This window comes from Parvimonas pharyngis (assembly GCF_046569675.1).
Taxonomy (GTDB): Bacteria; Bacillota; Clostridia; order Tissierellales; family Peptoniphilaceae; genus Parvimonas.
Map to the genome: position 1 here is coordinate 1 of NZ_JBKICJ010000001.1, position 57,671 is coordinate 57,671.

The 57,671-nt window shown below is 27.5% G+C and carries 52 protein-coding genes, 1 tRNA gene and 1 other annotated feature (1 of these 54 running past the window's edge); of the genes, 42 read left to right on the top strand and 11 right to left on the bottom strand.

Annotated features, from left to right (window positions below; translation table 11 throughout):
- Window positions 1-45 precede the first annotated feature (45 nt).
- The gene (locus tag ACLGL0_RS00005) at window positions 46-588 is read left to right on the top strand and encodes a helix-turn-helix domain-containing protein (protein ID WP_411013180.1); all 543 of its coding nucleotides are present in this window, start codon (window positions 46-48) and stop codon (window positions 586-588) included.
- A complete protein-coding gene (locus ACLGL0_RS00010; RefSeq protein WP_411013467.1) occupies window positions 588-1,457 on the top strand; it encodes an IS3 family transposase in 870 nt (289 codons plus the stop codon). The genes ACLGL0_RS00005 and ACLGL0_RS00010 overlap by 1 nt, the downstream gene beginning before the upstream one ends.
- A gap of 63 nt (window positions 1,458-1,520) precedes the next feature.
- On the opposite strand, the gene ACLGL0_RS00015 is transcribed toward ACLGL0_RS00010, so the two are convergent.
- Both ACLGL0_RS00015 and ACLGL0_RS00020 read right to left on the bottom strand, forming a co-directional pair.
- The gene (locus tag ACLGL0_RS00015) at window positions 1,521-3,020 is read right to left on the bottom strand and encodes a C69 family dipeptidase (protein ID WP_411013181.1); all 1,500 of its coding nucleotides are present in this window, start codon (window positions 3,018-3,020) and stop codon (window positions 1,521-1,523) included.
- Between the two features lie 119 nt (window positions 3,021-3,139).
- The gene (locus ACLGL0_RS00020; RefSeq protein WP_411013182.1) at window positions 3,140-3,769 is read right to left on the bottom strand and encodes a thiamine diphosphokinase; all 630 of its coding nucleotides are present in this window, start codon (window positions 3,767-3,769) and stop codon (window positions 3,140-3,142) included.
- A 153-nt stretch (window positions 3,770-3,922) separates the two neighbouring features.
- Here ACLGL0_RS00020 and ACLGL0_RS00025 point away from each other — a divergent pair, with 153 nt between their 5' ends.
- Together ACLGL0_RS00025 and ACLGL0_RS00030 are read left to right on the top strand one after the other, a co-directional pair.
- Window positions 3,923-5,677, top strand: a complete 1,755-nt coding sequence (locus ACLGL0_RS00025) for a 1-deoxy-D-xylulose-5-phosphate synthase (protein WP_411013183.1) — start codon at window positions 3,923-3,925, stop codon at window positions 5,675-5,677.
- Window positions 5,678-5,696: 19 nt separating this feature from the next.
- Window positions 5,697-6,170, top strand: coding sequence for a flavodoxin (locus ACLGL0_RS00030; protein WP_411013184.1), 474 nt, complete (start codon window positions 5,697-5,699; stop codon window positions 6,168-6,170).
- Between the two features lie 77 nt (window positions 6,171-6,247).
- On the opposite strand, the gene ACLGL0_RS00035 is transcribed toward ACLGL0_RS00030, so the two are convergent.
- The gene (locus tag ACLGL0_RS00035; RefSeq protein WP_411013185.1) at window positions 6,248-6,892 is read right to left on the bottom strand and encodes a superoxide dismutase; all 645 of its coding nucleotides are present in this window, start codon (window positions 6,890-6,892) and stop codon (window positions 6,248-6,250) included.
- Between the two features lie 180 nt (window positions 6,893-7,072).
- Here ACLGL0_RS00035 and trkA point away from each other — a divergent pair, with 180 nt between their 5' ends.
- The 8 genes from trkA (at window position 7,073) to ACLGL0_RS00075 (ending at window position 17,885) form a co-directional block, all read left to right on the top strand.
- The gene (gene trkA, locus ACLGL0_RS00040) at window positions 7,073-8,428 is read left to right on the top strand and encodes a Trk system potassium transporter TrkA (RefSeq protein ID WP_411013186.1); all 1,356 of its coding nucleotides are present in this window, start codon (window positions 7,073-7,075) and stop codon (window positions 8,426-8,428) included.
- A 7-nt stretch (window positions 8,429-8,435) separates the two neighbouring features.
- A complete protein-coding gene (locus ACLGL0_RS00045; RefSeq protein WP_314557312.1) occupies window positions 8,436-9,881 on the top strand; it encodes a TrkH family potassium uptake protein in 1,446 nt (481 codons plus the stop codon).
- A 12-nt stretch (window positions 9,882-9,893) separates the two neighbouring features.
- Window positions 9,894-10,514 carry a ribonuclease H1 domain-containing protein gene (locus ACLGL0_RS00050; RefSeq protein ID WP_411013187.1) on the top strand — a complete coding sequence of 207 codons (621 nt, stop codon included), beginning with the start codon at window positions 9,894-9,896 and terminating at the stop codon, window positions 10,512-10,514.
- A gap of 3 nt (window positions 10,515-10,517) precedes the next feature.
- Window positions 10,518-11,543 (top strand): L-threonylcarbamoyladenylate synthase, encoded by a 1,026-nt coding sequence (locus tag ACLGL0_RS00055; RefSeq protein WP_347714398.1) that lies wholly within the window; start codon window positions 10,518-10,520, stop codon window positions 11,541-11,543.
- Between the two features lie 26 nt (window positions 11,544-11,569).
- Window positions 11,570-12,043, top strand: a complete 474-nt coding sequence (locus tag ACLGL0_RS00060) for a GNAT family N-acetyltransferase (RefSeq protein WP_411013188.1) — start codon at window positions 11,570-11,572, stop codon at window positions 12,041-12,043.
- Between the two features lie 106 nt (window positions 12,044-12,149).
- The gene (locus tag ACLGL0_RS00065) at window positions 12,150-14,525 is read left to right on the top strand and encodes a DNA internalization-related competence protein ComEC/Rec2 (RefSeq protein ID WP_411013189.1); all 2,376 of its coding nucleotides are present in this window, start codon (window positions 12,150-12,152) and stop codon (window positions 14,523-14,525) included.
- On the top strand, window positions 14,522-15,577 hold the full coding sequence (holA, locus tag ACLGL0_RS00070) for a DNA polymerase III subunit delta (RefSeq protein WP_411013190.1): 1,056 nt from the start codon (window positions 14,522-14,524) through the stop codon (window positions 15,575-15,577). The genes ACLGL0_RS00065 and holA overlap by 4 nt, the downstream gene beginning before the upstream one ends.
- Window positions 15,561-17,885 carry a heavy metal translocating P-type ATPase gene (locus ACLGL0_RS00075; protein ID WP_411013191.1) on the top strand — a complete coding sequence of 775 codons (2,325 nt, stop codon included), beginning with the start codon at window positions 15,561-15,563 and terminating at the stop codon, window positions 17,883-17,885. The genes holA and ACLGL0_RS00075 overlap by 17 nt, the downstream gene beginning before the upstream one ends.
- 44 nt (window positions 17,886-17,929) lie before the next feature.
- Here ACLGL0_RS00075 and ACLGL0_RS00080 read toward each other — a convergent pair whose 3' ends face one another.
- Together ACLGL0_RS00080 and ACLGL0_RS00085 are read right to left on the bottom strand one after the other, a co-directional pair.
- On the bottom strand, window positions 17,930-19,372 hold the full coding sequence (locus tag ACLGL0_RS00080) for a leucyl aminopeptidase (protein ID WP_411013192.1): 1,443 nt from the start codon (window positions 19,370-19,372) through the stop codon (window positions 17,930-17,932).
- Window positions 19,373-19,471: 99 nt separating this feature from the next.
- A complete protein-coding gene (locus tag ACLGL0_RS00085; protein WP_411013193.1) occupies window positions 19,472-19,927 on the bottom strand; it encodes a COG2426 family protein in 456 nt (151 codons plus the stop codon).
- A gap of 119 nt (window positions 19,928-20,046) precedes the next feature.
- Window positions 20,047-20,165 (top strand) — a sequence feature (ribosomal protein L10 leader region).
- A 20-nt stretch (window positions 20,166-20,185) separates the two neighbouring features.
- Here ACLGL0_RS00085 and rplJ point away from each other — a divergent pair.
- The 5 genes from rplJ to ACLGL0_RS00110 all read left to right on the top strand — a co-directional run bounded on the left by rplJ (window position 20,186) and on the right by ACLGL0_RS00110 (window position 23,660).
- Window positions 20,186-20,689, top strand: coding sequence for a 50S ribosomal protein L10 (rplJ, locus tag ACLGL0_RS00090; RefSeq protein WP_313962333.1), 504 nt, complete (start codon window positions 20,186-20,188; stop codon window positions 20,687-20,689).
- A 29-nt stretch (window positions 20,690-20,718) separates the two neighbouring features.
- Window positions 20,719-21,090, top strand: coding sequence for a 50S ribosomal protein L7/L12 (gene rplL, locus ACLGL0_RS00095; protein ID WP_269836873.1), 372 nt, complete (start codon window positions 20,719-20,721; stop codon window positions 21,088-21,090).
- A 231-nt stretch (window positions 21,091-21,321) separates the two neighbouring features.
- A complete protein-coding gene (locus ACLGL0_RS00100) occupies window positions 21,322-21,660 on the top strand; it encodes a type II toxin-antitoxin system PemK/MazF family toxin (protein ID WP_314557331.1) in 339 nt (112 codons plus the stop codon).
- A 16-nt stretch (window positions 21,661-21,676) separates the two neighbouring features.
- Window positions 21,677-22,549 (top strand): hypothetical protein, encoded by an 873-nt coding sequence (locus tag ACLGL0_RS00105; RefSeq protein ID WP_411013194.1) that lies wholly within the window; start codon window positions 21,677-21,679, stop codon window positions 22,547-22,549.
- 16 nt (window positions 22,550-22,565) lie between these two features.
- Window positions 22,566-23,660 carry an FAD:protein FMN transferase gene (locus tag ACLGL0_RS00110; protein ID WP_411013195.1) on the top strand — a complete coding sequence of 365 codons (1,095 nt, stop codon included), beginning with the start codon at window positions 22,566-22,568 and terminating at the stop codon, window positions 23,658-23,660.
- 27 nt (window positions 23,661-23,687) lie between these two features.
- Here the strand turns inward: ACLGL0_RS00110 and ACLGL0_RS00115 are convergent, their stop codons facing one another.
- Window positions 23,688-24,077, bottom strand: a complete 390-nt coding sequence (locus ACLGL0_RS00115) for a hypothetical protein (protein ID WP_233055392.1) — start codon at window positions 24,075-24,077, stop codon at window positions 23,688-23,690.
- 138 nt (window positions 24,078-24,215) lie between these two features.
- On the opposite strand from ACLGL0_RS00115, the gene ACLGL0_RS00120 reads away from it, so the two are divergent.
- The 6 genes from ACLGL0_RS00120 (at window position 24,216) to ACLGL0_RS00145 (ending at window position 30,921) form a co-directional block, all read left to right on the top strand.
- Window positions 24,216-25,433 (top strand): hypothetical protein, encoded by a 1,218-nt coding sequence (locus ACLGL0_RS00120; protein WP_411013196.1) that lies wholly within the window; start codon window positions 24,216-24,218, stop codon window positions 25,431-25,433.
- A 14-nt stretch (window positions 25,434-25,447) separates the two neighbouring features.
- Window positions 25,448-26,089, top strand: a complete 642-nt coding sequence (locus tag ACLGL0_RS00125; RefSeq protein WP_411013197.1) for a GntR family transcriptional regulator — start codon at window positions 25,448-25,450, stop codon at window positions 26,087-26,089.
- Between the two features lie 405 nt (window positions 26,090-26,494).
- Window positions 26,495-26,881, top strand: coding sequence for a GrdX family protein (locus tag ACLGL0_RS00130; RefSeq protein ID WP_313961958.1), 387 nt, complete (start codon window positions 26,495-26,497; stop codon window positions 26,879-26,881).
- A gap of 14 nt (window positions 26,882-26,895) precedes the next feature.
- Window positions 26,896-28,182, top strand: coding sequence for a glycine/sarcosine/betaine reductase component B subunit (locus tag ACLGL0_RS00135; protein ID WP_314557348.1), 1,287 nt, complete (start codon window positions 26,896-26,898; stop codon window positions 28,180-28,182).
- A 14-nt stretch (window positions 28,183-28,196) separates the two neighbouring features.
- A complete protein-coding gene (locus ACLGL0_RS00140) occupies window positions 28,197-29,492 on the top strand; it encodes a glycine/betaine/sarcosine/D-proline family reductase selenoprotein B (RefSeq protein WP_269836875.1) in 1,296 nt (431 codons plus the stop codon).
- A gap of 85 nt (window positions 29,493-29,577) precedes the next feature.
- On the top strand, window positions 29,578-30,921 hold the full coding sequence (locus ACLGL0_RS00145) for a sodium-dependent transporter (protein WP_233055397.1): 1,344 nt from the start codon (window positions 29,578-29,580) through the stop codon (window positions 30,919-30,921).
- 108 nt (window positions 30,922-31,029) lie between these two features.
- Here the strand turns inward: ACLGL0_RS00145 and ACLGL0_RS00150 are convergent, their stop codons facing one another.
- A complete protein-coding gene (locus ACLGL0_RS00150) occupies window positions 31,030-32,031 on the bottom strand; it encodes an asparaginase (RefSeq protein WP_411013198.1) in 1,002 nt (333 codons plus the stop codon).
- Between the two features lie 60 nt (window positions 32,032-32,091).
- On the bottom strand, window positions 32,092-33,534 hold the full coding sequence (locus ACLGL0_RS00155) for an ABC transporter substrate-binding protein (protein ID WP_411013199.1): 1,443 nt from the start codon (window positions 33,532-33,534) through the stop codon (window positions 32,092-32,094).
- Between the two features lie 236 nt (window positions 33,535-33,770).
- Between ACLGL0_RS00155 and ACLGL0_RS00160 the strand changes: the two genes are divergently transcribed.
- From ACLGL0_RS00160 to ACLGL0_RS00225, 14 genes are all read left to right on the top strand, one after another.
- Window positions 33,771-34,745 carry a thiamine pyrophosphate-dependent dehydrogenase E1 component subunit alpha gene (locus tag ACLGL0_RS00160; RefSeq protein WP_411013200.1) on the top strand — a complete coding sequence of 325 codons (975 nt, stop codon included), beginning with the start codon at window positions 33,771-33,773 and terminating at the stop codon, window positions 34,743-34,745.
- Window positions 34,746-34,767: 22 nt separating this feature from the next.
- The gene (locus ACLGL0_RS00165) at window positions 34,768-35,757 is read left to right on the top strand and encodes an alpha-ketoacid dehydrogenase subunit beta (protein ID WP_314557358.1); all 990 of its coding nucleotides are present in this window, start codon (window positions 34,768-34,770) and stop codon (window positions 35,755-35,757) included.
- A gap of 9 nt (window positions 35,758-35,766) precedes the next feature.
- Window positions 35,767-36,804 carry a dihydrolipoamide acetyltransferase gene (locus ACLGL0_RS00170; RefSeq protein ID WP_411013201.1) on the top strand — a complete coding sequence of 346 codons (1,038 nt, stop codon included), beginning with the start codon at window positions 35,767-35,769 and terminating at the stop codon, window positions 36,802-36,804.
- 15 nt (window positions 36,805-36,819) lie between these two features.
- A complete protein-coding gene (gene lpdA / locus ACLGL0_RS00175) occupies window positions 36,820-38,547 on the top strand; it encodes a dihydrolipoyl dehydrogenase (protein ID WP_411013202.1) in 1,728 nt (575 codons plus the stop codon).
- A 97-nt stretch (window positions 38,548-38,644) separates the two neighbouring features.
- The gene (gene lplA / locus ACLGL0_RS00180; RefSeq protein WP_411013203.1) at window positions 38,645-39,571 is read left to right on the top strand and encodes a lipoate--protein ligase; all 927 of its coding nucleotides are present in this window, start codon (window positions 38,645-38,647) and stop codon (window positions 39,569-39,571) included.
- Window positions 39,572-39,740: 169 nt separating this feature from the next.
- Window positions 39,741-41,570, top strand: coding sequence for a translational GTPase TypA (gene typA, locus ACLGL0_RS00185; protein ID WP_411013204.1), 1,830 nt, complete (start codon window positions 39,741-39,743; stop codon window positions 41,568-41,570).
- A gap of 131 nt (window positions 41,571-41,701) precedes the next feature.
- Entirely contained in the window at window positions 41,702-42,964 is a 1,263-nt protein-coding gene (gene murA, locus ACLGL0_RS00190; RefSeq protein WP_411013205.1) for a UDP-N-acetylglucosamine 1-carboxyvinyltransferase, read from the top strand.
- A gap of 51 nt (window positions 42,965-43,015) precedes the next feature.
- Window positions 43,016-45,235 (top strand): SF1B family DNA helicase RecD2, encoded by a 2,220-nt coding sequence (recD2, locus tag ACLGL0_RS00195; RefSeq protein WP_411013206.1) that lies wholly within the window; start codon window positions 43,016-43,018, stop codon window positions 45,233-45,235.
- Window positions 45,235-45,876 carry a ComF family protein gene (locus tag ACLGL0_RS00200; RefSeq protein ID WP_411013207.1) on the top strand — a complete coding sequence of 214 codons (642 nt, stop codon included), beginning with the start codon at window positions 45,235-45,237 and terminating at the stop codon, window positions 45,874-45,876. The genes recD2 and ACLGL0_RS00200 overlap by 1 nt, the downstream gene beginning before the upstream one ends.
- 159 nt (window positions 45,877-46,035) lie before the next feature.
- Window positions 46,036-47,088 (top strand): phosphate/phosphite/phosphonate ABC transporter substrate-binding protein, encoded by a 1,053-nt coding sequence (locus ACLGL0_RS00205; protein ID WP_314557376.1) that lies wholly within the window; start codon window positions 46,036-46,038, stop codon window positions 47,086-47,088.
- 79 nt (window positions 47,089-47,167) lie between these two features.
- Complete coding sequence (phnC, locus tag ACLGL0_RS00210) at window positions 47,168-47,923, top strand: phosphonate ABC transporter ATP-binding protein (protein WP_411013208.1); 756 nt, start codon at window positions 47,168-47,170, stop codon at window positions 47,921-47,923.
- 1 nt (window position 47,924) lies between these two features.
- Complete coding sequence (gene phnE, locus ACLGL0_RS00215; RefSeq protein WP_411013209.1) at window positions 47,925-48,746, top strand: phosphonate ABC transporter, permease protein PhnE; 822 nt, start codon at window positions 47,925-47,927, stop codon at window positions 48,744-48,746.
- 5 nt (window positions 48,747-48,751) lie between these two features.
- Window positions 48,752-49,567 carry a phosphonate ABC transporter, permease protein PhnE gene (gene phnE, locus ACLGL0_RS00220; RefSeq protein WP_411013210.1) on the top strand — a complete coding sequence of 272 codons (816 nt, stop codon included), beginning with the start codon at window positions 48,752-48,754 and terminating at the stop codon, window positions 49,565-49,567.
- On the top strand, window positions 49,567-51,069 hold the full coding sequence (locus ACLGL0_RS00225) for a bifunctional metallophosphatase/5'-nucleotidase (RefSeq protein WP_411013211.1): 1,503 nt from the start codon (window positions 49,567-49,569) through the stop codon (window positions 51,067-51,069). The genes phnE (ACLGL0_RS00220) and ACLGL0_RS00225 overlap by 1 nt, the downstream gene beginning before the upstream one ends.
- A gap of 42 nt (window positions 51,070-51,111) precedes the next feature.
- Here the strand turns inward: ACLGL0_RS00225 and ACLGL0_RS00230 are convergent, their stop codons facing one another.
- On the bottom strand, window positions 51,112-51,864 hold the full coding sequence (locus tag ACLGL0_RS00230) for an exodeoxyribonuclease III (RefSeq protein ID WP_411013212.1): 753 nt from the start codon (window positions 51,862-51,864) through the stop codon (window positions 51,112-51,114).
- 157 nt (window positions 51,865-52,021) lie between these two features.
- On the opposite strand from ACLGL0_RS00230, the gene ACLGL0_RS00235 reads away from it, so the two are divergent.
- The gene (locus ACLGL0_RS00235; RefSeq protein ID WP_411013468.1) at window positions 52,022-53,716 is read left to right on the top strand and encodes a phospho-sugar mutase; all 1,695 of its coding nucleotides are present in this window, start codon (window positions 52,022-52,024) and stop codon (window positions 53,714-53,716) included.
- Window positions 53,717-53,788: 72 nt separating this feature from the next.
- Here ACLGL0_RS00235 and ACLGL0_RS00240 read toward each other — a convergent pair whose 3' ends face one another.
- Both ACLGL0_RS00240 and ACLGL0_RS00245 read right to left on the bottom strand, forming a co-directional pair.
- Window positions 53,789-54,184 carry a hypothetical protein gene (locus tag ACLGL0_RS00240; RefSeq protein WP_411013213.1) on the bottom strand — a complete coding sequence of 132 codons (396 nt, stop codon included), beginning with the start codon at window positions 54,182-54,184 and terminating at the stop codon, window positions 53,789-53,791.
- 65 nt (window positions 54,185-54,249) lie between these two features.
- Window positions 54,250-54,336: transfer RNA gene (locus tag ACLGL0_RS00245), tRNA-Leu, on the bottom strand.
- A gap of 197 nt (window positions 54,337-54,533) precedes the next feature.
- Here ACLGL0_RS00245 and upp point away from each other — a divergent pair.
- From upp to tig, 4 genes are all read left to right on the top strand, one after another.
- A complete protein-coding gene (gene upp, locus ACLGL0_RS00250) occupies window positions 54,534-55,163 on the top strand; it encodes a uracil phosphoribosyltransferase (protein WP_314557391.1) in 630 nt (209 codons plus the stop codon).
- A gap of 118 nt (window positions 55,164-55,281) precedes the next feature.
- Window positions 55,282-56,004, top strand: a complete 723-nt coding sequence (locus ACLGL0_RS00255; RefSeq protein WP_411013214.1) for a hypothetical protein — start codon at window positions 55,282-55,284, stop codon at window positions 56,002-56,004.
- Between the two features lie 100 nt (window positions 56,005-56,104).
- Complete coding sequence (ygiD, locus tag ACLGL0_RS00260) at window positions 56,105-56,869, top strand: 4,5-DOPA-extradiol-dioxygenase (protein ID WP_411013215.1); 765 nt, start codon at window positions 56,105-56,107, stop codon at window positions 56,867-56,869.
- Window positions 56,870-57,004: 135 nt separating this feature from the next.
- On the top strand, window positions 57,005-57,671 hold the 5' portion of the coding sequence (gene tig, locus ACLGL0_RS00265) for a trigger factor (RefSeq protein WP_411013216.1). The gene runs 659 nt beyond the window's last position; only the first 667 of its 1,326 coding nucleotides appear in the window; it begins with the start codon at window positions 57,005-57,007; its stop codon lies beyond the right edge, outside the window.

The following is a 57,671-nucleotide window of genomic DNA, read 5'->3' on the forward strand; positions in this document are numbered from 1 at the left end:
TGATGTGAACCCCTAAATCCGGACAAAGGATTTGGGGGTTTTTGAATGTCAAAATATGATAAAAAATTAAAAATAAAAGTAATTAAAGAATATGAGAAAAATAATATTAGTCAATGTAAATTATCAAAAAAATATAAAATACCACTATCAACAATCAAAAATTGGATAAAATGGTATATGGATAATGGTATTAAAGGCGTAAGTAAAAAAGTAAAAAATAAAAGTTATACTAGTAATTTTAAGCTGTTTGTATTACAATATAAAAAAACTAATAATCTAACTTTCAGAGAAACTGCTGTTAAATTTGATATAACAAATGATTCAATCATAGTTAATTGGCAAAGGAAATATGATGAATATGGATTAGAAGGTTTAAATAGTAAAACAAAAGGAAGAAAGCCTAAAATGAAAAAATCTATACCAATAGAACAAAAAAGAAAAAAAAATTTACAAGAAAGCGAAAGAGAAGAACTTTTAAGACTAAGAGAAGAAAATCTCCTATTAAAGGCAGCTATAGCTTATGAAAAAAAACTTCAAGCCTTGCTTATGGAAAAGGACTTAAAAACAAAGAAAAAGCAAAAGCGATAATTGAATTAAGCAAGGCAAAAGAATATAAATCAATTACAATATTACAATGGTTAAAAGTGGCTAAATTAAATAAAAGTTCCTTTTATGAGTGGAAAGAAAAACTATATAAACAGATAAAGTCAAAAGAGATTTATATTATTGAAAAAATAAAAGATATAGTAAAAGAATCTAAAGGAAGATATGGATATAGAAGAGTAAGTAAGGTATTAAGATTAGAATATGGACTTATTGTAAACCACAAGAAAGTTTTAAGAATAATGAAAGAAAATGAACTTTTATGTATAAAGTTTAAAAATAGAGTTAGAAAGTATAATTCATATAAAGGAACAGTAGGAAAGATAGCAAATAATATTGTTAATAGAAATTTTAAAGCTGATAAACCAAATAAATTATGGCTAACAGATATAACAGAATTTAAAATAAGAAATAGTGAAAAGAAGATATATTTATCACCGATTTTAGATACTTTTAATGGAGAAATAATATCATATTCAATAGGTTTTAGTCCTACAGTAACTTTAACAAATAAGTCATTAGAAAAAGCTTTAAAAAGAATAAAAAACAAAGAAGATTTAACAATTCATACAGATCAAGGCTTTCATTATCAACATAGTAGTTTTGTAAGAATATTAGAAAATAACAATATAAGACAAAGTATGTCTAGGAAAGGAAACTGCTTAGATAATGCACCAATGGAGAATTTTTTTGGAATATTGAAACAAGAAATGTTTTATGGAGAAAATTATTCTTCTTATGAAAAATTAATAGAAGATATAAAAGAGTATATTAAATGGTACAATACGAAAAGAATTAAGGAGAATTTAAAAGGAATGTCTCCTATTGATTATAGATTACATTCCTTTGAATAATTTATTTAACTGTCCGTATTTTTGGGTTCAGCTCAAATAAAGCTCCTTTTTTATTTGTAATTATTAAGCATCTGATCTTGAAAAACCATTTTTCATTTCACAACTTGCTGTATAAAGTACTTTACTTAGTACGTCAATTGTTTGTTTTCTAAGTTCAGTTGCAATTTCTTCATTAGCTTTTTCACAAAATTCAACAACTTTATCTTTTTGAACTTTTCCACTTAAGAATTCATTGTCGTATTTGTTTAAAATTTCTGTAGATTTTGATTGAATTGCCAATTGATAACGTTCAATATGAGAACTACATGATGCGTAATGAGCATCTGCTAGAGCGGCTATTAAACGGTTTGTCCAATAGAAGTCATCAGTTGTTGGAACACCTGTTGTATTTGCTAAATATTCTGGTGTTTTATCTATATTCACATAGAAAGGAATCATAGCATTGAATACATTTGAACCAAGAGCAAGCCATTCAATACTTCTGATTTCTTCTGGCATATCCGGTCTAATTTGAACAAGTCCTAAGAAGTTATTTCTGTTAATACCGATTGGTCTGAATTTACCTTTTTCATCTGAGAACTTTCCGTATGGATCATATGGAGTTCCTTGGAAATGATTAGAAAGTGCATATTTAATATCTTCAACTGTTATTTTCTTTTCAGGAACTCTACACCATTGAATATCATCTGATTCAGGAAGATAATCTGCATCAGGTCCATCCCAATAGTTTGTAATAGGATTGAAATATCTTTGTAATACCCAAGCACGAGGAGTATTATAAGTATGATCTGCATCTGAATGACTACCAAAAGCATCTCTAGGATTTAAAACACCATCTAGAGAAAGATCTAAATGATATCTATTTATAAATTCTTTTAAATCAGAAGAACATAAATATTCTTTTTGTTCTCCAAAAGCATCTTTTAAATCAAAAAAGTCAAGACCAAGTTGATTTGGCATAATTACATAACAGTCATCAGGAACACGTCTTGCTATCCAGTGATGACCACCAATAGTTTCTAACCACCAAATTTCATTAATATCTTGGAAAGCAATACCATTCATTTCATAAGTTCCATATTTTTCTAATAATTCACCAAGTCTTAAAACACCTTCACGAGCAGATTTAATATATGGTAAAACTAAAGTAACCATATCTTCTTCACCAATTCCGCCAACTTTTTCAGGAATATAATCTGCATCTCCTTCTTTTCCAACTGCTGGAACATATTCTACAAGAGGATCTGATCCTAATACTCTTTCATTTGATGTTAAAGTTTCAGTTGCAGACATTGAAATATTTAACTCATTAACACCACATGCACCCCAAATTCCTTCGTTATCAACTGCATTTGGCATACAAGTATAACGCATTGGGTTAGTAGGTAAATCAATTTCAACATGAGATAAAACTGATTTATATTTAACAGGTTGTTCATTAGGATGAACAACTATAAATTTCTTTTCACAAAATTGACCTGATGGAGAATCCTCATTACGAGCAACCATTGTTGATCCATCAAATGTGGCATTTTTGCCAACTAAAATTGTAGTACAAGCCATAATAATCTCCTTTCAAAAGATAATGTTTAACATAAATTGCGTAACATTTTTCATAAAAGCTACAAGTATATTATACTCCTAAAAAATTTAAAAGTAAACACAATAATAATAAATATCAATTAAGATTTTATAACACATAGAATAGTTCCTGAGTCAAAACTTATTTTTGCTAAATCGGAAATAATCACATTGCTCATGCAAAGGGAATCTCCTTTTTTTAGATTAACATTTTCAACATTATATTTAAAACCTTGCAATTTCAGATTAATAATTTCTTTTGAAAATGGAATAAATGAAATTTTAGTATTTTTAGAATTTTTAAATTCTAAATCTTTTTCTATTTTAAAAAGCATTTCATTCTCTTTTATAAAATATAAATTATCATACTTGTATATTAGATTTATATTTGTAAGTTCATGATCTATATCACCACCAAAAGCACCAACACAATAAATTTTATTATAGTTTTTATCTTTTAAATAGTTTATTATTAATTCTGAATCTGTAAAATCTTTATCCTTATTGAATTTTTTTATAATTACATTTTTTTCTGTATAATATTCTAATATATCTTTGTTTATTGAATCTAAATCTCCCCAAATTTCTAATGGGATTAAATTTAATTCATAACATAGATTAGCACCCCCGTCAGCACAGAATATATCACCTTTATTTTCCGTATAAAATTTTCTATAATAATTAGTATCTCCTAATAGCTTTCCATTAAAAAATATATAAGCAATTTTCATTATTTCACCTCAAATTAAATTATATTTATATTTTAACACAAATTAAAAATTTTTAAACAATAGATTTTAATTTATCTTGATTATTTAGGGTATAAATGAAAATAAGGTTTGATAAAAACTTAAATTAAAAATACATATTTGGAGGAGATTTTTATGTACTTAGAAAAAATAAATTCACCAGCAGATATAAAAAAATTGTCTATCGATGAATTAAAAGAATTAGTTGTTGAACTAAGAACTCATTTATTAGAAAGACTTAGTAAAAAGGGAGGACATATTGGACCAAATCTTGGATCATTAGAATTTACAGTAGCACTTCATTATGTTTTTGATTCTCCAAAAGATAAGATAGTTTTTGATGTTTCACATCAAACTTATGTTCACAAAATGTTAACTGGAAGAAAAGAAGCTTTTATGGAAGCGGATAAATACGGCTCAGTTAGTGGTTTTACTTCTCCTAAAGAAAGTGAACATGATTTCTTTACAATAGGACATACTTCAACATCAATTAGTCTTGCTTGTGGTCTTGCAAAAGCAAGAGATTTAAAAGGTGAGAATGAAAATATTATTGCAGTAATAGGAGATGGCTCATTAAGTGGTGGAGAAGCGTTAGAAGGACTTAATAATGTTTTTGAACTTAATAGCAATATGATAGTAGTTATAAATGATAATGATCAATCTATTGCTGAAAATCATGGTGGACTTTATAAAAATCTTCGTGATTTAAGAGAGTCTAAAGGAAAAACTGAGACTAATCTTTTTAAGTCATTGGGACTAAATTATATTTATGTTGATAAAGGAAATGATATAGAAGCATTAATTTCTGCATTTAAATCAGTTAAAGATATTAATAAGCCAATAGTAATACATCTTTCAACAACAAAAGGTAGTGGTTTTAAACCAGCAGAAATTAACAGAGAGAGATATCATTATGGTTCTCCTTTTGATATAGAAACTGGAGAATTTAAAACTTTTGGAAGTGGTCAAGTTGTAGATACATACAAGACTTTGACAGTTGATTATTTACTAAATGCAATTAAAAAAGATAAAACTGTTGCTGTTATAAATGCTGGTACTCCAGGCGCTTTTAGATTTTCTCCAAGTGTTAGAGAACAAATGGGCAAACAATATATAGATGTTGGTATTGCAGAGGAACATGCAGTTGCAATGTCATCAGGACTTGCAAAGAATGGTGGAAAACCAGTTTTTTGTGTATATAGTACATTTATGCAAAGAACATATGATCAACTTTCTCATGATTTATGTTTAAATAATAATCCAGCACTAATATTGGTTTATGGGGCATCTGTATATGAGGAAAGTGATGCAACACATTTAGGTATTTTTGATATACCGATGATTTCAAATATTCCAAATTTAGTATATCTTGCACCTACAAACAAAGAAGAATATTTTAAGATGTTAGATTGGGGTTTGAATCAAACAGAACATCCTGTGGCAATAAGAGTTCCAGTAGTTGATGTTGTAACTACTGGTGAAGAAGATTCAACAGATTACTCAATTTTAAACAAATCTAAAGTAATAAAAAAAGGTAAAGATGTTGCTATTATAGCACTAAGTAATTTCTATAATTTAGGAAAAGAAATAGCTGACGAGTTAGGAGATGTTACTTTAATTAATCCAGTATATATTACTGGTTTAGATGAAGAATTACTTGAAAAATTAAAAGAAGACCATAAATTAGTTATAACCTTAGAAGATAGCGTTTTAGATGGTGGTTTTGGAGAAAAAGTTTCAAGATTCTATGGAACATCCGATTTAAAGGTTAAGAATTATGGGATTAAAAAGAATTTTCCGGATAGAGTTGTTGCAGAAAAATTACTCCTTGAAAATGGAATTTCAAAAGATTTAATCATCAATGATATCAAGAAAATATTGAATAAATAGAATATAGGAGGTACATTTTATGGGTAAAAAATTAGTTGCGTATTTCAGTGCGAGTGGAGTAACAAAGAAACTTGCTGAGAGAATCTCAAAAGTTGTTGGTGCTGATTTATATGAAATACAACCTAAAGATGTTTATACAGAAGAAGATTTAAACTGGATGAATGAAAATAGTCGTAGCAGTATCGAAATGAAGAACAAATCTTTTAGGCCTGAAATAGCTAATAAGTTTGTTAATATGGGAGAATATGATACTATATATGTTGGATTTCCAATTTGGTGGTATGTTGCGCCTACTATTATAAATACTTTTTTAGAAAGCTATGATTTAAAAGGTAAAACAATTATCCCTTTTGCAACTTCTGGAGAAAGTTTAATGGGAAATACTAACGAAGAATTAAAAATTTCTTGTAAGGATTCTATACTAAAAGAGGGTAAAAGATTTGACTTAAAAGATAGTGATGATGTAATTAAAAATTGGATAGAAAATTTATAAAATTTAACCGACTTAGAAATAAGTCGGTTTTTTATAAAAAAAAAGAGATTTCATTTGAAATCTCTTAATATTTTTAATTAGCATCCACAACCGCAGCCACAGCCACAAGATTCAGGATTTCTTTTTTGGTATCTTGCTTCAACTACATCCCAGTTAACAACTTTCCACCATTCTTTTAGGTAATCAGCTCTTCTATTTTGATATTTTAAGTAGTAAGCATGTTCCCAAACGTCATTTCCTAATAAAACAACTTTACCACATGAGATAGGGCAGTTTTGGTTAGGAGTTGCAACTACATCAATATTTCCTTCTTTGTCAGAAACAAGCCATACCCAACCTGAACCAAATTGTCCAGCACCTTTTTTATTGAATTCTTCTTTGAAAGTTTCGAAATCTCCATATTTTTCAGCGATTTTTTTAGCAACTTCACCAACTGGTTCTTTTGCTCCACCTGGAGTCATGCTCTCCCAGAATAAGTTATGATTGAAAACTCCACCTACATTATTTGTAATTCCGGCTTTTTTATCTTCTGGGGCATGATCTAGATGAGTCAAGATTTCTTCTAGAGAAGCTTCTTCAAAAATTGTATCTTTAATTAAGTTATTTAAATTGTTTACATAAGCTTGATGATGTTTGCTATGGTGAATTTCCATAGTTTCCTTATCAATTACAGGTTCTAATGCATCATATGCATAGTTTAATTTTACTAATTCAAATGCCATTTTAATTCCTCCTAAAATTTTCAATTTTTTAAAAACGAAATTGTTTTTCATTTATAATTTACCCATAGGAATTTTTTTAAAACTTAAATTCTATATAATAGTAAAATATTAATTTACATATTTTTTTGTTTCTATTGAAGTTTTCTAAAAATATGATATACTATGAAATGGAGGTTTTTTATGAAAATTATAATTGTTGGAGCCGGTAAGGTTGGAGAGTATCTATTTACAGATTTGAATACAGACGATAATGATATTATTTTAATAGAAAAGAAACAAGACATATTAAACGAAATGTTATCTAAATATGATATTATGGGGATTTCTGGTAGTGGAACTAACTATGATGTATTAGAAGAGGCAGGAGTAAATGAATGTGAAGTATTCATTTCTGTAACAGAAAGTGACGAAGTTAATATTATATCTTGTATTTTTGCAAAAAATATGGGAGCAAAGTATACTATTGCACGTGTTAGAAATCCTGAATATTATGCAAAATATGATTTCGTTAAGGATGCTTTGGGAATTGACTTAGTTATCAATCCTGAATTTGTTGCTGCTAGAGAAATTTCAAGAGGATTAAAGTATCCATCAGCATATTCAGTTGAAACTTTTGTTGATGGTAGAGTAAAACTTATTGGAATTACAGTTGGAGAAAATAATCCTTTAAAGGATGTTAAAATAAAGGAATTACAACAAAAATTTAATATAAAAGTATTAATAGGAATCGTAGAAAGACATGGTGAAATTTTTATTCCATCTGGAGAGTTTGTAATCAGAGAAGGAGATAGAGTTCATTTCACCGGGACAGATGAGTACGTTTATAAATTCTATAATTTATTAAAAGTTGGAGATAAAAAAATAGAATCTGTATTTATTATAGGTGGTAGTAGAATTTCCTATTACTTAATTTCTAACTTAATTAAGGAAAATATAAAAGTTAAGTTAGTAGAAGTTAATAGAGATATAGCTACTTCATTTAGTGAAAAATTCCCTTCAAAAGTTAAAGTTATTTGTGCAGATGGTTCTGATTCAGATGTTATAGATGAAGAAGGATTAAAGAACTATGATGCTTGTGTTGCATTAACTGGTATTGATGAAGAAAATATTATGTTAGCAATGTTTGCTGAAAAATTAAATGTAAAAAAATCAATAGCAAAAGTTAGTAGAATTTCACTTTTAAACATAATTCCACCGAAGGAAAATTTCACATTTGTTACACCTAAAAGATTAGTTTCAGACATTATTATTAGTGTTGTAAGATCAATTATAAATAGTGAAGGTTCTAATATAGAAACTTTACACAGATTATCAAATAATGTTGAAGCAGTAGAAATAAAAGTAAATAAAACATCAAAGGCAATAGGAACGCCTTTAAAAGATTTAGAAATAAAAGAAAATGTACTTGTTGCTTATATAATTAGAGATAATAGTTTGATTTTCCCAACTGGAGAAGATTCTATATTAGTTGGAGATACTGTAATAGTTATTTCAAAGGCTAGTGTGATACAAAACATAGATAGTATCTTAGTATAGGTGGATTATGAATAATAAAATTATAAGATATATTTTAAGTAAAATTTTATATATCGAGGCAGGCTTTTTACTTTTACCTATAATAGTTTCTCTGATATATAAAGAAGATTCAATAAATATTTTAAGTTTTTTAGCAACAATATTTTTGTTACTATTAAGTGGTTTTATATTGGGATATAAATCTGATTCAAATGGAGAGTTTTACGAAAAAGAAGGCTTTATAATAGTTTCTATATCATGGATATTATTATCAGCTTTTGGAGCCTTGCCATTCGTATTTTCAGGTTCAATTCCAAGCTTTATAGATGCATTTTTTGAAACTTCAAGTGGATTTACAACTACTGGAGCAAGTATAATACCAGATGTTGAGGCACTTACTCATTCAATGCTTTTCTGGAGAAGTTTTACACATTTAATTGGTGGTATGGGAATTTTAGTTTTTGCGCTTGCAATTTTACCGCGTTCAAATAGAAATTCACATATAATGAAAGCAGAAGTACCAGGACCGATTTTTGGTAAGATAGTTGCTAAAATGAGTTATACAGCAAGACTATTATATAAAATTTATTTTGCAATGACTGCAATTTTAATAATAGTATTGATATTAGTAGGACATCCTATCTTTGATTCATTTGTTCATGCTTTTGGAGCAGCTGGAACAGGTGGCTTTGGAATTAAAGCTAATTCAATAGCATATTATAATAGTCCTACAGTTGAGATGATTTTAGCAATAGCTATGATTATTTTTGGGATAAATTTCAACTTGTTCTATGTAATACTAATAGGGAAAGCTAGAGAAGGTCTAAAAAGTGAAGAATTAAGATGGTATTTATTAATAGTGTTTGGAAGTGTTGTACTAATATTCTTTAACATAAGAGAAAATTACACTTCTTATTTAACGGCTGTTAAGGATATATTTTTTACTGTTTCTTCAATTATTTCTACTACCGGTTACGCAACGGTAGACTTTGGAAAATGGCCAACTTTTTCTCATACAATATTACTATTTTTGATGTTTACAGGTGCTTGTGCAGGTTCAACTGCTGGGGGCTTGAAAATTTCAAGATTTATAATTTTGGTTAAGTCTTCAATTTTACAATTTAGAAAGGCTATTAATCCAAAAAGAATTTCAAGTGTTAAGGTTGATAATAAACTAGTAGGAAATGATGTTTTAGAAGAGGTAAAGAGTTATTTTGTAATTTATATGTTCTTAATAATTATTTTTACATTTCTATTATCATTTACTGTTCCAGACTTTTTAACTGCTTTTTCAGCAGTAATGGCAACATTTAATAATATAGGTCCAGGACTTGGAGTCGTTGGGCCGACTGGAAGTTTTGCAAGTCTTACTAATTTTAATAAAATTGTTTTATCTTTTGCAATGCTTGCGGGAAGACTTGAAATATTCCCAATTTTAGTGTTGTTTTCATCAACAACTTGGAAAAAGAAATAGGGGGATTTGTTTTTGGCTAAAAAGTATTATGCAGTCAAGGTTGGTAAATCTGTAGGTATATTTAATAACTGGGATGACTGCAAGAAACAAGTTGCTGGCTTTTCAGGAGCTATTTACAAATCATTTCCATCATTTGAAGAAGCTAAAGAGTTTTTGGAAAATGGAAATGAAAAAAATGAAACAAAAATTTTAGATATTGATGAAATAGAAGAGGATGAAATCATAGCCTATGTTGACGGTTCTTATAAAAAAGATTCTTTAGAATATGGTTATGGTGTTGTTCTTATATTGAAAGATGAAATTATAGAGCTTTTTGGGAAAGGAGAAGATCCTGACGTTGCAAAAAGTAGGAATGTAACTGGAGAGCTTTTTGGAGCAATTAGAGCAATAAGTGAGGCTATTAAACTTAAAAAGAGAAGAATAACTATTTTTTATGATTATCAAGGTATTTCATCTTGGGCAAATGGTGAGTGGAAGTGTAATTTGCCTCTAACAATAGGATATAGAGATAAGATAAAAGAGTTTAGAAAGGAAATAGAGATTTTATTTGTAAAGGTTAAGGCTCATTCAAATGAAAAATACAATGACCTTGCTGACCATTTAGCAAAAAAATCTTTGGGAATTGAAAAATAATTTATGACTGAAATATTAAAACCGACAAAAGAAAATATTGAAAAATCTGCAAAATTAATATTAAATGATGAAATTGTTGCAATCCCAACTGAAACTGTATATGGTTTGGGTGCAAATGGACTATCAGATATTGCAGTTTCAAAAATATTTAAGGCAAAGAATAGGCCTCAAGACAATCCATTAATTTTACATATTTCAGATTATGAAATGATGGATGAATTGGTTTGTGAATTAAATGATGATATAAAAGAATTTTTAAATTATTTTTGGCCAGGACCATTAACTGTTGTTATGAAAAAGAAAGATATTATTCCTGAAACTGTTAGTTGTGGTCTTGATACAGTTGCAATAAGAATGCCTAAGCATGAGATTGCTATAGACTTTATAAAAGAGTGTGGAGTTCCAATAGCTGCACCGTCTGCAAATATTTCAGGTAAGCCATCACCAACAACTGCGGAAGATGTTTTTACTGATATGAATGGGAAAATTTCTGTAATTTTAGATGGTGGGCTTTGTAATATTGGAATAGAATCAACAGTTTTGGATTTGACAAAAAAACCGTATACAATTTTAAGGCCAGGATTATATACAAGAGAAGATTTTCTAAAATATGAGGATGAAATCTTAATTGATGATGCAATTGTTTCAGAAAATACAATTCCAAAATCACCAGGACAAAAGTATAAACATTATGCACCTAAAGCAAAGGTAATTGTAATTTCAACTATAGATAGAATAAAATCATCAAAAGAAATTGAAAAAATATTAAGAGAAAATAAAAACTTGAAAATTGGAATATTTAAGTTTGATGAAACTAGTTTAGATGTAGAAAATGAAAATATATTATCACTAGGTTCAGTTTCTGATTTAAAAGAGATGTCAAAAATATTATTTAAAGGTCTTAGAATATTTGATAGTAAAAATGTTGATTTGATAATTGTAGAGGGTTGTAATGAAGATGGACTCGGATTTTCAATAATGAATAGACTTAAAAAATCAGCTAGTGGAAATATAAGATATATTGATTAAACAATAGATTTATTGGAGATTATAATTTGAAAGAATTTATTATTAAAGAAATATTTGATACCAATTTGAAGGAAAGTATATCAAGAGACATACTAAATGATCTTCCTGAATGGTTTGGAATGCCAGAGAGTACAGAAGAATATATTAGAGATTCAAAAGATAAACCATTTATCGCGTGTTTTCTGGATAATGATGCAGTAGGTTTTGTGGTGTTGAATTCTACAAGTAGAGATTGTGCAGATATTTTTGTTATGGGAATCAAGAAAAATTATCATAGAATGGGAATAGGAACAAAATTAAATTATGCTTATGAAGAATTGGCAAAAAAACTTGGTTATACTTATACTCAGGTCAAAACAGTTCAGAGTGGACATTATAAGGAATATGATATAACAAATAATTTCTATAAATCTGTTGGATATAAGGAATTGGAGTGTTTTCCAACTCTATGGGATGAATGGAATCCTTGTCAAGTTTATATTAAATACATTGGAGACTAATAAAAAATCAAAAAAAGTAGTAATTATATATATTACTGCTTTTTTTATTTGAAATATGATATAATATTTTTATAAATAGTTTAATGCCTTTGTATTTGGAGGAAGTATGAAAAGAAATATAATTTTTTATCTAATTTCCTTAATATGTGGAATTTTATTTTGTTATTTTTTAAAAATTGAACATTTTACAAAATTATATATTTTTTTGATTGTTGTTTTTATTGGAATAATTATGCATATTTTTAAATTCAACAAATTAAAAATATTTTTTTTGATGTTTTCAATTGGATTTTTAGTTAGTTTTCGTTCTGAAAAAAATAGTGATTTAAGTGAGTTTTTTGACAAAAAAATTACTTTAACAGGAGAAGTACTAAGTTCTACAATTCGTTCTGATGGCGATGGATACAAATATGAAGTCAAATTAAAAACTATAGATAAAATTGAAAAAAATGAGAAAATTTTACTTTTTACAAATAATATAGAACTCAAAATTGGAGATATAATAAGAGTAAATGGAAAACTTAAAGAAATAAGATCTAATGGGAATCCAAGACTTTTTAATTATAAAAGATATAATTTAAAGAAAAATATCTTTTCAGATATTTTTTCTGATGAAGTAAAAGTTATTGGAGAACATAAAAGTCTAAAAAGCTATTTTAATTTGTATGTAGAGAATATATTTGATAAAACTTTATCTACCGAAAATTCTAATATAATGAAGAGGATTTTTCTAGCTAATAGTTATGATACAGATTTTGAAAATGATATTAGAGAGGTAGGACTTTCTCATATTTTAGCCGTAAGTGGTTTACATATTGGGATTATTTATCTAATATTGACTAGAATTTTAGTTATTTTACCAATAAGAAGAATTTTTAGAGAAATAGTAGCATTATTTTTTATATTTTTATATGCCAGTTTAATAGGTAATCCCACAAGTGTTTTAAGGGCTGAAATATTTTTATTTATATCTATTTTTTCATCTCTTTATGGTAAAGTTAAAGATAAATTAAATGATTTATTATTGACTATTTTTATTATTTTATTGATAAATCCATATATGATTTTTGATATAGGTTTATATTTAAGTGCATTTTCAGTTTTTGGAATTATAAAAATTTTACCTTATTTTTCAAAAAATAGAGATGGATTAATTAGTAAGTCTCTTAAACTCACACTATCGGTATTAATTGTAATTTTACCGATTATACTTTATGTTTTTGGTAAAGTATCATTAATGTTATTTATTAGTAATTTAGTACTAACACCAATTTTTGTGATATGTATAGTAATATCTTTTTTTATATTAATTTTTGGACTTATAAGTCTAAAACTTTCATTATTACTTGGATTTTTTGTAAATAATATTTTAAATTTAATAAGATTAAATGTTGGATTTTTAAAAGAAATTAGTGTTAATTTTACTTTTTATAATTATAATTTTGTGTTTTTAGTTTTTACATATTTGTTAATACTAATGTATTTTAAAAGACGAGATATAAAGTATCTAACAATAGACGGATTTAAATTTTTTATTATATCAATTTTGCTAGTTTGTACTTTTACGAATATTTATTATATTTATAAAAACGAAGTAGTGATAAATTTTATAGATATAGGTCAAGGTGATGCTTGCTTAATAAGAGGAAATCAAAGCACTGTTCTTATAGATACAGGAGGAATTACTTTTGGTAAAGTAGATAATGGCAAATCTGTATTGATTCCATATTTACAAAAAAGTGGAGTGAAGAAACTTGATTTTGTATTTATTTCACATTTAGATGCAGACCATTGTAAAAATTTAAGTAATTTATCAAAAGAAGTGGAGATTAAAAACTTATTTTTTAGAAAAAATGGATATGAAGATTTCTTAAAAAAATATGGAGAAGTTAAAGCTAAAAATATTTATAATGTAGAAACTAATTTAATTATAAATTCAAAAGATATAGATTTAGAAATAATTAAAGGTAAGGATGCTCTGGAGGAAAATGAAAGAGGTATAATAGTTAGAGTAACTACAAATGGAAAGAAAATTCTTTTTACTGGAGATATTGGAGCTTTTACTGAAAATCAACTTGTAAAAAATGATATAGATTGTGATTATTTAAAGGTAGCACATCATGGTAGTAAAAATTCTAGTACGAAGAATTTTTTATTAGCTTCAAGTCCAAAAACTTCTATTATTTCCTGTGGTTATAAAAATAGATATAATCATCCGCATAAAGATGCGCTTGAGAGAATAAAATCTGTAGGAAGTACTGTTTATAGAACAGACTTACAGGGGAATATAATATTGAGAATAAATAGGTTTGAAGAAAGAATTATTGGATTTAGAGATATTGATGATAATTTATTAGTATTTTTAGATTTCTATTTTATGGATATTTTTAATTGTATTATTTACTTATTAGCATTTGTTGTTTTATTTATAAAAAGAAATGATTTATTAATAGATTTATGTTTTATTAAGGAGGAACTATGAATTACATACAAGCTATGAAATTGCTTGAAAGTGGAGATCTTAATGGTATATATGTATTAAGTGGGGAAGAAATTTTTTTAATAGATAGATTTGTAGATTTGTTTAAAGAGAAAGTAGTATCAAAGGATTTTTTTGATATGAATTATATTGAGTATGATTTTTCTAAAGTTGATTTACAAAAACTAAAAATGGATTGTGAAACAGCTCCTTTTTTTAGCAATAAAAGACTTATAATAGTAAATGATGTGAATCTATCGAAAAATGGAATTTCTACATACAAAAACTTTTTTGAAGAGATGTATGATTATATTGATAAGATACCAAATACTACAGTTCTTCTATTTGTAATGAAGGGAAGCTTGGCTTTTCGTGGTAAATTTTACAAACAAATTTCTATTTTAGGACATAATATTGAGCTTATTAGATTTAATGAAAATGAACTTTTTAAATTTATTAAAAAGAGATTTGTTCAAAAAAATATTGAAATAAAAAATAATGTTTTGAAGTATATAATTGATAGAATTGGGTATTTAGATAGTAGTAGAGAAAAGAATCTCTATGATGTAGAAAATGAAGTTAATAAACTTCTTAACTCTTTTTCTAAAGATATTCTAGATTTTAAAGATGTTGATGAAATTTTAGTAGATAAATTTGAAAATAGCATTTTTAAATTATTAGATACAGTTTCTAAAAAAGATTATAAAAATTCAATTAAAGTTTTAGTTGAATTGAAGAAGTCTGGAGAGGACTCCTTTTCTACATTTTATATGATTGTTAGATACATAAGAAATCTTTTGGGAGTGAAAGTTTTGAAACAAAAACAAAAGCATATTGATTTTATCTCAAAAGAATTAAAAATTTCAAATTATGAATGTAAAAAATTATATTCTGTTTGTGATAATTTTTCTTTGAAATCTCTATGCTATTTTGTAGATCTTGCTTATTCAGTAGAAGCAGATTTAAAAAGTAAAAATAGAGATATTGATTTGTTATTAGAACTTTTAATTTCAAAAATGTCGTTAGGGGGCGATTTGAATGAGCAAAAAAATTAATATTTTTGTAGATGGAATGTCTTGTCAAGCGTGTGCAATGAAAGTTGAAAAAGGTCTTGCAAAGTTAAATGTTGTAGAAGATGTATCAGTAAATCTTATGAGTAAAACTGTTACAATTTCAGTTGCAGATGATGCAAAGGTTGAGGGTCTAATTGGGGTTATAAAAAGACTTGGATATAAGCCGAAAAGAGATGAACTAATTATAGAAAAGAGCAGTATTAAAGCAGAAGATATAGAGAAAATAGTTTCTGAACTTAAAGAAAAAGATACAGTTCTTGTTAAAGATGAAGATAATATTTTAAAAATTGAATATTTAAAAGATGTAGTTTCAGTTGAAGAAATAAATTCTGTTTTAGAAAAATATAAAATTTCTGTTAAAAAAGAAAAAGCAGAAAAACAAAATATTTATGAAGATGAAATTAAAAATTTAAGAAAAGATTTAATTATATCTTTAGTATTTAGTGTTCCGCTTATGGTTTCAATGTTTTTCCATATGTTCAATATGCATAAGTTTATGCTTAATGGTTATATTCAATGGGCATTTGCAAGTGTTGTTCAATTTTATGTAGGGAAAAGATTTTATATAAGTGCTTACAAAAATTTAAAAAACAAAAGTACTAATATGGATGTATTAATTGCTTTTGGTACTTCAATGGCTTATTTTTATTCAGTATATAAAGTTTTAATCGGTAGTGTAGATGTTTATTTTGATAGTTCAGCAATGATTATAACTTTAATTTTACTAGGTAAATATTTTGAAACAAATGCAAAGTCAAATACTTTTGGAGCCATTATGAAATTGATGGACTTAAAAGCAGATTACGCAATTGTAATTGAAGACAATAGAGAAGTAAAAAAGAATATTGAAGATGTAAAAATTGGAGATATTGTTTTAGTTAAACCTTATGAAAAAATACCTGTTGATGGGATTATAGTATATGGAAGTAGCTCTGTAAATCAAGCTATGATTACTGGTGAGTCCGTTCCTGTAGAAAAAGGTGTTGGAGATTCAGTAATTGGAGCAACTAATAATATAGAAGGTGTTTTAAAAGTTGAAGTAAAGAGTACTGTTGAAAATTCTGTACTATCTAAAATTCTTGATTTAGTACAAAATGCACAAACAAAAAAAGCTCCTGTACAAAGACTTGCTGATAAAATTTCAAGTTATTTTGTGCCTGGGGTAATCTTATCTTCATTCGCCACACTTGTAATAACATATATTATTACAAAAGATTTTACTACAAGTTTATTAAATAGTTGTGCGGTAATGGTTATAGCTTGTCCATGTTCACTTGGTTTAGCAACACCAACTGCAATCATGGCAGGAACAGGGGTTGCGGCACAAAATGGTATTTTAATAAAGAGTGGAGAAGTTTTAGAAAAAATTCATAAAATGGATAGTATTATTTTTGATAAGACCGGAACACTAACTACTGGAAAGTTAAAAGTTGTTGAAATAAAAAATAATACTAATTTATCAGAAGATGAATTTCTAAGTGTAATATGTTCTCTAGAAAAAAATACTGATCATCCAATAGCAAAATCAATAGTAAGTTATTGCAACGAAAAAAATGTTAAAGAATTAGATGTTTCAGATTTAAAAGTTATTGCAGGAATGGGTATTCAAGCTACTTATAATGGTGAAGAAGTATTTATAGGTAAGAGAAAATACATTGAAGAAAAAATAGGGAAATTAGAAATAAATATAGAAAATGAATTGTTGACTATCTTTATTTCAATAGGAAATAAATTTGCTGGTTATGTAGTATTAGAAGATGAAATTTCAGATAATGCTTATGAAATAATCAACAAATTAAAAGAAAAGAATATTGATGTATTTATGATTACTGGTGATAGTGAAGTTGTAGCTAGAAAAGTTGCTAATAAACTAGGTATTAATAATGTTCTGTATGAAGTAATGCCGAATGAAAAATCACAAAAAGTTGTTGAATTGCAAAAACAAGGAAAAGTTGTTGCAATGGTAGGAGATGGAATTAATGATGCACCAGCTCTTGCAAGTGCAGATATTAGTTTTGCAATGGGAACTGGAACTGATATAGCTATGGAAACTTCAGATATTACTTTGATGAATGGAAATCTAAGTACACTTTTAAAAGCAATTAATATTAGTGAACAAACTTTAAAAGTTATAAAGCAAAATTTATTCTGGGCATTTTTCTATAATGTTATTGCAATTCCATTTGCAGCATTTGGATATTTAAATCCAATGTTAGCTGGATTTACAATGAGTTTTAGCTCAGTAAGTGTTGTTTTAAACAGTTTAAGATTAAAAAGATATAAATTTTGAAAAATGGTATGCCTTAATTGGCATACCATTTTTAATTAATACAATTATTTTTTATTATATTTCTTTACAAAATTGTAAAGTGTTTTTACTGGAGTTCCACTCGCTCCTTCAGGATTTGTTCCCCAAGCTGAACTAGAATATGAAGGACCTGCTATATCTAGATGAACCCATGGAGTATTTTCAACAAAGTGTTCTAAGAATATACCAGCAGTTATTGCTCCACCTGATCCAGGACCAGTAGAATTTAATAAATCTGCAATCTTTCCTTTAACACTTTCTCTGTGTTCCTCAAAAACAGGAAATCTCCATAAATATTCTCCCATAAAATCTGCTGATTCTTGAATTTTTGCATATACTTCATCGTTATTACTTACAGCACCAATTACTCTTGAACCTAATGCATAAATACAAGCGCCTGTTAAAGTTGCTACATCAACTATACATTCTGGATTTAATTTTGATGCTCCATAATAAAGAGCATCTGCTAATGTTAATCTTCCTTCAGCATCAGTATTTATTACTTCAATTGTTGAACCTTTCATAGAAGAAATTATATCTCCATTTCTATATGCGCTACCATTTATCATGTTTTCGCAAGATGCTACAAGAGCAATTACATTTCTTTGAACATTCATTTTACCAACTGCATACATTGTTGAAATAACTGCTGCGCTACCGCCCATATCAGTTTTCATATCAACCATTCCAGTTGCAGGTTTTATTGCATATCCACCAGAATCATAAGTTAGTCCTTTACCAACTAATACAATCGGTTTTTCATCTTTGTTTGGTAGATGTTTCATAATGATAAATTTAGGCGGTAAATCACTACCTCTAGCAACAGAAAGGAAAGCTTCCATTTTTAAAGATTCAATTTGTTTCTTTTCTAAAACTTCAACTTCAACTCCAACTTTTTCAAGTTCTTCTTTAGCAAAGTTTGCTAATGTTTCTGGATAAATATCATTTGCTGGTCTATTTACAAGATCTCTACACATAAATACAGCTTCCATTAGTGCGTTTATTTCTTTGATTCCATCTTCAACATGATCTAATTTGTTTTCTAGAACTTCAAAGAATACTTCGCAGTCATAAGCGTCTTTTTTATCTTTTAAGAAATTGTCAAAATTGTAAGTAACATTTACAATCCCTTCGATTATTGCTTCAGCAGTTAATTTGTAACAAAGTCCATCAAAATTTTTGATTTCTATATTGCAAGATTTTACCTTATTAGCTTTTAAACATTTACCTAGTGAAAGGAAAGCTCTTCTAATATTTTCAAGAGAAACTTCAGATTCTTTTCCTAATCCTAATAAAATTATATTTTCAGTATTTGGTCCTAGATTAGAAAAAATTTCTCCTCTTTTACCATCGAATAATTTGTTTTCATTAACATATTCTTTTAACTCTTTACTAATTCCTAAAATGTCATTTCCTTCAAAAAAATAAAGTACTTTAACTAATCCAGAATTGCCAATTTTAAATTCCATATATTACCTCCATAGTTAAATTAGATATAAATATCTTACTTATATAATAACCAAAAATTAAATTTTTTGCAATAGAAAAGGACAACGTTGTTGTCCTTTTTAAAAAACATGAAAACTAATAGTTGCCATAATTATTCCCGAAAGAATTAATCCTAAAATTGCAGAAAAAATACTTGTTTTAAAATCTATATCTAAAATACTTGCAGCTAACATACCTGTATATGCACCAGTTCCAGGAAATGGGATTCCAATAAAAATTGCAAGAGCAATTAAAATTCCGCTTTTTCCAGATTTTTTTAAAATTTTTTCTCCTGCTTTATGTCCTTTTAATAAGATTTTTTTACAAAATTTTCCAATAAATCTTTTATCTTCTCCCCAGTGTAGAAACTTCTTTGCAAGAAAGTAAACAAATGGCACAGGAATTAAATTCCCTAAAATAGCTACTATGTATGAATTTATAATTGGAAGTCCCATTGCTTGAGAATATGGAATTGCACCTCTAAGTTCAATAATAGGTACCATTGAAATTAATAACACATAAATATATTTTAACATAACTCACCTTAAACTAATTAATAATGTATATATTCTACCATAAAAATAAGATAAAAGATATATTAAAAAATTTTTTAAAAAAGGTATTGCATTATTTTTAAATTATGATATAATATATATGTTAATTTTATAGGCTACCCAAGACCGTAGGGACGATTGTTTAAAAATCCTACATAGGTGGAAATACTTTATTATGTATTTTTTTCTCTACTCTTGGTAGAGATTTTTTTATATGTAGCCTTTAATGGAGGTGAAACGATGAAAGATTTTGTTTTAGAACAAAAACAAGCTGTTGTATCAGAAATTAGAGAAAAAATTGAAAATTCAGGTTCTTTAGTTTTAGTTGATTACAGAGGTTTAACTGTTGAACAAGTTACTAACTTAAGAAATAAGTATAGAGAAGCTGGAGTTCAATACAAGGTTTATAAAAATACTATGATGAAATTAGCTTTTAAAGAATTAGGTTTAGAAGATTTCAATCAATATTTAGAAGGACCTAGCGCAGTTGCATTCTCAGGAGAAGACTTAACAGCAGCGGCAAGAATTACTAATGAATTTGCAAAGTCAAATGAAAAATTAGTTATAAAAGCAGGTATTTTAGAAGGTAAAATTTTAGATAATAACGGTGTTAAAGCTATTGCAAACATTCCTTCAAGAGAAGTACTTATTGCGAAATTACTTGGCAGCCTAAAGGCACCAGTATCAAATTTTGTGTATATGTTAGATGCACTAAGAAAAAAGAAAGAAGAAGAAGCAGCTTAATGGTTGCGTAAAATTTTAGGAGGTATATTATGGATTTCGAACAAATATTAGAAGCAATTGAAAAATTATCAGTTCTTGAATTAAATGAATTAGTTAAAGCAGCAGAAGAAAAATTTGGAGTTTCTGCATCTGCACCTGTAGTAGTTGGAGCAGTAGCTGGTGGAGAAGCAGCTGCAGCTGTTGAAGAAAAATCAGAATTTGATGTTATTTTAGCATCAGTTGGAGCAGAAAAAATGAAAGTTGTTAAAGCAGTTAAAGATTTAAGCGGATTAGGCTTAAAAGAAGCTAAAGACATCGTTGATAACGCTCCAAAAGCTATCAAAGAAGGAGTTTCTAAAGAAGAAGCTGAACAAATGAAAGCTAAATTAGAAGAAGTAGGAGCTACTATTGAATTAAAGTAGGAATTACTTCAAATTAGATTTGAAATTAAAAGTGGATTTATATCCACTTTTTTTATTGTAAAAAAATAACTTAATATAATAAATATGTATAATTTAATACAATTATTCTGTATTTCTAAAAATATTTCGATAATAATTATTAAGTATTGATTTATTTTCCTTAAAAATATATAATAATAAAATAAGACTAATTAAGAGGGAGTACTTTTAGTTTACTAAAAGAAATAAGATATGAAGGTAAAAAGAGGAGATATTTTTTATGCTGATTTAAGCCCGGTTGTAGGTTCTGAACAAGGAGGAGTAAGACCAGTCCTAGTTGTTCAAAATGATGTAGGAAATAAATATAGCCCAACAGTTATTATTGCTGCCATTACTTCTCAGATGAATAAAGTCAAACTTCCAACTCACGTTGAAGTTTCAGCAGATTTTGGTCTTCCAAAAAATTCTGTTGTATTGTTAGAACAAATAAGAACAATAGATAAAAAGAGACTGAGAGAAAAGGTTGGATATACAGATGAGTTCTTTATGAAAAAAGTTAATGAAGCACTATTAAGATCTGTTGGAGTTTAGTACATAGAGGGAAAATATGCTTGAATTGGTAAAAAACATAGAATTTGTGAAGAATAAAAAATTAAAAGTAAATAAAATAGGTGAAAAACAATTTATTTTAGAAAATGATGATGAAAAGTTTTTTTTGAGTTTATTTCCATTTGGTAAATTTTCAAAGATAAATAAAATTTTTGAGTGTTTAAATGATTTTTCTAATGATTTCTCTAATATTCCATATTCAGATATTGGAGTTTTAAATGATAAGTTTTGTTATAGAATTATTCCATATATTGTTGATGAAAAACATAATTTATCTGATGAAGAAGCATATTCTATTGGATTTAAAATTGGGAAATTTATTTTTGAATATCATAGAAGATTTCAAGGTTACGATTGTGGAAGATGGAATAAACATTATAATTATAGAATTAATAAATTTCTTCATAGATATGGACTTGGTAAATACAGAGGAAATTTAGACTATGTTCTTTTTGATTTTTTAGAGAAAAATAGATATTGTTTAAATGATAGAATTTGTACCACTATTATAGGCATTAACGGACTTGATGATATTAGAGTTTCTAAAGACGGTAAATTTCAAATAATAGAAGAATATAAAATTTTAAGGTCAGATGCTTATTTTGAGTTTAGAAATTTTAATTTAGATTATGATAATAATGCTAGCTTATTGACTGGGATAGTTGATGGTTACTTTAACAATAATGTACCAAGAATATTTTTTAAACTATTAGGAGTATATACTATAATTGAAAATTTATATGATTTTTTTGTTGAAAACAAAGATTTAGATGATGAAGTCATTAATGATAAGATAGAAAAAATTAACTACGTTTATGATGGATTTTCAAGTATTTATCCTATTTGGTATTTAAGTCATAAAAGAAATTAGTAGAAGTTGGAGAAATATGAAGAAATTTAATAGAAGTATTATTTTATTGTTATTATCTTGTTTAATTTTTGTAGCTTGTTCAAATAAAAGTGAAAATTTAAATTCAAAAAATGAAACATCTAGTTTGAAAAAATTCTCAAAATCTTTTTTTGGAGTTTTTGATACAGATGTAGTTTTTACTGCTTATTGTGAAAATGAAGATGAGTTTAATAAGTATTTCAAAGTATTGGAAGAAGATATGAAAAGATATCACAATCTTTACAATTCATTTGAAAATGCTAGTGAGAATAATATAAAAACTATAAATGACAATGCGGGAAAAGAACCAGTTAAAGTTGTTAAAGAAATTATAGAGCTTTTGGAATTTTCAATAGAAAATTACAAAAAATTATCTGATAAAAATAATATTGCAATAGGAAGTGTAACTTCTCTTTGGAAAGCAGAAAAGGATGCAGCTATTGATCTTAAGGGAAAACTTCCAGATGATAATAAAATAAAAGAAGGGTTAAAGCATACTAATATTGACAATATTGTAATTGATAAGAAAAATAATACAGTTTTTCTAAAGGATAAGGATATGAAACTTGATGTTGGAGCTATTGCAAAAGGCTATTCAGTAGAAAAAGTTATGAATAAGTTAAAGTCAATGGGTTTAAAATCTGCAATAATTTCAGCAGGTGGAAATGTAAAAGCTATAGGAAGTCCTTTAGAAAAAGATAAAAACAAATGGGGAATAGGAATTCAAGATCCTAAGTTTGATTCAGAAAAAGTTGATATAAAAGAAGTCATTTATACAGATGAAACTAGTGCTGTAACTAGTGGAGATTATCAAAGATTTTATTATGTTGGTGACAAAGCGTATAATCATATAATAGATCCTGAAACAGGTTATCCTAAGGATAAAATAAAAAGTATAACTGTATTATGTAAAGATTCGGGGCTTGCAGATTTTCTTTCAACAAGTCTATTTTTAATGGATGTAGAAGAAGGAAAAGAGCTTCTAAAAAAAGTAGATGGTGCAGAGGCATATTGGATACTTTCTGATGGAAGTATTCATTATACAGAAAACATGGAAAAACTTTTAAAAAGTAAAGGTGCTACAAATAAATAATATATAACTAAAAGCTAGAATAGTATCCTAGCTTTTTTTGATTTCTTCATGTTTACAATTTGGACAAATAACTTTTATTTTTCCTTTACCTTTTGGAATTCTTAGTTCTTGTTTGCAATTTTTACATTTAAAGTATATGTAATTTTTTCTATCTTTTGATGAAAATTTTAATAGTTTTGAATAAAATGGAGAAATAAAATTAAAAAATTTTAATTGTTCCATTGCTCTTTTTCTTTTATTTTTAGATAACATTCTAAAGATTGCAATAGAAAATAAAACTAATGAAGTTATCGTTAAAACATTACTGTTTTTAAACAGATTTATTATAGCAAATCCCATTGAAAAGTATAAAATAATAGTGTTCAAGATATCTCCGCCATATCTATCTTTCATAAAATTTAATATTTTTTCTTTCATATATATCTCCCTTTTTAAATAGTAATTTTTAAGTATTTTTTATATACCCATAAAAAATAGTATATTAATCTGTTTGATATTGTTTAAAATTTGTGATAGAATAAAATTAATATAATGTATTAAATACAGAGGTGGTTTATGAAAAATTTTGGAATAAGTGTAAAATTTCAATATGATATAGATGGTTTTTTAGAAAAAATTGATGAATTTTCTGAAAATGATAATTATGGTTTTTCTCTTGAAGAGATAGATGGGAATATAGTTTTAAATTTTGAAATGATTCCTTATCTTTCATTAAATTTTAATATTGATGAAGAAATAGAAATGAGAGCAGAAACTTGTTATTATGGAGCTGGCTATCATATTATGGTAGTTGATTTTCTTAATGAGTTGTTTTCCTTCTTAGGATGCAAGTTTGAAATTAAAGATGATACAGGATATTATACAGATAATAATTTAGAAAAATTAGAAAAACTTTATTTTGATTGGATTAAAGATAGAGCTGAGTTAATTTTAAATAATAAAAATGATATTAGAATTAGATCAACTTTAATGGATAATCAAAAAACTTTTCCAATTACTACAGAAGATTATGTCTGTACTTATTTAGGAATAATATCTTTGACTGAATTTGAAGATTTATTTAAAAATGATTTTGAAACTTTTTGTAAGAGAGTATTTTTATTCAACGAAAAAGTAGTAGATCCTTTTTCTGATGAGAATTACTTGTTATACCATATTTGGAATAGTTTAAAAGATTTAACATTGGTTGATGATTTTGATGAAAGATTATCTATGGTAATGTTTATGTTTGAAAATCTTATTGAAAAAAATATACAGATACACTTGCCTCAAAAGTATGCTAGAGAAATTTATAAATACTTAGGCGTTGAAAAATTCTCTTCATCAAATTTTGCGTATAGAAAAGTTAGATATGAAGTAGGTTACCATTTTTATGATAAATTTATTAGAAATATAGATTTCTCATTAAGAATACCTAGCTGGTTTCAATATAACGAAAAAATTAAAGGCTATTTAACAACAGATAATGCAATATTTTTAAGTGAGTTTGTAAGCCATGAAGGATTTGAGTTTGATGAAAAATTCTTATCTGAAAACAGTTCAGATGATTATAAAATTTTAATTTTTGATACAATAAATAAAAATAAATACTTCCTTGGATTTGAAAATACTGACGATGAGTATGGATATGTTTCTACACAAAACAATGTTGATATGAATTGCGAAGAAACAAACTGTCAGATTATTGATGTAAAAAGAAATAAAATGTATGAAATTTGTGTTTTAGGAACTGAATCAATGGACATAATAAAACATATGACGGAATTAATATAGGAGATAGATGTTTTATGGATACGAATGGGAGAACTAAAGAGGAGATTTTTAATATTTTAAAAGAGAGAATTGTAACTTTACAATATGAGCCCGGAAAGATTTTAAATGAAATTGAACTGTCAGAGGAATTTGAAGTTAGTAGAACTCCTATTAGAACAGTTTTTCAACAGTTGGAAGCGGTTAAATTAGTTTCTATTGTGCCAAGATATGGTGTTCAGGTTGCCACTTTGGATTTTTTAAATATAAAAAAATTATTTGAAGTTACTAAGGTGTTAGATCCACTTGCAACAAAACTTGCAGTTACAAGATTAACTGATGATGATAGAAAGAAACTTAGAGAAATAGTTTTAACTTTAGAAACTTATGATACAACTAAGAATTATCAAGAGGCTATTTTACTTGATGAGAAGTTTCATAAAATAGTAACAAAATCTTGTGGGAATCCTTGGCTAATAGATATTTTAACAGATTTACATTGTCAAACAGAAAGATTGTGGCATTATTGTGATTTGTATTTCAGTGATATGGAAATTTTTACAAGAACATTTAAAAAAATTGTAGAAGCTTTTGATAAGAAAGATGAACAGATGGCAGAACAATATGCGAAAGAACATATTGAAGACTTTGTAGAAAAAATAAAATCAGCATTATTATAAAAGTGATTAGTTTACTAATCACTTTTTCTTATGGATAAAATTAGATAAAATTGGATAAAAAAGTCATTATTGTAAAAAATATGCAAATTGAAGATAAAATTTGCATATTTTTTTATAAAAAAATACATATATAAAACACTGAAATTTCAATATTAATAAATTTACTTGTTAAAATTATCAACAAGAAATTTAGCATTACAGAAAAAACACTAATTATTACATTTTCGAAACTTTTATCGTTGTAAAAAATGATTTTCATAAAAAAAATTTATGAAATAAAAAATATCTAATAATAGCTACTTAAAGAATAAGATATAACAAATAAACATTTTCCACAATAAAAAAACATATAAAATACAATTGAAAAACCTAAAAATATATATTATAATACATTTAACAAAGGAAGTGATTTATTTGAGTTTAAAAATTGTATCGAATAATTCTTTGGTAAAAGAAAAATTTGATAGTGTTGAATTTATTGATGGAAGTTATATTGATGTTTTAATAGCTACAAGAGATTTAATACATAAAGGATGCTCTTTAGTAAGTCATCCTTTGCCAGCTAGTATCAGAATGGTTTTCTCTTCAATTAGAAGTATTGTTATTGATGATGAAAAAACTTTTGATGAAGATAGCATATTAATAATTGAGGAAGCAATTGACAAGTATAACTTAACAATGAAGAATAGGAACATTGATTTTAAAAATGTTAAGGATTATGAAGTTGTTGATTTAATGCTAGTTGAAAGTGCATTAGAAGAGTATAAAGCACTTAGTAAGCTAGAAAAATAAGTGGAGGTGGTATTTTGAAACTTCAAATGAACAGAATCTTCATTAAAGATTTGGCGTTTGGTGAAGAAACTAAAGTTGAAAATCATACTTTATTTATTAACAAAGAAGCAATTGTTAATGAATTAAAGAAAGAACCAGGGGTTAAAGATATTGATATTGACTTTGCAAAACCTGGTGAAAAAGCAAGAATTATTCCGGTAAAGGACGTAATTGAGCCAAGAGTTAAAATCCAAGGAGCTAAAGGTTTTGCAGGAGTTACTACTGACGTAGCACAATTAGGAGAAGGAATTGTTAATGTACTTTATGGAGCAGCAGTAGTTACAATTGGAGACATTGTTGGTTTCCAAGAAGGTGTTATAGATATGTGGGGAGAAGGAGCTAAATGGACTCCATTTTCTAAGACATATAATATAGTTGTAGATATTAAAGTTGTTGATGGATTACATCCACATGAACATGAAGAAGTTGTTAGACTTGTTGGACTTAAAGCAAGTGAGTTGATTGGAGAAGCTGGAAGAAATGCTGCAATTGATGAAACTGTTGAATACAATATAGGAGATAATGACGAAGAAACTAAAAAATATCCTAATTTACCTAAAGTAGTTTATGTTGAAATGTTAATTTCCCAAGGATTACTACATGATGGATATATTTATGGAACATGTACAAGACAAACATTACCTACATTAATTCATCCAAATGAAGAATTAGATGGTGCTGTAATAAGCGGAAACTGTGTTGCTGCATGTGATAAGATTACTACTTACCAACATCAAAATAATGCATGTATCTTAGATCTATATAGTAGACATGGAAAAGATATCAATTTTGTTGGAGTTGTATTAACACCAGAACTTACTACATTAGCTGGAAAATATAGATGTTGTGATTATACAGCAAAACTTTGTAAATTATTAGGTGCTAATGGTGTAATAGTAAGTGAAGAAGGATATGGTAATCCAGACTCAGATTTAGTAATGATTTGTACTAGACTTGAAAAACAAGGTATTAAAACTGTTCTTGTAACTGATGAATGTTCAGGTTGGGATGGTATGAGCCAACCATTAACTGATACATCTAAAGAATCAGTAGCTGTTATTTCTACAGGAAATGTTAGCCATGTTGTTCATTTAGAAAAAGCTGATAGAGTATTAGGAGATTCAGAAGCAATTGCTAATTTAGCAGGTGGTTGGGATGGAGCATATAATCCAGAAACTGGAACTCTTGATTGTGAATTAAATGCTGTTATAGGAGCAACTTCAGAAATAGGTTATCATAACGCAACTGTTGAATTATACTAGAAGGGGTGAGAGTAATGAGTAAAAAAGTATTATATTATATAAACCAATTCTTTGGACAAATTGGTGGAGAAGAAATGGCTCATGTAGCTCCAACTTTTAATGAAAAAGCAGTTGGACCTGCAATGGGATTTGCAAATAATTTAGGTCAAGAAGCAAGTGTTGTTGGAACTATTATTTGTGGTGATAACTACTTTAATGAAAATTTAGAAGCTTCATTAGAATTTATAAAAGATGTAATGGATAAGGTTAATCCAGACATCGTAGTAGCTGGACCTGCATTTAATGCTGGTAGATATGGTATGGCTTGTGCTGGAGTTGCAAAATTTGTAACAGAAAAATATAATATTCCAGTTGTTACAGGAATGTATGAAGAAAATCCAGGACTTGATGCTTGTAAATCAATAGCGTATGTTGTACCTACTAGTAATGTTGCTAGTGCAATGGGTAAAGCTCTTCCAGTTATGGCAAAATTAACTTTAAAACTATTAAATGGAGAAGTTGTTAAACCTTTAGTTGATGGATATTTTGCTCAAGGTAAAAGACTTACTGTTATATCAGATAAAATTGGAGCTGTTAGAGCAACAGATATGTTAATGAAGAGATTAAAAGGTGAAGAATTTGAAACAGAACTTCCAATGCCAGTTTTCGATAAAGTGGAACCTGCAAAAGCTATTGTAGATTTATCAAAGGCAACAATTGCTGTTGTTACAAGTGGTGGTATTGTTCCATTAGGAAATCCTGACAAAATTCAATCAGCATCTGCACAAAAGTGGGGTAAATATGATATTTCTGCTTTAAGTGAATTAGGCAAAGATTATTGTACAATTCATGGCGGTTATGACCCTGTTTATGCAAATGAAATGCCAGATAGAGTAGCTCCAGTAGATATTCTTAAAGAAATGGAAAAAGAAGGAAAAATTGGAAAAGTTTATAAGTATTTCTATACTACTACAGGAACAGGTACTGCAGTAGGAAATTCTATAAAATTTGGTGTTGAAATTGGTAAAGAATTAAAAGAAGCTGGAGTTGACGGTGTTATACTTACTTCTACTTGAGGTACTTGTACACGTTGCGGTGCAACGATCGTTAAAGAAATTGAAAGATATGGTATTCCAATCGTTCATATGGCTACAATTGTAACAATTTCTAAATCAGTAGGAGCAAATAGAATCGTACCTACTGTTGCAATTCCATATCCAGTAGGGGATGCAAGTTTAGAAAAAGAAAAAGAATATGCTGTAAGAAGAGATTTAGTTGAAAGAGCAGTTGACTCTTTAGCAACATCTATTGAAGAAGCAACATTTTTCTAAAGAAAGATTTGTTTAAGTTATAATATTCCACTTACATTTATTTGTAAGTGGAATGTTAACATAAAATTTATAGGAGGATAAATTTATGGAAGAAAATAGAAGTAATTGGAACAGCCGATTCGGTTATATAATGGCAGCAGCAGGTTTTTCAATAGGATTAGGAAATGTATGGAGATTTCCTTACTTAGTTGGAACAAATGGTGGTGGAGCATTTGTATTAATTTACTTAGCTATTTGTGTATTAATTGGTGTTCCTCTATTTTATATGGAAGTTGCTTTAGGTAGAAAAGCAATGTCAAGTCCAATCGTTGGTATGAGAAAACTAACTAAAAAAGGTAGCCCTTGGGTAAGTTTTGGTTGGCTTGGAGTTTTAAGTGCATTTTTTATTTTAACTTATTACATAAATATTATGGGTTGGATAATGGCTTATATTGTTAAGATGATTACAGGATCCATGAAAGGATTTACTGCAGAACAATATACAGCTAGTTTCAATGATTTGATGGCTAGCCCAACTCAATTATTATTCTGGACATTTGTTTGTACAGTAATAATAGGTGTAATAGCTGCTAAAAATTTAAATTCAGGTCTTGAAAAAGCTTGTAAATTTATGATGCCAGCATTATTCATAATGTTGATTACAGTAGTTATTAGATCCGTTACATTACCAGGAGCAGCAGAAGGTATTAAATGGTATTTAAATGTTGACTTCTCTAAAGTAACACCTCAAACATTCCTTACTGCATTAGGACAATGTTTCTTCTCAGTTGGTATAGCAAGTGGTGGAGCATTTGTATATGGTTCATACTTAAAGAAAGATTCTAATATTCCTGAAGACGGATTAATGGTAGTTGGATTTGATACATTAGCAGCTTTAATTGCTGGTTTTGCAACATTCCCTGCAGTATTTGCATTAGGATTAAAACCAGATTCCGGTTCTAACTTATTATTTGTAACAATGTCAAATGTATTTATGAATATGCCATTTGGACAAGTGTTCGGATTTATGTTCTTCTTATTAATGTTCTTTGCAGCATTATCAAGTGCATTAGGATATTTAGAACCAATTAGTGCATCATTCTCAGATATGATGAAATTATCAAGAGCAAAAGGTACAATCTACGCTTTAGTATCAATCTTCGTAGTAGGACTTTCAACAATATTTGGATTAAATATAATGAGTGGAGTTAAAGTTTTAGGAAAGAATTTATTTGACTTTGCAGATTATCTATCAGGAAATATTATGATGCCTCTTGGTGCAATAGCATTAATTCTTTATGTATTATTTGTTTGGAAATTTGATAACTTTAAAGAAGAAGTTAACGTTGGAGCAAAAGGCTTAAGAGTTCCATCATTCTTTAAACCAATAGCTTATCTATTACCAATAGTATTAATAATTATATTTGTTACAGGATTAGGAATATTTTAATTGAGTACACAGCTCACCTATAAAATTTATAAAAAGACTCAGGCATACAGCCTGAGTTTTTTATCGCAAAATAAAAAAGTTTGTTCGATTTGAACAAACTTTTTTGTTTTAAATTTCGTTGAAAATCATATCGTTATTTATTCTAGTATAGAATAATTTTTTTACTGTTTCAAAGTCATTGTCAAAATTACCTAAAATCCACATAATCTTTGTAACTGTAGCTTCAGTTGTCATATTTTGAGATTCTAAATATGAAATTGAACTAATTCTTTTTCCAACTTCATAAACACTTACATCTGATCCTTCTTGTGGAACTTGAGTTGTCATTATTATTGTTTTTTGATTATTATATTCTTCAACTAATTTTTTTAATTCAGTTTCTATTGCCTTAGGGATTCCACCAACACCAAAACTTTCGATTATTATTGCATCATAGTTTTTGAAAATTTCTGGTAGAATTTTTGCAGTCATTGAAGGTATTAATTTTAATACAAATACATTTGTATTTAATGAATCGTAAAATTTTACTTCTTCATTAGAATCATCACTATTTATATATCTAAATATTTTTTCATCATGCATAATTGCAAGGAAAGGGAAATTTACAGATGAAAATGCATCAAAACTTTTTGTTCTTTCTTTCCTAGCTCTTGTTCCAGAAATTACCTTACCATCAAATACTATGCTAACACCTTTTGATGTGCTTTTAGATGCATACACTAGACTATTTAACAAATTATTCTTAGCATCAGTTATATGCATATCTATTGATTTTTGTGAACCCGTTAATACAATGGGTTTTTGACTATTTTGTATTAAATAAGATAATGCTGATGCGGTGTATGCCATTGTATCGGTTCCATGTGTAATAACAAAACCATCATATTTATCATAATTATCTTTTATTGCATCTTTAATTTTTAACCAATGTTCAGGTTGCATATCTGTTGAATCTACATTTAACAGGTTTATAGTTTCTATTTCAAAATCAAGTTTTGTAAAATTTAAGTATTCAAGTAATTTACTTGAATTGATTTGAGGTGTTAAGCCTCCATCTGTTGGCATTGAAGCTATTGTTCCACCAGTAGAAATTAATAAAATTTTTTTCATAAGTTAAGCTCCTATATTATATTTTCAATCAGTTATATTATATCACAACTGATAAAATAATTATTTTTTAATAATATTTTTTATTAATAATAATCCATTTGGGCTTACATGTAAGCCTTGAACATTTTTGTGAACAAGAACTGAAAATGAACGTTTATATAATGGAAAAATCAGATTGTCTCTGGAAATATCATCAATGGATGTATACATCTTTGAAAAATCGTCATTTTGTAAAAAATGATTTATAAAGTATTTTATATCTAAATCATCAGTAGTACCCATACTAAATGTTGAATGAATTATTTCAGATTCGCCTTCGTTTTTTATACTAACTTTAATTTTATATTTATCAATCCATTCTTTGGATAGTGAAGCTATAATTCTTTCGGATAATTTAGTCCCATTATTGCTTAACGTGAGAATCTCATTTTCTAAATTTGATTTTTTTATAATCTCTTCAACTTCATTTTTTAATTTTGAAATTTTTTCTGAATTAAGTTCTTCTTTTTGAGTAAATGGTGTTGAATTGTTATACAAAATAAATTCTGCTAAAAACTTAGAATCTATTAATTCATTTAAATTTTTTCTTAAAGTTGGATTATTTAAAAATTTATTATCTGTATTTAACTTTAAAAATTCAAAAATATTTGTATTGAAGTTTAATAGTTCAGGTTTCTTACTTGAATCAAGTCGTCTTTCGTATGGGATTTCATAAAATGGAAGTCCAAAGAAGTCGACTTGTTCTAAGTCAAATAGGTGATAGGCTAAAATCTCATTTTCTACTAATTTTAGAGTTATTTTTTTTATTTTTGTATTTACATTATCCCAGTAATTTTCGTTTTGTTCCAAAACTATCTCTTCATCACCATAACTTTTAATTTTAAAAGCGCTATTCGTTATAAGATTGTTTACATCAATAATACTATCTTTTTTAATAGGGAACATAAAAACATTAGATAGTATTTCATCAAAGTTTTTAACAGGATATTCCATATTTACTTCAATTGTATATTTATCCAATATTTTTAATCCTGAAAAATCTTTAAGTTTTAGTTTTAAGTCGTATAGTTTTTTAGCATCTTTTATAAAAAATAGCTTATATGCATTTGGATTTTTGTTTTCATAATTTAAAATACTCAACCATGATTCAACATAATCTTCAGCTGTTATATCTGTTCCATCAGACCATTTTAGATTATCTCTAAGTTTAATTGTCCATTTCATAAAATCTTCGCTTTTCTCAATTTTTTCTGCTTGATTTAATGCTATTTTACCATGGGCAGAATATTCAGTTAGCCCTTCAAAAAGTTGTGATATTAAGGCATCAGTATTAATATCGTTTGAAAATCTTGGATCTAAATTATATTCTTGTTTTTTTATTGCGGTTACTATTTCAGTACTTGGAATTTTTATATTATCAACATCTTTTTCTTTTTTATTAGTTGAACAAGAAACTAATAATAAAGTGAAAAAAATAAAAAATACTCTTGAAAATTTTCTCATACTTTTCTCCTTATAAAATTTGTGTAACATATATATTTTATCATAATTGTATAAAAAATTAAATAATTACAAAAAAGTAATAAAAAAATTGAATGTTATCGTGATTTAAATCACAGATATTACATTTATAAAAAAATTTGTTAAAAAAATTAATAAGTCTTGATATATAATATTAAGGGCGAGGTAAATAGTAATTACAAAATAATAATTTTGAGATTAAATTATGGAGGTTTGTAGTGAGTAATTCAAAAAAATTAACAAAAAAAGAACTTTTGGAAATGTATGATAAAATGTTACTTATAAGACATTTTGATATGGAACTTAGTAAATTATATTCAAGAGGATTTATCCACGGAATGACACATTATTCTGTAGGAGAAGAAGCAGCCAATGTTGGTGCAATATACCCAATGAGAAAAGAAGATTTAATGTATTCAAATCATAGAGGACATGGTCAAACAATTGCAAAAGGTATAGATATAAATAAAATGATGGCCGAAATCTTAGGGAAAGCAACTGGACAATGTAAAGGTCGTGGAGGTAGTATGCACCTTTACAACTTAGAAGTAAACAATATGGGATGTAATGGTATTGTTGGTGGTGGACACGGTTTAAGTACTGGTGCAGCTCTTGCTCAAAAAATGAAGAAAACAGGAAATGTTGTTGTTTGTTGTATGGGTGAAAGTGCTACAAATGAAGGAAGTTTTCATGAATGTTTAAATATGGCGTCAATTTGGAAATTACCATTAGTATTTTATGTAATTAATAATAATTATGGTATTTCAATGTCTCAACAAAGATCAATGACTGTTGATAGAGTTGTTGATAGAGCAGAGGCTTATAAAGTAAAATCAATTTATGTTGAAGATGGAAATAATGTATTAGATGTATACGATGCAATGAGTGAAGCAATTGAATATGCTAGAGAAGGTAATGGACCTGTTTTAGTAGAAGCTAAAAGTTATAGATGGTTTGGACACTCTGCTTCAGATGCTGGAAAATATAGAGATAAAGCTGAAGTTGATGCATGGAAAGAAAAAGATCCAAATGTTGCATTTAAAAAATATTTAATTGATAATAAAGTTGCGACTGAAAAAGAACTTGATGAAATGGATGAAAGTGTAAAGAAAGTAATCGCTGATGCAATAACTTTTGCTAAGGAATCACCTTTAGCAGATGAAAAAGATGCTTGTACTGACAATTATGCTTAATATTATTTAATAGGAGAAGATTATGGCTAGTGAAATAAAGATTATGACTTTGCGTGAAGCAATAAAAGAAGCAATGTCCGAAGAAATGCGTAGAGATGAAAATGTTTTTTTAATGGGAGAAGATGTTGGTATTTTCGGAGGAGATTTCGGAACTACTGTCGGAATGCTTGAAGAATTTGGAGAAGAAAGAGTTAGAGATTGTCCTATAAGTGAAGCTGCTATAGCAGGAGCTGCTGCAGGAGCTGCATCAGTAGGAATGCGTCCTATTGTTGATATAACTTTTATGGATTTTGTTACAATAGCAATGGATGCTATAGTAAATGAAGCTGCTCCAATGAGATATATGTTAGGTGGAGAAGTTAGTGTACCTGTTGTTTATCGTTGTGCATCAGGTTCAGGTACAGGAGCTGCAGCTCAACACAGTAAAGCTCTTGAAGCATGGTTCTGCCATATTCCTGGACTAAAAGTAGTTGCACCTGGAACAGTAAATGACGCTTATGGAATTTTAAAAGCTTCTGTAAGAGATAATAACCCAGTTATTTTCATAGAACCTAAAGCTCTTTTTGGTAGAAAGGGAGAAGTTAAGATTGGAGAAATAGTTGAAATCGGAAAAGGTGAAGTTAAAGTTGAAGGAAAAGATGTAACTTTAGTTTCTTGGGGAAGAATGTTAGAAAGAGCTTTACAAGCTGCTGAAGAATTAAAAGCTGAAGGAATTAGTGTAGAAGTTGTTGACCCAATTACATTAGTACCTTTAGATGAAGAATTAATAGTTGAATCAGTTAAGAAAACAGGAAGACTTGTTCTTTGTCATGATTCATTTAAAACAGGTGGATTTGGTGGAGAAATTGCAGCAAGAATTGCTGAAAGTGATGCTTTTGATTATTTAGATGCACCAATCTACAGAGTTGCAGGAGCTGATACAAATATTCCTTCTGCTAAAAACTTAGAAGCGGTAGTCGTACCAAGTGTTGAAGATATTAAAAATACTTTAAGAAAAGCAGTTAATAGATAGGAGGAAATTATGTCTGATATAAAATTTAGAGCAACACCAGTTGCAAGATTTTTATCTAAGCAAAATAATATCGACTTATCATTGCTAAAAGGAACAGGTCCAAAGGGAAGAATTCAAAAAGAAGATGTTCTAAACTTTAAAAATTTTGGAATAATAAAAGTTTCATCTCTTGCAAAGAAGATTGCAGAAGTTGAAGGTGTTGATTTGACTAATGTAACTGGAACAGGAGTTAACGGAAAAATATTAAAAGATGATATTTTAGAATTCTTAGCAAATAAAGATGTAATTTCTACAGAAAATGCTGTTGAAGAACAAGTTGTTGAAACTCAAGAAATTAAAAAATCATATGGTGAAGTTGAAGAAGTTCCAATGTCAATGATGAGAAGAACTGTTGCTAAGAGAATGAGTGAAAGCTATTTTACAGCACCTGTTTTTGTAGCGAATATTGAAGTTGATATGACTGAAGTTAAAAACTTAAGAGCAAATATTATGCAACAACTTATTGATGAAACAGGATACAAACTTACAATTACAGATATAATTTCATTAGCAACAGTTAAGAGTTTAGTAAAACATCCATATGTAAATTGTAGCTTATCAGCTGATGGAACAAAGATTTTACTTCATAAGTATGTAAATCTTGCTATGGCTGTTGGACTTGAAAATGGACTTTTAACACCAGTTGTTAAAAATGCTGAAAAAATGAGTTTAAGAGAACTTATGATTTCATTAAAAGACTTAACTAAGAAAGCTGTTGAAATGAAATTAGAGTCAGAAGAATTAGAAGATAGTACATTTACTATCAGTAACTTAGGTATGTTTGGTATAGATTCTTTTGCTCCAATTATAAATCAACCTAATAGTGCTATATTAGGTGTTAGTGCGACTGTTGATAAACCAGTTGTAGTAAATGGAGAAATAACTATAAGACCTATTATGAAATTATCAATTACAGTAGATCATAGAGTCGTTGATGGAATGGAAGCTGCGAAGTTTTTAAATACATTGAAAAATTATTTAGAAAATCCTATTTCAATTTTAGTTTAGTGTGAGGAGAAAATTATGTTAACAGAAATAATAATGCCAAAAGCTGGTAGTGAAATGGAAGAAGGCCAAATTGTAAAATGGCTTAAAAAAGAGGGAGACAAAGTTGAAGCCGGAGAAATAATTTTAGAAATTATGACTGATAAGGTTAATATGGAAATTGAAGCCGAAGCTTCAGGAACTTTGCTTAAAATTTTAAAACATGATGGAGAAATTGTTCCAGTTATAACAACTATTGCCTATATTGGAGACGAAGGAGATGTTATTCCTGAAACTGCTTCAGCACCTGTTAAAGAAGAAGTTAAAGAAGTTGCTAAGGAAGAAGTTAAAGCACAACCAGAAGAAAAAACAACTGAAGTTAAAGCAGAAGCTAAAAAAGAATTAAAAGATGGTGAATATGATGTTGTTGTAATCGGCGCTGGTCCTGCTGGATATTATTCAGCGATTAAAGCTGCCCAAAAAGGAGCAAAAGTTGCAATAGCAGAAAATAACAAATTTGGTGGTACTTGCTTAAATAGAGGATGTATACCAGCTAAAACTTATCTACAAAATGTTGAAGATATAGAAAGAATTAAAGCGTCAAGTAAGAGAGGAATCATTTTAGAAAATGATAATGCTACTGTTGACGTTGCAAAGGCTTTAAAATTCAAAAATTCTATAGTTAAGAAACTTACTGCTGGAGTTGAATTCTTATTAAAGAGCAATTCAGTAGAAATGTTTAAAGAAACAGCTTTTATTAATTCAAATGGAAATGTTACTTTAGAAAGCGGAAAAGAACTTGTATGTGGTTCAATAATTTTTGCTGGTGGTTCTAAATGTGTTAAAAATATTAAAGGATCAGATAATTCAAATGTTATAGATACTGATGAAGCATTAGATTTAAAAGAAGCACCGGAATCATTAGTAATAATTGGAGCAGATTATATTGGAGTTGAAATGGCTCAAATATTCAGTTCTTTCGGAAGTAAAGTAACTGTTGTTGAAAGAAAGAATTCTGCAATTGAAGTTGTTGATTCAGAAGTTTCTTCAATCTTAATCAAGTCTTTAGAAAAATCTGGAATTAAATTTATCTTTGGTAAAGAAATTACAGAAATTTCTGGAGAAAAAGTATTAGCTGGTTCAGAAGAAGTTGCAAGTGGAAAAGTTATTTTAGTTACAACTAGAGAAGCTGATTTAACTGCATTAAAAGATGTAAAACTTGAAATTTCTAATGACAATGTTGTAGCAAATGATAAAATGCAATCAAGTTTAAAGAATATTTATGTAACAGGAGATGTTAACGGTAAAAATCTTCTTGCACATGCTGCATTTAAAATGGGAGATATTGCTGCTTCAGAAATAGTTGAAGGTAAATCAGATAAGTACAATAATAATATTATTCCGAGAGCAATTTACACATATCCTGAAATTGGTAGTGTAGGTTTAACTGAAGAAGAAGCAAAAAAATCTTATGATGTAAAAGTTGGTAAATTTAATTATGGAGCAAATGGTAGAGCTTTAGCTCATGGAGATTCATCAGGAATGGTTAAAATTATTTCTGATGCAAGATATGGAGAAATCTTAGGAGCTCATATTGTTGGACCAAGAGCATCAGAATTGATTAATGAAGTTTCAGTTTTAATGCAATCAGAAGTTATTGTTGAAGAAGCAATAAAAATGGTATTTGGACATCCAACATTCTCAGAAGCAATATATGAAGCTATTGCAGATGTTGAAGGAGTTAGTGTACATTTACCTAAAAAGTAAAAAATATAAAATTTATTTGAAAAAGGATAGAAATTCTATCCTTTTTTTAATGAATATGATAAAATATTTTTAATACTTTTGGAATTGAGGAGAAATTATGATTTTTATTAAAAATAAAATTACAGATGTATATTTTAATTTAGCTTTAGAAGAGTATATCTTTGAAAAATTTAAAGAAGATGAAGTCTTTATGTTATGGATAAATGAACCATCTGTTGTCATAGGAAAACATCAGAATTTAATTGAAGAATTAAATATGAAATACTGTTTTGAAAATAATATTAAAATTGCAAGAAGAATCTCCGGTGGTGGAACAGTTGTTCACGATTTTGGAAATCTTAATTATACTTACATAACAAATACAACGGGAGATACTGCACTTGATTTTAAGGAATTATTGAAGCCGATGTATAATGCACTTTTGAATTTGAATGTTGATGCTTATATTTCTCCAAGAAATGACTTTAGAGTACAGGATAAGAAAATTTGTGGACATTCAGAGTTTATGAGAAAGAAAAGAGTTTTACATCATGGTTGTATCCTGTTTGATAGTAATTTAGATAAATTAAGAAATGCTTTAAATGTCAATAATAAAAAGGTAATTTCAAAATCAGCTAAGTCAGTAAAAAGTAGTGTTGCAAACTTAAAAGACATTTCAAAATTAGAATATGATATTTCAGATTTTTTAGAAAAATTAAAGAATGAAATACTAAAAACTCAAGATAGATTTGAACTATATGAATTAACAAATGAAGATATTAATAATATTGAAAAAATTAAAAATGATAAATATGCTACAAAAGATTGGATATATGGACAATCTCCTAAAAGTATCTTTATTTTAGATGAAGAAAAAAAATTTACTGTTGAAATAGATAGCGGAAGAATTAAAAATATTAATATTGGAAATGATAATAAATATGATAGTTTAATAGGAATTTATTTTGAGTATGAAGAAATAAAGAATAAATTAGATTTATTAAATATAGATGATATTTATTCTAAAATGCTTTGTGATATTTAAATAAGTAAATTATAAGTACTAAAAATATATAATTGAGCAATTCTAATAGAATTGCTTTTTTTTTATTTTATAAAAAAGTGCATAAAATCAACTGTTTTATTTACTTTTTTAATAATATATGCTATAATAAATCGTTATGCGTTGGATTTAATTATAGAAAGGAAAGTATATGAAAAATATTGAAAACATAAGAAATGTAGCGATTATTGCTCACGTTGACCATGGCAAGACTACTTTAGTAGATTGTTTATTAAAAAGTAGCGGTGTTTTTAGAGAAAACCAAGATGTTAAAGAAAGAGTAATGGACTCAAATGATATAGAAAGAGAAAGAGGAATTACAATTCTTTCGAAAAATACTGCAATTGATTATAAAGGAGTTAAAATTAATGTAATTGACACTCCGGGACATGCTGATTTTGGTGGAGAAGTTGAACGTGTTTTAAAGATGGCTAATGGTGTTATTTTAGTAGTAGATGCGTTTGAAGGACCTATGCCTCAAACAAAATTTGTATTGAGAAAAGCATTTGAACTTAAATTACCTACAATAATTTGTATAAATAAAATTGATAGACCAGAAGCTAGATGTGAAGAAGTTGTAGATGAAGTTTTAGATTTATTCATACAACTAGATGCTTCAGAAGATTATTTAGAAAGTCCTTTTGTTTTTGCGTCTGCAAGAGCAGGATATGCAACTATGGATTTTAACAATAAAACAGAAGATATGAAAACTCTATTAGATGTTATTGTTGATTATATTCCAGCACCAGTTGGTGATGAAAATGCTCCTTTTAAATTACTTATTTCTACAACTGATTATAATGAGTATGTAGGAAGAATAGGTATTGGTAAAATAGAAAGTGGTAGTGTTAAACTTGGAGATGATGCTGTAATTGTAAACTATAATGATAGCAGTATAAATAAAAAGATAAAAATTACAAAAATATATGAGTTTGAAAATTTATCTAGAAAAGAAGTTGAAAGCTCATCTGTAGGTAATATAATTGCTGTAACAGGTGTAGAAGGAATTAGTATTGGGGATACACTATGTTCAATAGAAGATCCAACACCGCTTCCTTTTGTTAAAATTTCAGAACCAACTCTTGCAATGAATTTTATAGTGAATAATTCACCATTTGCAGGAAAAGAAGGAAAATTTGTTACAAGTAGACAAATACGTTCAAGACTTTATAAAGAATTAGAAACAGATGTAAGTTTAAGAGTTGAAGATACAGATTCAACTGATAGTTTTAGAGTTTCAGGAAGAGGAGAACTTCATCTTTCAGTTTTAATAGAAAATATGAGAAGAGAAGGATATGAATTCCAAGTTTCAAAACCTGAAGTTCTTTACAAAAAAGATGAAAATGGTAAACTATTAGAACCTATAGAAACAGTGACTATTGATGTTGATCAAGAATTCGTAGGATCAGTTATTGAAAAATTAGGACAAAGAAAAGCTGATTTGATAAATATGAATCCTTCACAAGCAGGATATACAAGACTTATTTTTAATATTCCTGCTAGAGGCCTTATTGGATATCGTTCAGAATTTTTGACTGATACTAGAGGTAGTGGAACATTAAATACAGAATTTAAAGCATATGAACCATTTAAGGGAGAAATTCCAACAAGAAATGTTGGTTCATTGATTTGTTTTGAAACTGGCGTAGCAACTGCTTACGGATTAAATTCAGCTCAAGAAAGAGGAACATTATTTATTTCTCCTCAAGCTGAAGTTTATGAAGGAATGGTTGTAGGGTCAAATGCTAAAGGATTAGATATTGAAGTTAATGTTTGTAAAAAGAAACAACAAACAAATATTAGATCCTCTGCTTCTGATGATGCATTAAAACTAAGCCCTCCAAAGATTATGAGTTTGGAAGAAATGTTAGAATTTATTGAAAGTGATGAATATATTGAAGTAACACCTCAAAGTTTAAGAATGAGAAAAAAAATATTAGATTCACAATTAAGATATAAATCTAAGAAAAATAATAAATAGCTTATAAATATTGTGTAAATGTGGTATAATAAATATAAGTAAATATATGACAAAATTTATTGTTATAAAAGATTGATTTAGTTGTTGAAAATTAAAATATTATAAATTATAGATATTTAGGAGGGATTTGTTTGCCTAAGATATTAGTAAGAAAAAGTGGCCCTTTAGAGGGAACTGTAAAAATAGATGGAGCAAAGAATGCGGCACTTCCAATTATTGCTGCCTCACTTTTAGGAACAGAACCAATCGTTCTTGAAGATGTTCCTAATCTAGTAGATGTTAAAATTATTTTAAAAGTATTAGAAAGTTTAGGGGCAAAAGTTGAATTTTTATCTGAAAATAGAGTTTCTATTGATTCAAGTAAAATAAATTCTTTTGTGACTGATAGAAGTTTAATGGAAAAGATGAGAGCTTCATTTTTAGTAATGGGTCCATTATTAGCAAGATTTGGAAGAGCGGATGCATTCTTGCCAGGTGGATGTGCAATAGGTTCTCGTCCTATTGACTTGCATTTAAAAGGATTTAAAATTTTAGGTGCATTAATTGAAGAAGAACCAGATAAGATTTCTGCTAGATGTGAAAAATTATATGGAGATACTATATATTTAGATTTCCCTTCTGTAGGGGCAACTCAAAACATTATGATGGCAGCAACTTTAGCAAAAGGTGAAACTATAATTGAAAATGCAGCAAAAGAACCTGAAATTGTTGATTTAGGAAACTTTTTAAATAAAATGGGAGCTAAAATTTCAGGAGCTGGAACTTCTACTATAAGAATTATAGGGGTAGAAAAATTAGGTGGTACAGTTCATACAATTATTCCTGATAGAATTGAAGCTGCTACATTTATGATAGCTGCTGCTATTACAGGAGGAAAAGTTGTAGTTCAAAATTGTATTTCAAATCATATTAAACCTGTTATTGCTAAATTAAAAGAAACAGGTGCCTATGTTGTTGTAAATGAAGATGAAGATTCAATTTTTGTAAAAGGTGGAGAAAAGATTAAAGGTACAGATATTAAAACATTACCTTATCCTGGTTTCCCAACAGATGTTCAAGCTCAATTTATGGCTTATTTATGCGTATGTGAAGATCAATCAAAAGTTACTGAAACTGTATTTGAAAATAGATTTATGCATGTTGACGAGCTTAGTAAAATGGGTGCTATTATAGCAACTAGTGGTAAAGAGGCTAGAATAGCTGGTGTAAGAAAACTTGTTGGAGCTGAAGTTAATGCTACCGATTTAAGAGCTGGTGCAGCTTTAGTTTTAGCTGGACTTGTAGCTGAAGGCACTACAACAATTGGAAATATTTATCATATTGATAGAGGATATAATGACTTTGTTGGAAAGATGAGATCATTAGGAGCAAATATCGAAAGAATAGAAGATTAATTATTTTAGGAAACTAGTTTTAGTTTCCTAAATTTGTATATAGGAGCAGTTATGAAGTTAACAGGAGAGGTTATAAAAGTTAGATATATAAATGAAGATAATGGCTACTCGGTTTTTGACTTAAACACAAGTGATGGAGAAATAAAAATTGTTGGAATTTTTGATTCTGTTAACATCGGAGAAAGTTTAGAGTTAGAGGGCGAATTTACTTATGATAACAAATATGGTGAACAACTTAATGTAACTTCCTATAAAAAAATGCTTCCAAGTTCTGTAGTTGAAATCGAAAGATATTTATCTAGTGGAATTATTGCTACAATAGGCCCTAAAAATGCTGGATATATTGTTGAAAAATTTGGAAAGAAAAGTTTAGATATAGTATTTGATGAAACTGATAGACTAGTTGAAGTAAGAGGTATTGGAAAGAAAAGTATTGAAAAAATAAAAAAATCTGTTGAAGAATTAAGATTTAGTAAGAATATTTTATTTCATTTAAGTGGATTAGGTATTAGTTTAAGTTTATCAAAAAAAATCTATAGTATTTTTAGGGAGGATACTTTAGAAATTATAAATGAAAATCCATATAAACTAATAAAAAATGTAAAAGGTATAGGTTTTTTAAAAGCTGATGAAATAGCTTTAAAAAACAATTTAGATAAAACTAGTCCTTATAGAATAGAATCAGCAATTATTTACATTCTAACTCAAAAAGCTATAAATTTTGGACATGTATACTATCCCAAAGACAAACTTACAGAGGAAGTTTCATCATTAATAGGAATAGAAAAAGATTTAATTGAACCGATATATATGAATTTGTTATTGTCTTCGGATATAGTTGTAGATAATTCTTTTGATGAGCCAAATATATATTTAGATTATCTATATATTTCTGAAAGTTATATAGCGAGCAAACTAGCTAAAATGGCTTTAAATGAGGATTTTAAAATTTTATTTAATATAGAAAAAGAAGTAAAAAAATCTATAGAAAGCCAGTTAATTAGATTATCAGAAATTCAAATAGATGCAATAAAATCTTGTTTTGAAGAAAATATTTCAATTATAACTGGTGGACCTGGAACAGGAAAAACCACAATTATTAATACTATTTCTAAAATATTTTTAGAAAATGGTTATAATATATCACTTTGCGCTCCAACAGGTAGAGCAGCAAAAAGAATAGAAGAAACCACTGGAATAGAAGCAAAAACAATACATAGAATGTTAGGCTATATTCCAAGCAGTTATGATGATATTGGACATTTTGAATATAATGAAGATAACCCTTTAGATACTGATTTGATAATTATTGATGAGATGAGTATGGTAGATGTAGTACTTTTTGAAAAATTATTAAGGGGAATTAAAGATAATACAAAGTTAATTATTGTGGGAGATGTTGATCAGCTTCCTAGTGTTGGAGCTGGAAATGTGCTAAAAGATTTAATTAATTCTAACAAGATAAAATATACAAAGCTTATTGATATTTTTAGACAATCCGAAAATAGTAATATAATAGTTAACGCGCATAAAATTAATAATGGTCAAGAACCGCTTTTAAATGAAAAAAATAGTGATTTTTTCTTTTTAAATACTGATGCACCTTCAATTACTAGAAATGTTGTTGTTGATTTGATAAGTAGAAGACTTCCAAAGGCTTATGGTTACGATTATTCTAAAGATATTCAAATTCTTACACAAAGTAGAAAAGGTATTTGTGGTGTATTTGAACTCAATAAGTTATTACAAGATATCTTAAATCCAAAAACAGAAGCAAGTGATGAAATTTTGGTTGGAAATAAACTATTTAGAGTTAATGATAAAGTTATGCAAACTAAAAATAATTATAATTTATCTTTCGTTGATGATGAAGGAGAAGAAAATTTTGGTGTTTATAATGGAGATATGGGACATATAATTTTCATAGATGAATCAAGCAATAAATTGACAGTTGAAATGGATGATAAAAGATTAATTGAATATAGTTTAGAGGATTTAGATAATTTAGAATTGGCTTATGCAATAACAATACATAAATCACAAGGTTCGGAGTTTAAATCTGTAATTATTCCAATGTTTGATGGTTATAAACTACTTCAAACTAGAAATTTATTATATACTGCTATAACAAGGGCAAAGGAAAATATTGTTTTAGTTGGTGATAAAAATGTTATGAATAATATGATTAGAAATAATACTATCAATAGTAGATATTCAAACTTAGAAAAAAGAATTCAACATTTTTATGGGCTTGTAGAGGATTTATTATAATGATTAAAAATTTTTTAAAAAGTTTCTTTTTTAATGAAGATTATTGTTTTTTTTGTAAAGAAAATTTAATAAAAACTTCTTTTTTATGTGATGATTGTATATCTAAAATTAGAAGATATGATAAAGAAATATTTAATGATTTTGGAGAGGATTGTTTTAAAAAAGATATTATATTCTATTATTCTGGAATTATAAAGTCAAAAATAAAAGAATTTAAATTCGAAAATGGAGTATATCTCAAAAAGCCTTTTGGAAAATTAATATATGATAATTTAGATAAATCACTATTAAAAGACATAGACTTAATAGCATATGTGCCTTCAAGTAAAAAGAAAATACGATTAAGAGGATATAATCATTCGAAGTTATTAGCACAAGAGGTTTCAAAATATTCAAATATACCAATATTTAATGATTTAAATAAAATTAAAAATACAAAATCTCAACATTTTTTAACTCTTGAAGAAAGAAGTATTAATTTAAAAGATTCTTTTAGTGTTAATGGAGATTTAAGTGGTAAGAGTGTTTTATTGATTGATGATATACACACAAGCGGTGCAACAGTAGAAGAATGTTATAAAGAATTAAGAAAATCTAATTGTAAATTTGTTTGGATTGTATGTCTTTGTGGAGTATTTTAATTTTTAGCATTAAGTAACTAATTATTAATTGCTGATTTATTTTTAAAAACATTAAAAAAATTGAATTAAAGTCATAATTTAATTGTCAACAATTATTTTAAATGATATAATATAATGGTAAATCATACAATTTATGTTTAACTAGTATACGGGGGAATTATGAAAATATTTAAAAGAATTTTAATTTCATCTTTAGCACTTGTTTTAAGTGCAGGACTTCTAGTGGGCTGTGGCTCTAAAAAAGAAGCTAATAAAACTGCTGATGGTAAAACTTCAATCGAAAAATTAACAATTGGTTTTGTACCTTCAAGAGAACCATCAGAAATAGTTACTGCTACTGAACCTTTAAAACAATTATTAAAGGAACAATTAGCAAAAGAAGGATTTGACGTTAAAAATGTAGAAATTACAGTTGGAACAAGCTTTGAAGCTGTAGGTGAAGGACTTAATGCTGGAACATTAGATGTTGGATTTATCCCAGCTGGAACTTATGTACTATATAGAGATGGAGCAGAAGTTCTATTAACAGCCACTAGAAAAGGACTTTCTGTAAATGATGATTCTGCTAAAGTTTGGAATGATCAAAAACCTATTAAAAGAACAGAAGATCAAGTTACTTCATATAGAGCTTTAATAATTGCTGGACCATCAGAAAAAGGTCAAGCAATTGCTAAAAAAGTAAATGCAGGAGAAAAATTAACATGGGATGATGTTAAAGACTTAAAATGGAGTGTAATGAATCCAACTTCACCTGCTGGATATATTTATCCAACTTTATGGTTAAATGAAAATTTTGGAAAAACAATAAAAGATTTAGGTAATAATGCAATTTTAAGTGATTCATACGGTTCTGCTTTTGCAAGACTTGCTTCAGGACAAGTAGATATACTTTGCACATATGCTGATGCTAGACTTGACCAAGAAAAGAAATGGAATGAAAATTATGGAAGAACAGCATCAATTTGGGAAGAAACAAATTTAATAGGCGTTACAACTCCTATTTATAATGATACTGTTAGTGTTTCTAAGAAATCTAAAAATATAACACCTGAATTCAAAAAAGCTTTAGAAAAAGCATTGATTGAAATTGCTAAAACTCCAGAAGGAAAGAAAGTTATAGCAGTTTATAGTCATGAAGGTTATCAACCAGCAAAAGATTCTGATTATGATAATGAAGCTAAAGCTCAAGAAATAGTAAAAAAATTGAAATAGTGTTGAAATAATTAAATTGTGTGAGAAAAAGGGAGAGAGAAATCTCTCCTTTTTTTAAACATATTATATGGAGAAGAAAATGATAGAATTTAAAAATGTTAGTAAAGTATATCCAAATGGAACAAAAGGATTAATTGATGTTGATTTAAAAATTGAACAAGGTGAATTCGTTGCTATAATAGGACTTTCAGGTTCAGGAAAATCAACATTAATAAGATGTGTCAATAAGATGCATGAAATTACATCTGGAGAGTTGATTGTAAATGATGTTGATGTTAAAAAATTAAATGGTTCTGAAATTAGAAAATTTAGAAGAAAAATAGGTATGATTTTTCAATCTTTTAACTTGGTTACAAGAGCTACAGTTATTAAAAATGTATTAACAGCATTTGTTCCCGATTTAACAGGTTTTAGAAAATTCTTTGGAATCTTTCCAAAGGAATGTAAGATAAAATCTTTAGAAGCTCTAGATAAAGTAGATATGTTAGAAAAAGCATATGTAAGAGTTGACCAACTTTCTGGTGGACAACAACAAAGAGTTGCATTAGCTAGAGCATTAGGACAAAGTCCTCAAATTATATTAGCTGATGAACCTGTTGCAGCACTTGATCCTGTTACATCAAATCAAGTTATGGAAGACTTTAGAAAAATTAATAAAGAAAATAAAATTACGATTTTAATTAATATTCATGATGTTGATTTAGCTTTAAAATATTGTGAAAGAGTAGTTGGAATAAATAAAGGTAGAATTGTTTATGATGGAAAATCAAGTGATATTACAAAGGAAATTTTAGATAAAATTTACCAAAAAGATTTATTTGTAATTGGAGAATAATATGAAGAATATATTTGATACTATATTTCCAAAAGAAAAAATAACTTTAGATAATGGCAAAGTAGTTTTTAGACCGAGATCAAAAACTCCTTTAATAACAATAATCGTAATTGTATTGATGTATATATCAATAAGAGTAACAGATTTTAATTTTGAAGTTTTTAGCAATTTTGGAAACTTTTTTAATATTTTAAAAGGAATGATTCCACCAGATTTTAGTTATACTAAAGAGGTTTTGACTCCTCTTTTTGATACTATTAAAATGTCATTGATGGGTTCATTTTTAGGGGCGTTGGTTTCTTTACCAATTGCAATTTTAGCTTCTAACAATATAACGAAAAATAAATTTGTAAATGGATTTTTTAAATTATTTTTAAGTATTTTAAGAACATTACCATCTCTTGTTTGTGCTTTAATTGCAACTTATATATGGGGACTTGGAACTTTTGCAGGAACTGTTGCAATATTCATTTTCTCATTATCTTATGTTGGAAAATTATTATATGAACAAATTGAAACTGTTGATATGGGAGCATTTGAATGTATGGAGTCAATGGGTTTTACTAAATTCTATGCTTTTAGATATGCAATATTACCAGTTGTATTGCCATCATATATATCAACTTCATTATTTAACTTTGAAGGAAATGTAAGATATGCTGCAATACTAGGTTATGTTGGTGCTGGTGGTATTGGTATGATATTAAATGAAAAATTAGGATGGAGAGAATACTCCAAAGTTGGTACTATTGTATTTTTATTACTTTTAACTGTGTTTGTAATAGAAATTGTAAGTGAACATTTTAGAGAAAGGTTGGAGTAATGGAAATGAATAATACAAGAGTAGAAGAAAAATTAAATAAAGAGCCAAAATCATACACATATATTATTTCAGTTGTGGTGATTGTTTTAGGACTATTAGTATGGTCAGCGATGTCAATAAAAAAAGGTGAAGATGTTAAAGACTCAATGACTATTGCTAAAAATATTATAGGTGGAATATTACATCCGGATTTAGAATTTCTTTTTAGACTTGACAATAAAGGTGTTATTTACTTATTATTTGAAACTATGTGTATTGCATTTTTAGGAACAATAATTGGGGCAATTATATCAATTCCTTTTGCATTTATTTCTGCAAAGAAAATTGTTTCGAAATATGTAGCTGTAATAGGAAGGTTCTTTACAATGTGTGTTAGAACTGTACCTGCTTTTATCTATGGACTTATGTTTATAGGAGTTACAGGCCCTGGTGCTTTGGCAGGGGTATTTACAATGTCAGTTGTTTCAATAGGAATGGTAACTAAGTTATATATAGATGTTATTGAAGATTTAGATTTTGGTATTATAGAATCTCTTTCAGCGATTGGATGTACAAAAATCGAACAAATTAGATATGGTATTTTACCACAAATATATTCAAAGCTAATTTCAATTGTTATTTATAGATTTGATATGAATTTAAGAGATGCTTCAGTTCTTGGACTTGTAGGGGCTGGTGGTATTGGTGCACCATTAATTTTTGCAATGAACAATTATCGTTGGAATGAAGTTGGATCAATTTTAGTTGGAATCATAGTTTTAGTTCTAATAATAGAAGTATTTTCAAATAATGTAAGAAGAAAATTGGCGAGGGGATATTAATGGCTTTTAAAATTTTATCAACAACTGATGTTCATGGAAATATATTAGCATATAATTTTGTAAATTCATCTGTTGCAAATAAAGGACTTTCTAGATTTTCAACTTTTTTAAAAGAAGAAAGACTAAAAGGAAAAGTAATCTATGTTGATAATGGAGATATAAACCAAGGAACACCGTTGGTTACCTATGCTAATGCAAATTTAAAAGAGAATCTAGTTGCAAAAGCACTTAATCATCTTGATTGTGATTTTATAAATATTGGAAATCATGATTTTAACTATGGAAGTGAATTTTTATATAAATATGTTAAAGAAAACAATGCAAAATGTATTACAAATAATGTAAAGTATAAAAATGAAAAACTAGGTAATACAAATATTGTTGAAATTGACAATAAAAAAATTGCACTAATTGGGGTTGTAACTGATTATATTGACCATTGGGAAAATCCTAATAATCTTCAAAATCTTGAAATTTTAAATGTTTTTGAGACAGTTAAAAATTCAGTTCAAACTGTTAGGAATAAAGTTGATTATGTTATTGTATTCTATCATGGTGGTTTTGAGAGAGACTTGGAAAGTGGAGAACCAACTGAAAACTTAACAGGTGAAAATGTCGGATACGAAATTTGTGATAAAATTTCTGGAATAGATGTTTTGGTAACTGGACATCAACATAGAACTTTAAAAGGAAAAATAAAAGATACACTTGTAATACAATGTGGTGATGGATGCTCAACTTGTATGGAGATTGTATTTGATGAGAATATCTCAGTTAATCTAAAAGATATTTCAAATTTTGAAATTGATTTAGATATGGAAGAAAAGTTTAAAAAAGCTTTAAACGAAACTGAAAAATGGTTAGATATAGAAATTGGTAGTTGTAATAAAGAAATGTATATTTCAAATACTAAAACTGCACAATTAGAAAAGCATTCAATTACAAGTTTTATAAATAAAATTCAAAAGGAAACAATGGATGCTGATATTTCTGCTTGTTGTCTTTTTGAAGTAATGCCTGGTTTTGGTAAAAAGTTAAGATATAGAGATATTATTTTAAATTATCCTTTTCCAAATACTCTCGTTTTAAAAGAGATGAGTGGACAAAATATTTTAGATTATCTTACACAACTTTCAACATATTGGATTGTTAAAGATGATGAGATTGATATAAATCCAAAATTCTTATATCCAAAAAGAGAGATGTATAATTATGATTTGCTTGATGGGATAGAATATACAATGAATATTTCAAAGAGTGGAAAAAATTTTATATCCGATGTAAAAGTTGAAGGGGAAGATATAAATTTAGAAAAGAAATATAAACTTGTATTAAATAATTATAGGGCAACTGGGGGAGGTAATTTTTCACTTTTTCCTCAATTAAAGACTCTTAAAGAAGATACAAGAGATATAGGTGAAGTTTTAATTGATTATGTAAAAGAAAATAATTATGTTGAAATTGAGGATAAAAATAATATAAAATTAAAAATCGTTGAATAGAAAAAAGACTATTACAAGAAGTAATAGTCTTTTTTATTACAATTATTTAATTTCTAGATATACAGGACAGTGATCACTACCTAAAATGCTTTGATGAATTTGAGCATCAACAAGTCTATCATCCATATCTTTTGAAGTTAAGAAATAATCAATTCTCCAACCTGTATTTTTTTCTCTTGATTTTCCGAAATAACTCCACCAACTATATTCATTTTCTTTATCAGGATAGAAGAATCTAAAAGTATCAGTAAATCCACTATCTAAAAGAATTGACATTTTTTCTCTTTCTTGATCAGTAAATCCAGCATTTTTTCTATTTGTCTTAGGATTTTTTAGGTCAATTTCTTTATGAGCAACATTTAAGTCACCACAAACTATTACTGATTTTGTTTTATTTAATTCAAGTAAGTAATTTCTAAATGCATCTTCCCAAACCATTCTATAATCAAGTCTTAAAAGGTCTTGTTTTGAATTTGGAGTATAGCAAGTTACTAGAAAGAAATCGTCATATTCTAAAGTTATAAGTCTTCCTTCGTTATCATGTTCTTCAATTCCCATACCATATTTTACACTCAAAGGTTTATGTTTAGTAAAAATTGCAGTTCCACTATATCCCTTTCTTTGAGCATAATTATAGTAAGTTTCATATCCCTCAAGTTCAAGGTCAAGTTGTCCTTCACTCATTTTAATTTCTTGCAAACAAAAAAAATCTACATCAATATCATTAAAATAGTCTAAAAATCCTTTTTTAAGACAAGCCCTAAGTCCATTTACATTCCAAGAAACAAATCTCATTTTATCACCTCATAATTTTATTTAATCATACTACTTAATTATACCATAATTTTTAAAGTACAAACAAATATTTTTAGTTTGAATAATATTCTTCAGTTGAAAAAAAATACCTTTTGATGTAAAATATAATGTAATATATATTTAGGAGGACTTTATGATAGATTATAGAAAAGTTTATGAAGAATGGTTAAATAATGACTTTTTTGATGAAAATACAAAAAAAGATTTAGTTTCTATAAAAGATGATGAAGAAGAAATTAAAGATAGATTTTATAAAGTTTTAGAATTTGGAACTGCTGGACTTCGTGGAAAGCTAGGTGCTGGAACAAATAGAATGAATAAATATATGGTTTCAAAAGCGGCTCAGGCTCTAGCAAATACAATAATTGATCATGGTAAAGAAGCTATTGAAAGGGGAGTAGCATTAAGTTATGATGTTAGATATGGTTCTAAAGAATTTGCTGAACTTACATGCTCTATAATGGCTGGAAATGGAATTAAATCATATATTTATAAAGGAATAAGACCTACTCCAATGTGTTCTTATGCTATAAGAAAATTAAATTGTATTGCGGGAGTAATGGTTACTGCAAGTCATAATCCTCAAGCATATAATGGATATAAAGCATATTGGAAGGAAGGCTCTCAAATTCTTGATGATATAGCAAATCAAATTTCTGATCATATGCAAAAAATTGAAAAATTTGAAGAAGTTAAACAAATTCCATTTGAGGAAGCGTTAAAAAGTGGAATTGCAAAATATATTGATGATTCAGTAGATGAAGATTATAAAAATGAAGTTTTAAATTTAACTATAAATGATAATAATATAGACAAAGATATAAAGGTTGTATACACTCCATTAAATGGTGTTGGGAATCTACCTGTAAGAGAAGTGTTAAAGAGAAGAGGATTTAAAAATATATTTGTTGTTAAAGAACAAGAACTTCCAGATCCTGAATTTACAACTGTAGGATATCCAAACCCAGAAGTACCTAAAGCTTTTCTATATTCTGAAAAATTAGGTAAAGAAGTTGACGCTGATATTTTAATTGCAACTGATCCAGATTGTGATAGAGTTGCTCTAGAAGTAAAAGATAAAAATGGGGAGTATGTATTTTTAAATGGTAATAGAATAGGAGCACTATTATCATATTATATTTTCTCACAAAGACATGCTCTTAATAATTTACCTGAAAATCCAGTGTTAGTCAAGTCAATTGTAACAGGAGATTTATCTAAGACTATTGCAAAAAAATATGGAATTGAAACAGTTGAAACATTAACAGGTTTTAAAAATATCTGTGGAAAGACAAATGAATATGATGTTACAAAAGAAAAAAATTATGTTTTTGGATATGAAGAAAGCATAGGTTTCTGCTATGGAACATTTGTAAGAGATAAAGACGCTGTTGGAGCTTCTATGATGGTTGTAGAAATGGCTGCATATTACAAAAAACAAGGAAAGAGTTTATTAGATGTTTTAAATGATATTTACGAAGAATTCGGATATTATAATGAAAGACAAGTTTCTCTAGAACTTGAGGGAATAGAAGGACAACAAAGAATTGGAAGAATGATGGAAGACTTTAGGAATAATCCTATTAAAGAAATAGGAAAAATTTCTTTAGAAAAAATAATAGATTTTAAAGAAGGATATTTAGATTTTCCAAAACAAAATTGTCTTAAATATTATTTAAACGATGGATCTTGGTATGCTTTAAGACCATCAGGAACAGAACCTAAAATTAAATTATATATTTATACAATAGGTAAAACTGAAAAAGAAAGTATAGATAAATTAGATTTAATAGAAAAAGTGTGTAGAGAAAAAATGAATAATGTTAAATAAAGAAAAAGGTATGATAATTCATACCTTTTTTTATTATTAAAATCTAAATATAGTATTTGGTAAATTCTAAAATTAATTATACTGTTCTAAGATATTTGCTAATCCTTTCTTATGCCAAGAGGCTGCAATAGTAATTTTATTTACTCTACATTTTAATTCAAAATTTTCTCCACCAATAATTAATTGATATGAAAGTAATTTCTTTTTAAAATTTATACTTTTTATTCTATTATTAGTTATTAAAAAGCTAGATTTAGATTCGATTTTTCCCGTTAAATTATTCAAAGGCATAACAGCTATACCGTCTTCTCCAAAATGTAAAGCAATATATTTTGTAGTAAATATACCTCCAGTTCCAAAAAATAAACTTATTTTACTAGGCATAATAACTCCAACTATGGATTTATTATTAGAAAATTTCCAACCTTTATTCGTAATATATTCTTCTATATTTTTTTCTTTTAACATTATAAATTTATCCTTTCTAGAAGTTTTTTTGTAATAAAAAAACTAACAAAAGTTAGTTTTTAATATGGTGCCGGCAGTGGGACTCGAACCCACACACCCTTGCGGATAACAGATTTTGAGTCTGTCTCGTCTGCCAGTTCCGACACGCCGGCGTATTTAATTACTCGAATAGTATAACATAAAAGTAGAAAGATTTCAATAATTATATTTCAAATTTTTGTATAAAAATATTACAAATATTTTAACTAAATAGTTAATAGACTTTACTATTTAATAAAAATTTTGTATAATAGTAAAAATTATAATTTAATAGGGTAAAAATTTTTGCATAATTATAGGAGGAAATAATATGTCAAATTTAACAGTATTCGACCATCCAGTTATTTCACATAAGCTAGGATATTTAAGAGACAAAAATACGGGTGGAAAAGATTTTAGAGCTTTGATAAATGAAATTTCAATGCTTATGGCTTACGAAGTTACGAGAGATTTAAAAACTGATGAAGTAGAAATTGAAACACCATTACAAAAGACAAAGGTTAAAAGATTATCTGGTAAAAAGTTAGGAGTTGTTCCTATCTTAAGAGCTGGACTTGGAATGGTTGAGGGAATGTTAAATATTCTTCCTGCTGCTAAAGTTGGACATATCGGATTATATCGTGATCCTGAAACATTACAACCAGTTGAATATTACTGTAAATTACCTGTTGATGCTGAAGAAAGAGATTTTTTAGTTCTTGACCCAATGCTTGCAACGGGTGGTTCAGCATCTGATGCGATTAAACTTTTAAAACAAAAAGGATGTAAAAATATCAAATTAGTTTGTATCATTGCTGCACCTGAGGGTGTTAATGCAGTTCAAAAAAATCATCCAGATGTAGATATTTTTGTAGCGGCTCTTGATGAAAGATTAAATGAACATAGCTATATTATTCCAGGACTAGGAGATGCAGGAGATAGATTATTTGGAACTAAATAATTAATTGATTTAAAAAGTTGGACTTTTCTCCAACTTTTTTTATTAGATTATTAATATACTTTATAAATTTAATTATTTGTGATATAATTATCAAAGAAAAAAATTAGAGGTGATAAAAATGTTTAAAAATAAAAGAATTTTATTAGTAGCTTTACTATTTGGAATCTTTACTTTTACAGCATGTTCAAAAAAAGATATTAGTGAAGTATTAGAAAATGCTAAAAATGTTAATAACACTGTAAATTCATATTATTTAGTAAATGGAATTAGCAATGAAAGTACAGGAAAGTTAAAAACTCAGTTAATGAAAGCTCAGATATTTGTAGACCCTATCAGTAAAAATGTCTCTAAAGGGATAGCTGAAATTAATTACAATGGTCCTTCGAATGAATCTGATAATAATTATATAGCTAAAATGGTAGGAGATCAAAATAGAACTCTTATTTTAACTAAAATGATTGATGGTATAGAAGATACTTCTGAAAAAACTAATGTTACTTATAGTATAAATCCTGATTATTTTAAATTATTAAAAGGAATATATGCTTTTAATCAAAATGATTTTGAACTGGAAGAAAAAGACGATGAATACCTCATAAAATTTAAAGATGGTGCTAATTCATCTGATATATATAAGTTATTAGAGACAGAATATAAGTTAAAACTTGATAAAGTTACTCCAAATGAAGTTAAATTTTCTTTTGAAGCTGTTTTTATAAAGGACTCATATTATTTAAAAAGAATTCATTGGACAGCTGATTATTCTGGACAGAAAGGCTTAGTTAAAATTGAATGTACAACTTCTTATTCAGATTGGAATTCAGTTAACTTAGAAAAATAATTATTAAAATGTTACTCATTTATGAGTAACATTTTTTTATCCAACAGTGATTTTGTATATCAAAAAAATAAAATGGGTATAAATTAGTCAGGTGATAAATATGAATAATAAAAATGTAGTATTTATTGGACATGGATCACCAATGAATGCAATAGAAAACAATGAATTTAGTGAAAGTTGGAAATTTTTAAGTCGAAAAATAAAAAAACCAAAGATGATTCTTGCGATTTCTGCTCATTGGTATACTGATGGACAATTTGTAAGAACTGCAGAAAGTAATGAACAAATTTATGATATGTATGGTTTCCCAAGAGAACTATATGAAATTAAATACGAACCAAAAAATGATGTTGATTTTGCAAAAAGAATAATATCTGAACTTGATGTTAAAGAGGATAATTCATGGGGGATTGATCATGGGATTTGGAGTATATTATGTAAAACTTATCCTTCTGCAGATATACCTGTTGTAATATTAAGTGTTGATAAAAATAAAAGTCCAAGAGAACAATATGAGTTTGGAAAAGAATTAAAAAAGTTATTGAATGATGATATAGTAGTTGTGGCAAGTGGAAATATAGTCCATAATTTACAGTTAATAGATTATAATAAACAAGATGGATTTAACTGGGCTAATAAATTTGATAATTTTATTAAAGAAAATATTATTAATAAAAATATTGAAGCAATAGTAAATTTTAATAATAACATTTTTGATTATAGACATTCTGTCCCGACTCCTGAGCATTTCTATCCTTTACTCATTGCGTTAGGATGTGCACAAGAATATAAGCAAGTAGAAATATTTAATGAAGGATGTTCCCTAGGATCTATTTCAATGACAAGTTATATTTTTGAAAGCTAAATTGTGTAATATTCCAATTAAATTGTATCTTAAATTTAGTAAAATGTATTGAATTATATGATATTTTATGTTATAATTTTTGGGTATGTAAATAGAAAATAATATATTTTTATATAGGAATTAGGAGGGATATGTATGAATACTAAATTAGTATCAAGAGATGAAAAGAAAGTTGTTTTTACATCAGAAATAAGTCCAGAAGCGTTTGAAGCTTCAATAAATAAAGTTTATAATAAAATGAGATCAAGATTTAACATTCCAGGATTTAGAAAAGGAAAAGCTCCAAGAAAAATTATTGAATTAAACTATGGAGAAGGAATTTTCTTTGAAGATGCTGTTAATGAACTATTACCAGATTTATTTGAAGAAGCTGTTAAAGAATTAGAATTAAACAAAGATATCTGCGGAATGCCAAAGATTGACATTGAAGAATTTGATAAAAACAAGGCTATTGTTATCAAATTTGAACAAGAATTAAAACCAGTTCCAGAATTAGGAGATTATAAAAATCTAGTTGCTGATGATGTAAAAATTGAAGTAACTGATGAAATGGTTGAAGATAGAATTAATAAAGAACGTGAAAATAACGCAAGAATAGTTTCAGTAGAAGATAGACCAGTTAAAGATATGGATACTGTAAATATTGATTTTGAAGGAAGCGTTGAAGGTGTTCCATTTGATGGTGGTAAATCAGAAAATTATGATTTAGTAGTGGGATCACATACATTTATTCCAGGATTTGAAGAACAATTACTTGGAAAGAATATTGGAGATAATGTTGATGTTAATGTTGTTTTCCCTG

Coding starts and splice junctions, on each gene's coding strand:
- ACLGL0_RS00065 (WP_411013189.1), top strand. CDS start 12,150: ATGAAAAGAAATATAATTTTTTATCTAATTTCCTTAATATGTGGAATT.
- ACLGL0_RS00085 (WP_411013193.1), bottom strand. CDS start 19,927: ATGTTAAAATATATTTATGTGTTATTAATTTCAATGGTACCTATTATT.
- ACLGL0_RS00125 (WP_411013197.1), top strand. CDS start 25,448: ATGGATACGAATGGGAGAACTAAAGAGGAGATTTTTAATATTTTAAAA.
- ACLGL0_RS00240 (WP_411013213.1), bottom strand. CDS start 54,184: ATGTTAAAAGAAAAAAATATAGAAGAATATATTACGAATAAAGGTTGG.
- lpdA (WP_411013202.1), top strand. CDS start 36,820: ATGTTAACAGAAATAATAATGCCAAAAGCTGGTAGTGAAATGGAAGAA.
- ACLGL0_RS00145 (WP_233055397.1), top strand. CDS start 29,578: ATGGAAGAAAATAGAAGTAATTGGAACAGCCGATTCGGTTATATAATG.
- phnE (WP_411013209.1), top strand. CDS start 47,925: ATGAAGAATATATTTGATACTATATTTCCAAAAGAAAAAATAACTTTA.
- typA (WP_411013204.1), top strand. CDS start 39,741: ATGAAAAATATTGAAAACATAAGAAATGTAGCGATTATTGCTCACGTT.
- ACLGL0_RS00045 (WP_314557312.1), top strand. CDS start 8,436: ATGAATAATAAAATTATAAGATATATTTTAAGTAAAATTTTATATATC.
- ACLGL0_RS00100 (WP_314557331.1), top strand. CDS start 21,322: ATGAAGGTAAAAAGAGGAGATATTTTTTATGCTGATTTAAGCCCGGTT.
- ACLGL0_RS00015 (WP_411013181.1), bottom strand. CDS start 3,020: ATGGCTTGTACTACAATTTTAGTTGGCAAAAATGCCACATTTGATGGA.
- ACLGL0_RS00200 (WP_411013207.1), top strand. CDS start 45,235: ATGATTAAAAATTTTTTAAAAAGTTTCTTTTTTAATGAAGATTATTGT.
- ACLGL0_RS00035 (WP_411013185.1), bottom strand. CDS start 6,892: ATGGCATTTGAATTAGTAAAATTAAACTATGCATATGATGCATTAGAA.
- ACLGL0_RS00020 (WP_411013182.1), bottom strand. CDS start 3,769: ATGAAAATTGCTTATATATTTTTTAATGGAAAGCTATTAGGAGATACT.
- ACLGL0_RS00165 (WP_314557358.1), top strand. CDS start 34,768: ATGGCTAGTGAAATAAAGATTATGACTTTGCGTGAAGCAATAAAAGAA.
- phnC (WP_411013208.1), top strand. CDS start 47,168: ATGATAGAATTTAAAAATGTTAGTAAAGTATATCCAAATGGAACAAAA.
- rplJ (WP_313962333.1), top strand. CDS start 20,186: ATGAAAGATTTTGTTTTAGAACAAAAACAAGCTGTTGTATCAGAAATT.
- ACLGL0_RS00055 (WP_347714398.1), top strand. CDS start 10,518: ATGACTGAAATATTAAAACCGACAAAAGAAAATATTGAAAAATCTGCA.
- holA (WP_411013190.1), top strand. CDS start 14,522: ATGAATTACATACAAGCTATGAAATTGCTTGAAAGTGGAGATCTTAAT.
- ACLGL0_RS00255 (WP_411013214.1), top strand. CDS start 55,282: ATGTTTAAAAATAAAAGAATTTTATTAGTAGCTTTACTATTTGGAATC.
- ACLGL0_RS00105 (WP_411013194.1), top strand. CDS start 21,677: ATGCTTGAATTGGTAAAAAACATAGAATTTGTGAAGAATAAAAAATTA.
- ACLGL0_RS00230 (WP_411013212.1), bottom strand. CDS start 51,864: ATGAGATTTGTTTCTTGGAATGTAAATGGACTTAGGGCTTGTCTTAAA.
- phnE (WP_411013210.1), top strand. CDS start 48,752: ATGAATAATACAAGAGTAGAAGAAAAATTAAATAAAGAGCCAAAATCA.
- ACLGL0_RS00205 (WP_314557376.1), top strand. CDS start 46,036: ATGAAAATATTTAAAAGAATTTTAATTTCATCTTTAGCACTTGTTTTA.
- ACLGL0_RS00150 (WP_411013198.1), bottom strand. CDS start 32,031: ATGAAAAAAATTTTATTAATTTCTACTGGTGGAACAATAGCTTCAATG.
- rplL (WP_269836873.1), top strand. CDS start 20,719: ATGGATTTCGAACAAATATTAGAAGCAATTGAAAAATTATCAGTTCTT.
- ACLGL0_RS00115 (WP_233055392.1), bottom strand. CDS start 24,077: ATGAAAGAAAAAATATTAAATTTTATGAAAGATAGATATGGCGGAGAT.
- ACLGL0_RS00110 (WP_411013195.1), top strand. CDS start 22,566: ATGAAGAAATTTAATAGAAGTATTATTTTATTGTTATTATCTTGTTTA.
- ygiD (WP_411013215.1), top strand. CDS start 56,105: ATGAATAATAAAAATGTAGTATTTATTGGACATGGATCACCAATGAAT.
- ACLGL0_RS00080 (WP_411013192.1), bottom strand. CDS start 19,372: ATGGAATTTAAAATTGGCAATTCTGGATTAGTTAAAGTACTTTATTTT.
- ACLGL0_RS00075 (WP_411013191.1), top strand. CDS start 15,561: ATGAGCAAAAAAATTAATATTTTTGTAGATGGAATGTCTTGTCAAGCG.
- ACLGL0_RS00120 (WP_411013196.1), top strand. CDS start 24,216: ATGAAAAATTTTGGAATAAGTGTAAAATTTCAATATGATATAGATGGT.
- ACLGL0_RS00005 (WP_411013180.1), top strand. CDS start 46: ATGTCAAAATATGATAAAAAATTAAAAATAAAAGTAATTAAAGAATAT.
- ACLGL0_RS00225 (WP_411013211.1), top strand. CDS start 49,567: ATGGCTTTTAAAATTTTATCAACAACTGATGTTCATGGAAATATATTA.
- ACLGL0_RS00030 (WP_411013184.1), top strand. CDS start 5,697: ATGGGTAAAAAATTAGTTGCGTATTTCAGTGCGAGTGGAGTAACAAAG.
- trkA (WP_411013186.1), top strand. CDS start 7,073: ATGAAAATTATAATTGTTGGAGCCGGTAAGGTTGGAGAGTATCTATTT.
- lplA (WP_411013203.1), top strand. CDS start 38,645: ATGATTTTTATTAAAAATAAAATTACAGATGTATATTTTAATTTAGCT.
- ACLGL0_RS00025 (WP_411013183.1), top strand. CDS start 3,923: ATGTACTTAGAAAAAATAAATTCACCAGCAGATATAAAAAAATTGTCT.
- upp (WP_314557391.1), top strand. CDS start 54,534: ATGTCAAATTTAACAGTATTCGACCATCCAGTTATTTCACATAAGCTA.
- ACLGL0_RS00155 (WP_411013199.1), bottom strand. CDS start 33,534: ATGAGAAAATTTTCAAGAGTATTTTTTATTTTTTTCACTTTATTATTA.
- recD2 (WP_411013206.1), top strand. CDS start 43,016: ATGAAGTTAACAGGAGAGGTTATAAAAGTTAGATATATAAATGAAGAT.
- ACLGL0_RS00170 (WP_411013201.1), top strand. CDS start 35,767: ATGTCTGATATAAAATTTAGAGCAACACCAGTTGCAAGATTTTTATCT.